The sequence below is a fragment of the Microbispora bryophytorum genome, assembly GCF_006874465.1.
GTDB lineage: Bacteria > Actinomycetota > Actinomycetes > Streptosporangiales > Streptosporangiaceae > Microbispora > Microbispora bryophytorum.
On the sequence record NZ_VIRL01000010.1, the window covers coordinates 56932 to 113896 of the forward strand.

Here is a 56965-nt window from a genome sequence, read left to right on the forward strand (position 1 = left end):
TGTTCTTCCGGCGGGGCCGGCTGCTCTGCGTGATCAACTGCGGCGAGGGCGCGGTGGCGCTCCCGCCCCACGACCAGGTGCTGATCACCAGCGGCCCGCTCGACGGCACCGCTCTTCCCGCCGACACGGCGGCCTGGCTGCTCACCGGCTGACCGCGCCCCGCCTCCGGACCGGCCACCCTCTCCGGACCGGCCTTGGCTTCCCGACCGGCCTCCGCCTCCCGACCGGCCACCGGCTCCGACCGGGCCACCGTCTCCGGACCAGGCCACCGCCTCCGGCCGTCGCGGCCGGTCACGGAGCGAGGGCGGTGAACCGCTTGAGGTAGGCGAGCTCGTCCTCGTCGAGCCTGCGGGGGCGGGCCTCCGCGGCGTCGTAGGCCACCAAGACCGTGCGTGCCTCGGCGTAGAGCGTCTCGTCGTCGCGGATCTCGTACGCGAGGGTGAAACGCACACTGGAGATCTCGGTGACCCACATCTCGACGCGGACGGGATCGGCGCGGAAGGTCAGGGGCCGCCGGTAGTCGATCTCATGCCGGGCGACCACCAGGTCCTGCCGGCGGCCGGCGAGCTCGCGCGGCCGCTCCCACAGCATGGACACCCGCGCGTCCTCAAGGTAGTCGAGGAAGCGGACGTTGTTGACGTGGCCGAAACTGTCGATGTCGGCGAAGCGCACCTTGCGCTCGAAGACGAAGCGGGTCAGCTGCTCTGGAGGATGGCGTAGCTCGGTCACCGGTCAAACCTAACGGGCCCCCGTCCCCCGCCGTGGCGGCGGGGGACGCAGGCGACAGGCCCGCGAACGGGCGAGGGAACTCGGATCAGTCGCGGGTGAGCTTGCGGTAGGTGACGCGGTGCGGGCGGGCGGCGTCCGCGCCCAGCCGCTCGACCTTGTTCTTCTCGTAGTCGGCGTAGTTGCCCTCGAACCAGAACCAGTTCGAGCCCTCTTCCCACGCCAGGATGTGGGTGGCGATGCGGTCGAGGAACCACCGGTCGTGCGAGGTGATCACCGCGCAGCCCGGGAAGTCGAGCAGCGCGTTCTCCAGGCTGGACAACGTCTCGGTGTCGAGGTCGTTGGTGGGCTCGTCCAGCAGCAGCACGTTGCCGCCCTGCTTGAGGGTGAGGGCGAGGTTGAGCCGGTTGCGCTCGCCGCCGGACAGGACCCCCGCGAGCTTCTGCTGGTCGGGGCCCTTGAAGCCGAACGCCGCGACGTACGCCCGCGAGGGCATCTCGACGTTGCCGACCTTGATGTGGTCGAGCCCGTCGGAGACGACCTGCCAGACGTTCTTGTTCGGCTCGATGCCGGCCCTGCTCTGGTCCACGTAGGAGATCTTGACGGTGTCGCCGACCGTGATGGACCCGGTGTCCGGAGTCTCGGACCCCGTGATCATCCGGAACAGCGTAGTCTTGCCGACGCCGTTCGGGCCGATGATGCCGACGATGCCGTTGCGCGGCAGGTCGAAGGACAGCTCGTCCATCAGCAGCCGGTCGCTGAAGCCCTTGCTCAGCTTCTCGGCCCGGATGACCGTCGTGCCCAGGCGGGGGCCCGGCGGGATCTGGATCTCCTCGAAGTCGAGCTTGCGGTACTTGTCGGCTTCGGCGGCCATCTCCTCGTAGCGCTGGAGACGGGCGCGGCTCTTGGTCTGGCGGGCGCGCGCGTTGGAGCGCACCCACTCCAACTCCTCCTCCAGGCGCTTCTTGCGCTTGACGTCCTTCTGGCCCTCGACCCTCAGACGCGCGGTCTTGGCCTCCAGGTAAGTGGAGTAGTTGCCCTCGTACGCGTAGCACCGGCCGCGGTCGAGCTCCAGGATCCAGCCGGCCACGTTGTCGAGGAAGTAACGGTCGTGGGTGACGGCCAGAACGGTGCCGGGGTACTTCTCCAGGTGCTGCTCCAGCCACTGGACGCTCTCCGCGTCGAGGTGGTTGGTGGGCTCGTCGAGCAGCAGCAGGTCGGGCTGCTCCAGCAGCAGCTTGCACAGCGCGACCCGGCGCCGCTCGCCACCGCTGAGCGTGGTCACCTCGGCGTCGGGCGGCGGGCAGCGCAGCGCGTCCATGGCCTGTTCGAGCTGGCTGTCGAGGTCCCACGCGTTGCTGTGGTCGAGCGCGTCCTGCAGGCGGCCCATCTCCTCCAGCAGCTCGTCGCTGTAGTCGGTGGCCATCTGCTCGGCGATCTCGTTGAACCGGTCGAGCATCGCCTTGGTCTCGGCGACGCCCTCCTCGACGTTCCCGAGCACGGTCTTGGACTCGTTGAGTGACGGCTCCTGCAGCAGGATGCCGACGGTGAAGCCGGGCATCAGCCGAGCCTCGCCGTTGGACGGCTGCTCCAGGCCCGCCATCATCTTGAGCAGCGTCGACTTGCCCGTGCCGTTCGGGCCCAGGACACCGATCTTGGCGCCCGGCAGGAACGACAGCGTGACATCGTCAAGGACCACCTTGTCACCGTGCGCTTTGCGCACGCGCTGCAACGTGTAGATGTACTCCGGCATACCTTCAAGCCTAGGGGATCGCACCGGCAGCGCCGTCCGCGCTGCGCGGGGGTGGGGCCACTGGGGCGGCAGGGAGGCAGACCCTGTCCCTGCCGAGCTCCTTTGCACGGTAGAGCGCGAGGTCGGCCGCGGCCAGCAGTTCGATCAGGTCCTCACCGTGAACGTTCATGATGGCCACCCCGGCGGAGACCGTGACCGTGACCATCGCCTGCTCGGTGGGGACCACCATCCGGCCGACGCGGGTGCGCAGCCGCTCGGCCACCCGTCTGGCCTCGTGGACGTCCGCGCCGGGCAGCAGCACGACGAACTCCTCTCCGCCGAACCGCCCCACCACGTCGTACTCGCGCAGCTGCGTCCGGAGGGTGGCCGCCATCTGGGCGAGGACCTGATCGCCCACCAGGTGGCCGTAGGTGTCGTTGACCTTCTTGAAGTGGTCGATGTCGACCAGGACCAGCGCGAGGGCGTCCCCGGTCCGCTGGGCCCTGGCGATCTCCGTGTCCGCCTCCCGCTGCCAGGCGGCCGCGTTCAGCAGGCCCGTCTTCGGATCCGTGCGGGCCGCGGCCTGGAGCTGGGCGTGCAGCAGGCTCCGCTGGAGAAGCACGACGGGCGGCAGCACGAGCAGCAGCAGCGCCAGATTGAGGCCGCAGACGACCGCGACGAGCACGCCGAGGCAGAGCTCGACCGCGTCGAGCAGGACGCGTTCGCGGTCCCACAGGACCTCGCACCAGCGGCCCTCCGGGTCGGACGCGTGCGCCGCCACCGCGATCAGTGCGGTGTTGAGCACCGTGAACAGCACCGCGCAGGCCGCCGCGACCGCGATCGGCCCGCCCTCCCCCGCCGACAGGTGTGGCGGGACGTGGACCCAGTGATGGAAGACGACCGAGGCGGAGGCCGCCGCGAGTCCGATCGCCGCCGCGCTGAACACGCGGCGGTACAGCACGGTCGCCCGCACCCTGAGCTGCAGCAGGATCTGCATCGGTATGGGCGCGAGCAGGGCGTAGACCGGCGGAAGCAGGAACGCCACCGGCAACCACCAGGCGGACAGCAGGTCGCGGGACACACCGGCGGGCATGCCGAGGCGGCGGGTCGCCTCGATGCACACCGCACCGCACGCGGTGAGCGCCCCGAACATGGCGAGGTGGTGAGCGTGGAGCGGGGTCGCCTTCGCCAGCACCGCGATGAGGACCGCGTCGAAGGCCACGATCGCACACACGTAGGCCACGAGGGCGGGCGGCTGGGCCAGCAGCGGCCAGCGACTTCGCAAGCAGATCGCGCTTCGCGGCCTGGCCGAGGTCTGACCGGTTGCCGTCATCCCGCCCCCCAGTAGCCGAAGCCAGTCTCACGATGAGTAACACAATAGTTGCGGAGTGTGCGATGCGCGACGGGAACCACTACCTTGGCACGATGGCCATCTGCATCCGATGGGCCGAGGAGGCGTCTGCGGCGGTTTACCCGACCTGCCTCGCGTCGGCTCCGGCGCAACCGGGTCGCGCAGGCTCCGCCCGTGCCCGCGGTGTCGCCCGGGGCGGCCAAGAGGCGGCCAAGAGCAGGCCGGCTCCACCCGCCGGATGCTACGCGGTGGGGGGAAGCGGCGGCAACGGCAGGGGCAGACCCGGCAGGCCGTCGACACTGGTCGCGACGTGCTCCTTCTTGTGGAAGTACGCGTCGAGCGACTCGTCGGTCTCGCGTTCGAACCGCGAGCCGTGCAGCGGACGGTCCCCTTCGTAGGTCATGAACGGGACGGCGTACCCGCACGTGTCACGGATCTTCTCGGCGGTCACGACGATGATCGCGCGCAGGCCGTGCCGGGCCGGGTCGATGTCCGGAAAGTAGCGCATCAGACCGGCCCAACGGGGATCGTCGCGGAATACCGGCTCACCGCGACCGTGCACCCGCACGATGGTGGGAGGGCCGTCGAAGGCGCACCACATCAGGCTGATGCGGCCGTTCTCGCGGAGGTGGGCGATCGTCTCGGCGTTGCTGCCGGCGAAATCCAGGTAGGCCACGGTGAGTTCGTCGATCACGGCGAACGAACCGGTCAGGCCCTTGGGTGAAAGGTTGACGGTGCCCTCGCCGGCCAGCGGCGCGGTCGCTGTGAAGAAGATGTGCTGCGCCTCGATAAAGGCGCGCAATCTGCCATCTATCCGCTCGTAGCTCTTCCCCATGGCCCGATTATGACCGGGGCGCGACGCAGAGGCGGGGACGGCGCGGTGGGAGCGAGGGCGTGGGAGCGGGGACGGCTCAGGGTCGCGAACACCGAAGTCCTCGGCGGGGTCCCACGACGAGGGATGCGGGTCAGACGCCCGGCGGGGCGAGCACGATGTCGAAGCGCACCCTGGTCCAGGTGCCTTCGATCATCCGCCCGTCGGGGGTCGGAGTGCCGGCCGGCTGCCGCTCGAACTTCTTGATCAGCGACTCCTTGACCCCGAAGACGGAGTCGTTCCAGCCGATCGGGTCGCCCTCGGGAAAGATGTGCGTCACCAGCGTGCGCCCGTTCTCGTGGCTGACCATGAAGTGCAGGTGCGATGCCCGCAGCGGGGAGCGGCCGACCGCGGTGAGCATCTGCCCGACCGGGCCGTCGTCCGGGATCGGGTAGGGCGTCGGGGTCAGCGCCCAGAACCGGTAGCCGCCGTCCTCGGCCGAGAACAGGTGACCACGTGCGGAGCGCCTGGGCACGTCGTACTGCACGTCATAGAGGCCGGCCTCGTCGGCCTCCCAGACCTCGATGCGCGCGCCCTCGAGCGGGTTGCCGTCGGTGTCGGTCACCGTGCCCTCGACCCAGCAGGGCTCTCCCGGCGCGCCCAAGGCGACGTCGCCGCCGAGCCCGACGTGCGGGGCGTCCTCGACGAAGAACGGGCCGAAGACCGTCGCCTCCGTGGCGTCCTTGTACGCCGCGTTGTTGACGTTGATGGTCTGCATTGAGGCACCGAGGGTGTCCGACAGCAGGATGAACTCCTGACGCACGTCGTCGGTGATGTGACCGGCCCTGGTGAGGAAGTCGATCGCGGCGCCCCACTCCTGCTCGGTCAGTCGCACCTCGCGGATGAAAGCGTGCAGGTGCTCGACCAGGGCGACCATCAGCTCCTTCAGCCTCGGGTCGGGGCAGTCGGCGAAGGAGGCGACGACGTTCTCGACCAGCTTGGCCTCGACGGCCTCCTGCCCGGCACCGATCTCCCGATGGACGCGGCCCTGAGTGCCGGCCTGGGCCGATCCCGGGTCCCCATGGATGCTCATCGACGCTCTCCTTCCCACGCAGCACGCAACAGCGCAGTGAGGTTCTCTTCGGTCACGGAGGTCGGGTTGCCGGCCGGTAGGGCGGCCATGATCGGCGCGACCGCCTTGGTGATGCCTTCTTCGGGCATCCCGTAGTCCTTCAGCGCACGCGGCGCGCCGACCTCCGCCCGCAGCGCCGCCAGCCCCTCGACGGCGGTGGCGGCGCCGAAGGCCGCCGCCATGCGCCGCTCGGCCTCGGGCGCGCCCGGAGCGTTGAAGGCCAGCACGTGCGGGAGCACGACGGCGTGGGTCTGCGCGTGGGGCAGGTCGAACATGCCGCCGAGCACGTGGCAGATCTTGTGGTGCAGTCCCGAGCCGGCCGACGCGAACGCGACCGCGGCGAGGTAGGCGCCGTACAGCGTCTGCTCGATGCCCTCGATCGCGCCGCCGTCCGCCGTGACGACGGGCAGCCCGGCGGTCAGTGCGCGGATGCCCTCGCCCGCCAGTGCCCGGTCGACCGGGTCCGCCCGCGGTCCCCACATCGAGTCGACGCAGTGGGCCAGCGCGTTGAGCCCCGACGCCACGCTCATGTCCGCGGGCAGCAAGGTGAGCAGCCCGGCGTCGTAGACGATCGAGCGCGGCAGCACCTTGTCGTCGACGCCGGTGGTCTTGGTCCCGCCCTCGGTCAGGCCCCAGACGTTGGTCGCCTCGGAGCCCGCGTAGGTGGTCGGGACGGCGATGACCGGCAGGCCGGTCGTCATGGCGACGGCCTTGCCCAGCCCGGTGGCCGACCCCCCGCCCACGGTGACCACGACGTCGGCCTCGGCGGCCGCGGCGGCCCTTCGCGCCCGGCCGGCCACCTCGACCGGGACGTGCATGACGACCTCCTCATGCCGCAGCACGACCGGCAGCCGTGTCGCGATCGGGTCGGCGAGGGCGGCCGCGCGGCCGGAGGCGATCAGCATGACCCGCCGGGCGCCGAGGAGGGAGACCTCCTCGGCCACGGCCTCCGGCGAGCCGCCGGAGGCGAAAACGACGCGCTGCGGCAGCGTCGCGTGGACGAACCTCATGCCCGCCCCAGCAGCTTCGGCAGCGCCGCGCGCAGGGCGCCGGCCGGGTCGTCGGGCAGGCTCATCGCACGCCGGGCGATGTGCGCGTCGGGGCGGACCAGCAGCACGCCTGACTCCTCTGTCTCTCGAAGTTTGGCCCGGTCATAGTACAGATCGGTGATTTCAGGACAGGGATCGACCCGGCCAAGACCCGTGAGGCCCTGAGGTCCGTGGACACCCCACTAAGCCGCCAGTGCGGGCGGGAGCCAGGCGGCGTCGCCGTTGTCCCGCACGGCACGCTCCGGGTCCGTCGCCCCGTCCGAGGCCGGGTCCGTCGCCCCGTCCGTCGTGCTTCCCGTTGTGCCTTCCTCGGCGTCGATCTCCGCCGTGCCGCCGGTCCGCGGCGCCTCGTCGCCCTGCCAGGCTCCGGCGGCCGCCAGCGTTCCGGCCACCGACGAAGCCGCGTCGTTCGCGCCCCGCGCGCCGACGAGGGCGTCGAACGCCTCGTCGTCTCCGCCGCCAACGGACGCCGCGCTGGGCCCACTGAGCCCGCTGGAACCGCTGGGAGCGGTCAGCTCCCATTCCCGCGTCGCGTCTTCCATCGCGTGGCGCTCGCCGTCGCTCGGCGCGCCCGCCGAGTAGGCCCGGATCGGCTTCTCGAACGTGGCGATGCCCCACTTCAGGTCATGGCCCACCGAGCTGGCCTCGATCTCCGCCCAGAACCGCTGCTCGCCGTCGCGCTCGAACTGCTTGATCCGCAACTTGCCGTACACCACGACCGGGTGTCCCCTGCGGATCGACTGCTGCACGTTGTCCGCCAGCCCGCGGTAGCAACGAACGGTGTAATAGGTGGTGTCCCTGGTCTGCCAGGTGTTGGTCTGCTGGTCGAGGACACGCCTGTTGACGGCCATCCGCATCGAGGTGACACGCGAGCCGTCGCGGAACTGATACTGCCGGGGGTCGTCGGTGACGTTCCCGCTCAGCGTGACGTAGATGTCGTTCATCGAAGTGCCTCCCCGGCCCGGTCACTCGCCGGGCTCGGGGGACACACTGGCCGCGCATCGCACAGCCTCACGGGCCAGAAACCCGTTCTGTGGATGAAGCCACGCCTGTGGGCAACGCTCCGGGCCGCCCCGCTCGACGGGAAGCGGGGGGCGGGAGGTCCGGCGCGGGGCGGCGCGTCCCGCGGCAGGCGTTCGACGCCCGGCCGCGCCCGTCCCGGCGGCAGGTGCTCAACGCCCGCCGCGTCCGTCGGGCGGCAGACGTTCAGCGAAAGGCGTTCAGCGCCGGGCGGCCGCCATCGCGCCGAAATACTCGTTGTAGCGGTTCAGCTCGCGCTCGACCGGCTCGACGACCATGTTCTGCGCCAGGACGCCCACACGGCGTCTCATGTCGCGCTCAAGCCGGTCGCGTTCCTTGCCCGCGGCGAGCACCACGAAGTTCCTGCTCGCCATGGCCGAGAACAAGCCAAGTCCGAGGACGCTGATCATCATCAGCCCCACCCAGGGCAGCACGGCCACGTCACCGAGGACCTCGGCCGGCGGACGGCCCGCCTTGAACACGCCGTACGCCAGGATCGCGCCCGCCCAGGCGAGGCTCGCGACGAACATGAGCACCAGGAGGTACTGCCAGATCTTCAGGAGCCACCACCAGACGGGCACCCGGTCGAGCGGCGGAGCCACCTCCGCCAGCTCCTCCGACAGCGCCTCGGGAAGCTCGTCCACCCGCGAGCGGGCCGCCTCGCGGACGCCGTCGCGCCACACCTCCGGCATGCCGGCCGTCAGCCCGTCGGCGAGCGCCTGCACCGCGTTGTCCACCTCGGCGGGCTGAGCGGTGACCGAACTCGCGACAAGGCCGCGGATGTCGTCCTTCACGCCCCCCAGCCGCAGGCTCTTGAGCGGATCGGGCCGCAGCCGGGCCGCCCAGCGCGCGTACGGCCAGCCGACCCAGTCGGCCGACCGGACGGCGTGCACGTTCTCGAGGGCCTCACCGAGAGCGGAGACGCCGACGGCGTCGCACAGCGCTTCGGCCAGCCCGGCACGCCGCGCGCCGTCCACCGTGGACTCCACCCGCAGCAGCTCCGGCACGTCCTTCACCAGGCGCAGCACCAGCCGGTCGAGGTCGGCCTCCAGGCGCTGGTAGGCCGCCCGCCGGGCGGCCACGGACTCGGCCAGGACGGCCTTCAGGCTGTCGACGCCCTTGCCGGTGGTCGCGGACGTCGCGACCACCCGGGGATCGGCCACGCCCTCGCGCCGGAGAAGGTCCTCCAGGTCGGCCACGCACTCCGCCTGCTCCTCCGGAGTGAGCCGGTCGGACTGGTTCAGCACGAAGACCGTCACCGCGTCGTGCCCGGTCAGCTCGGTCACGTAACGCCGGTGCACCGAGGCGTCGGCGTACTTCTGCGGGTCGAGGACCCACACGATGAGGTCGGCCGTCTGGATCAGCCGGTGGGCCTCGTGGTCGGTGAGCGCGCGGATCGAGTCGTGGTCGGGCAGGTCGAGCAGGATCAGCCCGTGCAACTGGCTCTCGCCCTTGTCGAGGGCGCTGGCGCGGGCGAACCGGTGCCGCCACTGGATCTGCAGCCAGTCGAGCAGCGGGCCCGCGCCGTCGATGCCCCACACGCAGGCGTGGGTGCGCGCGGTGGTCGGCCTGCGTACGCCGATGGGCGAAAGCTCCAGCCCGGAGACGGCGTTGAACAGGGACGACTTCCCGCTGCCCGTGCCACCGGCGAGCGCGACGACCGTGTGGTCGGACGACAGCTTGAGCCGGTCGCCCGCGCGCAGTAGGAGCTGGGCGGCATCCGTGACCAGCGCCGGGTCGAGCCGGCCCTGCCCCAGCTCAACGATCCTGGCCAGGGCGGCGAGTCTGGAGCCGAGCCCGTGCCGCCTCTCGGCGGTGCTGACAGCCGTCATGGATTCCTCACCGTGGTGCCGGAGACGTACCCGAGCGTGATCTGCCGGATCGGCTGCGTCATCGTGCGACCTCGAGGTTGTACGTTGCCTGGTAGAGCCGCGTCGCCGCGGCCTCGTCCGGGATCCCGGCGCTGTCGAGCACGTCGACATACCGGAGGGTCTCCTCGTCGAAGAGCAGGCCGACGCGGGCGCGCAGATCGCTGCGGGCCTTGGCGCTGATATTGCGCAGCGACTCGGCGCCGAGCAGGCCGCGCAGCAGCCGCTGGGGCAGTGCGCCGGCGCCCGCGCCCGCCGGCGCGTCCGTGGCGCCGTAGCCGAGCAGGCCGATCATGAAGATCAGCGAGAGCGAATCGACATCGAACGAGATCAGCTTGGCCACCGACCGCTTGGTCACGCCCTCGGTGCGGATGAGCTCGGTGACGTGGTCCTGCCAGGCGGCGATGGTCCTGGTGGTCCTGCGGGCGATTTCCTCCGCCGGGCGGCCGAGCCCCGGAGTCGCGGCCAGGCGGTCGCCCGCGCCTGCCCGCTGCCGCCAGCGCGCGACCGCCTCCTCGGTGGCCTGCTGGACGGCCGAGTTGACCAGCGCTTCGAGGCCCGCCCGCACGGCGGCCCTCAGCCCGCGCACCCGCTCGGGGCCCTGCGAGTGGCCCTTGCCCCCGCGGCGCAACCGGAGGGTGCGCATGAGGTCACCCGAGCCGGCGAAGTCCTGCCACCGGGCGAGCACCTCCCCGCGCAGCAGCGAGCCGTCCCTGGTCGCCTCGTCGATCCGCGCCAGGGCGCCCATGTAGGCCGCGTCGACGTCGGAGCGCAGATCGGCGCGCAGGGCGACCTGGGTCTCAAGATGCCGGGCGAGCGCGGGCAGCCGGGTGCGGAAGCTGTTCAGCACGCCGTTCAGCGTCGCCTTGACCGCCGCATCCCGCCGCTCGTCGTCGACGGACAACGCCGACAGCCACATGCGGAGATCCGCGATCTCGATCTCGGGCAGCCGCCCGTCACGTACGGACGTCTCGTTGATGACGAAGCGTTCGACCTCGCCCAGGCCGTACTCGTGCAGCATCCGGCCGAAGTGCTTCACGACGACCTCGCGGGACCTCGGCGGCACGCGGGACAGCACGATGACCAGGCGCGCCCCGCGTTCCTTGGCCCGGCGCAGCAGGCTCCAGGACGGCGCGTCGGCGTACCGGGACGCCGTGGTGACGAAGACCCACAGGTCGGCGGCGTCCAGCATGCGGTGCGCGATCTCGTGGTGCTCCTCCACGACCGAGTCGATGTCGGGCGTGTCGAGCAGCGCGATTCCCCGGGGCAGTGACGGGCTCGACGTCAGCACCACGCTGTCAGGCGTGGCGTCCCGTGTGGGTTCTGCGAGTCTTTCCACGCCTCCGAGAAGATCGCCGCGCGCATACCACTCGCGGTTGTCGGGGTGACAGACGATCAAGGGCGTCGACGTGGTCGGGCGGCGCACTCCCGTGGCCGAGACCCTCCCCCCGGCGAGCGAGTTGACGATGGTGGACTTGCCCGCTCCCGTCGAGCCGGCCACGGCGATCAGCGCGGGCGCGGTGCTCATGTGGACGCGCGGGATGACGTAGTCGTCGAGTTGCGCCAGGACCGCCGCCTGCGCCTTGCGCGCCTCATCGGAGCCCGGCACGTCGAGACCGAAGTGCAGGCCCTTCACCGCCGTGCGGAGCTGGTTGAGCGCCTCGGTCAGCGCCGCCGAGACCGGCTCTGGCATCGCGAACGAACCGGCCCGATCGCCGTCGAGCTCGTCGCCGTCGGGATTGTCGCCGTCAAGCTCGTCGGCGGCGTGCTCCGTGCCCTCGGCGCGCTCTGTGTGCTCGGCCCGCTCTGTGCCCTCGGCGTGCTCGGTGCTGTGCTCGGGGTTCTCGGCGGGCTCAGCGTGCTCGTCGGCGTCTTCAGCGCCCTCCGGGTCGTCCTCAGGGTCCGCCGAAGGGTCCGCCGGGCCTTCGGCGTCCGCCGAGTCGTCGGCGTCTGGTGCGTCCTGTTCGCCGTCGCCGGCCGCCGGCCCGCCGTCGGTCTCCTCGGCCACCGCGTCCTGCAGGGCCCTGCCGGGCCCGGCAGGCCGTACGGGGTCGTCCTCGGCCTCGGGGACGTCCTCATGGGAGGGCTCGGCCTCGGTCGCGTCCACGGCGAACCCGGCGGACCCGGCGGACGGCCGCCCGCCCGGACCCGAGTGAGGCGAAGTGAGCTCCGGCGCGGGCTCGTCGTCGCGGATCGGGCGGAACGCGATGGTCTGCTCACCCGGCGACTCCGGGTGCTGCGCCATGTCCGGCTCCTCGGTCACAGCATCGCCGGAACCCGCACCGGCCCCGTGGTCGGGCGTGTTCCTGGCTGCCGATCTCACGGGACCCGCTCCGCTCGCACCATTTCGATCTCCTGGCCGACCTTGACGACCTCGCCGACGATCACGATCGCCGGAGGCCGCACTCCGGCCGCGGTCATCCGTTCCGCCACAGTCGACAACGTCGCGGCAACGGCTCGCTGGGTCGGAAGAGTACCGTCCTGTACCACCATCACGGGAGTTTCCGGTGAACGTCCGTCTCGGACCAGCGTTTCGGCGATCTCCTTGATCCTTTCGACCGCCATGAGAAGTATCAGGGTTCCCGTCGATCGCGCCAATCCGGGCCAGTCGACGGTGGACGCGGGGTCGTCGGGCGCGACGTGCACGGAGATGACGTGGAACTCCTGGCTCACCCCACGATGGGTGACCGGGACCCCGGCCGCCCCTGGCACCGCGACCGCGCTGGTGATCCCGGGCACCACGGTCACCGGGATGCCCGCCCGGGCACAGGCGATCATCTCCTCGCCGCCCCGGCCGAAGACGAACGGATCCCCGCCCTTCAGCCGTACGACGAACCTGCCCTTGCGGGCGTGCTCGATGAGCAGTTCGTTGATCTTCTCCTGGGGCAGCGACCGGCCATAGGGCACCTTCGCCGCGTCGATCAGCTCGACGTCGGGCGACAGCTCGTCCAGGAGCGCGCGGGGCGCGAGGCGGTCGGCCACGACCACGTCGGCCTGGGCCAGGAGCTGGCGTCCCCGCACGGTGATCAGGCCGGGGTCGCCGGGACCGCCGCCCACCAGTGCGACACCGACCGGCTTGGTGCGGTGCCGCCGGGCGTCCACGGTGCCGTCGCGCAGCGCGCCCACGATCGCGTCGCGGATGCCGGCCGCCCGGCGGGGATCGCCACCGGCGGTGACCGCCACGCCGACCTCGTCCACCCGCCCGCTGGCGGGGGTCCAGGCCGCGGAGGCGTCCTTGTCGTCGGCCCGCACGCACCAGATGCGCTTGGCCTCGGCCTCGGCGGCGACCGCAGTGTTGACGTCGCGGTGGTCGGTGCAGGCGTGCACCAGCCAGGCGCCGTCGCAGTCGCCGACCTGGTAGGGCCGCCGCTCCCAGGTCACCCGGCCCGTGGCGATGAGATCGTCCAGCGCCGGGGTGACACTGGGCGAGACCAGGGTGACGGAGGCCCCGGCGTCGAGCAGTGCGGGGATCCGTCGCTGAGCGACGTGTCCGCCGCCGACCACGAGCACACGCCGCCCATCGAGGCGGAGGCCGAGCAGGTAGGGCGCCATGACCCCTGTCTCCCTATCGCGTCAAGCGTGCATTGTTAGGAGGCAAACCTACCCGCTGGGCTCGGGCGACATTCACAGGATGAGACTTGTGAGTCCACGGGGCGGTCGCCCGCGCCCCGCGCGGCGCTCACTCGCCCTTGTCCGCCACGCCCGCGGAGTCGAAGGTGGCGACCTCGTGCATGACCCGCGCCGCCGCGCTGACCAGAGGGTGGGCGAGCAGCCCGCCGGTTCCCTCCCCGAGGCGCAGCCGCAGGTCGACGAGCGGGTCGAGGCCCAGGTGGGCCAGCGCGACCGCGTGACCGGGCTCGGCCGAGCGGTGCCCGGCCAGGCAGTAGCCGATCGCGTCGGGCGCGAGCGCGCCCGCCACCAGGGCCGCGGCTCCGGCGATCACCCCGTCGAGGATGACGGGCACCCGGGCCGCGGCGGCGCCGAGCACGAAACCGGCGATCGCCGCGTGCTCCAGGCCGCCGACCGCCGCGAGCACCCGCAGCGCCTCGTCGGGCCCGGCGGGTACGGCTGCCGCCTCGGTGATCCCGTTGGCCCGCAGGCCCCGCCGTACGATTTCGATCTTGTGCTCGTAGGTGGTGTCGTCGACGCCGGTCCCCCGGCCGGTGACCCCGGCGGCGGGCCTGCCGGTGAAGGCGCAGATCAGGGCGGCCGACGCGGTGGTGTTCGCGATGCCCATGTCGCCGGTGACGAGGCAGCGCCCACCCGCGTCCACCAGGTCGCGGGCGACCTCGATTCCGGCCGTCAGGGCGGCGGTGGCCTGCTCCCGCGTCATCGCGGGCCCCTGCGACAGGTCGGCCGTGCCGTACGCGACCTTGCGGGCGAGCAGCCGGGGCGCGGGCGCCAGGTCGGCCGCGACGCCCACGTCCACCACGGTCACCGACGCGCCCACCTCGGCGGCGAAGGCGTTGGCGACCGCTCCTCCCGCGGTGAAGTTGGCCACCATCTGCGCGGTGACCTCCTGCGGCCAGGGGCTGACCCCCTGCGCGTGCACGCCGTGGTCGGCGGCGAAGATCGCCAGGGCGGCCGGGACCGGGAGCGGCGGCGGGCACGTCCCGGCGATGCCGGCGAGCCGCACCGCGACGTCCTCGAGCACTCCGAGCGAGCCGCTGGGCTTGGTGAGCCTGTCCTGGTAGGCCCTGGCCTCCGTCATGGGGCCGGGCTCGACCGGGCGGATGGCGCCGATCGTCTCGCCGAGGGACGTCATGCTCTCTCCTTCTGCGCGGCGGCTACACCGCGCTGGCGATTCCGGGCTGGGGGAGCGGCCCGTCCGGCGCATCGCCGCGGGGCTCCTCCCCCGCCTCGCCGCGGCCGGCCACGCCGATCATGCTATCGGCCTCGATCTCGCCGTCCGTTTCCGGTTCCGGTGTCTCGGCGTCGAGCGCCTCGGCACCGAAGACGCCCACGCCGAGCGACTCCAGCTCCAAGGGCGCAGGGTCGGCAGGCTCGCGGCTCAGCGGCTCTGCGCCGGCGTTCCGGGTCGCGTCCAGCCGAGCGGCGATGTCGGTCACGCGGCCGGCGCCGTTCCCGGCGTGACCCGCGGCCGGCCTGCGCCCCGCGGGGAACGGCCGGGCCGGCGACAGCACCGCGGACGGGCGGCGCGCGGCCGGCGCCGAGGACTGGCCGCCCCCGGCGAGGGCCTCCTCATACCTGTCGATCACCACGTCGGCGAGGCCCTCGCAGTCACCGATCACCTCGGCGCAGCGGATGTCGAGGCCCTCGTGGTTGGCGCCGTACGCCAGCGCCTGCGCCCAGATGCGTTCGAGGACTCCGCCGGCGAACAGGACGTACGGCAGGACGATCACGCGCTTGGCGCCGAGCCTGCGGCAGCGCTCCAGGCCGCCCGGCACGCCGGGGCGGGTGTGCGACACGTAGGCGGTCTCCACGGTCAGCAGGTCGGGGGCGTGGGTCTCCCAGAACAGCCGCGAGACCCGGTGCACCTCGGCGTTGACGGCGGGGTCGGTGGAGCCGTGCCCGACCAGGACGACCGCGGTCTCGCCGGGCGCGATCTCGGCGGGCGGCTCGTCGGCCACGAACCTCGGCATCTCGGCGCGGGCGTCGGCGAGCCGCTCCGCGAGCAACTTGAGCACCCGCGGGTCGGGCCCGAGGGGGCGGCCGAGGTCGTATTCGAGCGTGGGGTGCCGCTCCTGCTCCAGGGCCATGGTGCCGGGGATGTCCCCGAGCGCGCGCCGGTCGCCGGTCAGGCTGAGCGGCACAGCGATCAGGTGGTGGTGCCCCCGGGCCACGAGAGAGGCGATGGAGTCGCCGAGCGGGGGGCGGGCGTTCGTGATGAAGCCGCCGCTCACCTCGGCGGGAAGCCCGTCGAGGCGGCAGCGAAGGCGGTGAACGAACCTGCCGAACTCGGCGACGCCGGTCTCATCGTGGGTGCCGTGGCCGATGAGCAGCAGCGGCGGTTTCATCTAGCTGATCTCCCCTGCAGTTGACCTGCGTGTCGTTCACAATCCCCCGCCCCTGCCCCCGATCCGGGCCGGCGCCGCCCGTGCGCATGCCCGGACGGAGTCTCCCGCTTCTGGACGCGCGCTCACCGGCCTGCGGGAGGGTCACGGCTGGCGAGGATAGCCTTCCGGCCCCCAATCATGGTGGCCGCTTGACCGATGGCACAGGGACTAGGGGGATTCTTTACCTATTGCCAGGAAATTTCCCCGTTGAGCATGCCGAACAGGACGGCGTCGGCCCAGCCCCCCGGGATCGGCAGCACCTGCCGCATGATGCCCTCCTCGATGAACCCGGCCTTCCTCGCGACCGCCTGACTCGCGCGGTTGCCCGTCGCGACCAGCAGGTGAACCCGGTGGAAGCCGAGGTCGAACAGGTAGGCCGCCGCCAGCTGCGTGGCCTCCACCGCGTACCCCTTGCGGCGGGCCCACGGCGCGATCCAGTACCCCAGTTCGGCGTCCCCGCGTTCGTGGTCCTCACGCTGCACGCCGATGGCTCCGGCGAGCCGTTCCCCGTCCTTCGGCTGTATCGCGAAGTTGCCACCATAGCCGGGGCCGTTCGCGTGCGCGAGCCGGGTGCACCACTCCAGCGCGCGCTCCAGCGTGTAGCCCTCGGCCCACGGCATCCAGCGGGCGATCTCGGAGTCGCCCTTCACCGCCTCGACGACGTCGAAGGCGTCCCGCCGGGCGAACGGCCGCAGGACCAGCCGCTCGCTCTCGATCCTGCGGCGCGGGACCCAGCGCTCGTCGCCGCGCAGCCGGCCGAAGACCACCAGGTCGTGCGGGCCGTCGTCCTCGAATCCCGCGCCGCGGAGCAGTCCCTCACGGGTGAAGCCGGCCTTCTCCGCGACCCTGACCGACGCGAGGTTGTCGGCGTTGGCCCGCAGCTCGATCCGCCTCAGCGGGCCCTCCCCGAGCAGGCGGCCGACGAGCCCGCGGACCGCCTCGGTCGCGTAACCCCGGCGGCGGTAGGCGGGATGCACGCCGTATCCCACCTCCGCGGTGCCCGCGCCCCACAGGGTCTTGAAGACGCTGATCGACCCGACCACGCCGTCCCGCGCGTGCATCGCGAGGTGGATCCCCTGGCCCGAGCGCCACAGTTCGTGCACGCCGTGGGACAGCCACTGGGCGATCGCGGACGGGTGCCCGGGCGCGCCCGGCGGCAGCGCGGTGGGGTGCGCGCCGTCCTCGATGACGGCTCGCACCTGGCCCGCGTCCCCAGGCCGGAACGGCCGCAGGATCAGCCGTTCGGTGTTGATCGTCAGCCGCTCGTCGAACAATGCGTCACTCCATCACATAAGCGGATTTTTCGCCCGCCGCAGATTATGTGGGGCACAGCCTCACCTGACCCGATGTTTGGGGCAGGCGGTCCGGGTACGAGGCACGTCAGTGACCCTAATCGGGAGGTGAGGTCATGAGTATCCAACGCGGCAGCGCCAAGCACGGCCGCCGGATCGACGAGGAGCAGAAGCACGAGACGCAAGGCCTCGTGCAGGGCGGCGGAACCAGCCGGGCGGAGGAGTGGCGCGAGCCCGAGCCGACGCAGCAGCCAGAAGAGGACATGTCACCGCCGCGCCGGCAGCCGCCCGGCCGCGAACCCGGGACCCCGCTCGGCATCACCCCCGCCGACGTCGAACGCCGCAGCCACCTCGCCACCTGGCTCAGCGACACCGGTTTCCCCGCCGACCCGGCCAAACTACTCGCCCACGCGGAACGCAAGAACGCCCCCGAGGCCGTGATCGACGCCGTACGGCGGCTGCCCGACATGAGGTTCCACAACATCGGGGAGGTGGCGGAGGCGCTCGGACTCGGAGTGGAACGGCAGCGCTGGTAGGGAGGGCCCGTGAGACTGGACTTCATTCGCCGGCTGTACGAGCGGGGCGGCCCGTACGCCTCGGTGTACGCGGACACCGATCGGTCCTCCGAGGGTGCGGCCAGCGTGATCCAGCGGCGGTGGGCCCATCTCAGGGAGCGGCTCGCCGAGGAGGGAGCGCCCGCCTCGGCCCTCGACCCCATCGGCGAGCTGCTGCTCGATCCCGGGTGGGCCGCTCCCGGACGCGCCGCCTTCGCCGTGGAAGGCGCGGTGCTGCTCACCGAGCCGCTCGCCGCCCGGCCGCGCCGCCAGACCGCGCGGTGGTCGCCGCTCCCCCACGTGGTGCCGCTGCTCGCGCAGCGCGGCGAGCACGTCCCGCACGTCGAGGTGCTGGCCGACCGGGCCGGAGGCGACGTCGCCGTCGTGGCCGACGGGCGGCGGCGCGAGCTGACGGTGGAGGTGGCGGACCAGGACCGGCCGCTGCAGAAGACCGGCCAGGGCGGCAGGTCGCAGGCCAACTTCGACCGAGAGGTCGAGGAGGGCTGGCGCCGCAACGCCGTGGCACTCGCCGAGGTGGTCGAGAAAGAGGCGCACGGCATCGGCGCGGAGGTCGTGGTGCTGGCCGGCGATCCCAAGGCCCGCGCTCTCGTGACCGACCACCTCGCCAAGGACGTCCTACGGCGGCTGACGGTGGCCGAGCGCGGCAGCCGCGCCCCGGGCGCCGACCTGGACCACTTCCGGCAGGAGGTCGAAAGGGCCTGCCGGGCCTGGACGGATCGGCGCTGCGAGGAGCTGCTGAACACGTACGCGGCGGGCAACGCCGTGACCGGGCTGACCGAGACGGCGCGCGCGCTGCGCGACCGGAGGGTGGGCGCGGTGCTGATGCACGACGACCCGTCGTCCACGGCCACGATGTGGATCGGGCCCGAGCCCACGCAGTTGTCCACCGACCCGGAGGAGCTGGCCGCCTGGGGGGTCGAGGAGCCCATGCGGGAACGCGTGGACGCCGCCCTGGCGCGGGCGGTCGCCGCGACCGACGCCGAGCTGTGGTTCGTCCCGCGCCTCGAGTCGCCCGACGGGATCGGCGCGCTGCTGCGCTTCTGACCGCGTCGTGGTTCAGTCCACGATCAGCACTTCGAGCGTGCGCGGGCCGTGGACGCCCTCGACCCGGTTCAGCTCGATGTCGCTGGTCGCCGAGGGGCCGCTGATCCAGGTCTGGGGCCGCGCGGGGGCGAGCCGGGCGACGGCGTCCGGCACCCCCGCGACGACCTGGGCGGCCCGCACCACGCACAGGTGATAGTCGGGCACCAGCGTGAGCGCCCGCCGGCCCTGGCCCGGCCCGGTGTCGAGGACGATCGTGCCGGTCTCCGCGATCGCGACCGCGCAGGTGGTGACCACGCCGTCCACGGCGTCGAGGTCGGCGGCGCTCAGCGGCGGGTCGTCGGCGACCGCCTCCACGTCCGCGACGGCGAGCCATCGCGGGGGGAACCCCGCGGGCACGACGACCCGTCGCGCCCCGCGCCCCGCGAGAGACAGCGCGACGCGCTCCGGCACACCCGCCTCGTCCACGAGGTGGACGACGGCGCGGTAGTCGCCCACCCGCTCCTCGAACAGGCGGATGTCCCCCGGCGTCTGCGAGGGCCCTCGATAGGCGCGGGTGATCTCGACGTCGGGCGCGCCCGCCAGGGCGCGGCGGACCCGGGCGAGGATCAGGTCGCGGGAGCTCATCGGCGTCCTCCGTCCGTGCGGTCCCACCAGGCGCGGAACGACTCTTCCGGCACCTCGGGGAGGTCCCTGGTGTCGGTCCAGCCGCCGAGCGGCCCCGGCAACCGCCGAGGGATGAGCCGGTGCAGCCCGCGGGGCGTGAGCCGGCGCAGCCGTCCCCCGGCCCGCTGCAGGCGCGCCAGCCGTCCCGACCGCTCGAACACCCATCCGGCCGCCGCCATCCCGGCGCGCTCCGGCCAGGGGTGGCGGGCCCGGGTCCGCAGGTGCACCAGCACGGACGGGATGTCGATGGCCACCGGGCAGACCTCGTAGCAGGCGCCGCACAGCGAGGAGGCGTACGGCAGCGAGCGGTCGAGCTCTGAGCCCATGCCGCGAAGCTGCGGCGTCAGGATCGCCCCGATCGGCCCGGGATAGACCGACCCGTACGCGTGGCCGCCCACCCGCTCGTACACCGGGCAGACGTTGAGGCAGGCCGAGCAGCGGATGCAGCGCAGCGCCTGCCGCCCCACCTCGTCGGCGAGCACGCCGGTGCGGCCGTTGTCGAGCAGCACGAGGTGGAACTCCTGGCCCTCGGCGGCACCGGTCCACATCGAGGTGTAGGGGTTCATCCGCTCCCCGGTGGAGCTGCGGGGCAGCAGTTGCAGGAAGACCTCCAGGTCGCGCCAGGTCGGCAGCACCTTCTCTATGCCGACCACGCTGATCAGCGTGCGCGGCAGCGTGAGGCACATGCGGCCGTTGCCCTCGGACTCCAGCACGACCAAGGTGCCGGTCTCGGCGATCGCGAAGTTGGCCCCGGAGATCGCGACCTTGGTCTTCAGGAAGCGCTCGCGCAGGTGGAGCCGGGCCGCGTCGGCCAGCGCGGCGGGATCGTCCGTCAGGTTTTCGGGGGCGGGCCGGCCCCAGCCGGACATGTGCTCGGCGAAGATCTCCCGGATCTCCGCGCGGTTGCGGTGGATCGCGGGGACGAGGATGTGCGAGGGCCGGTCGTCGCCCAGTTGCACGATGAGCTCGGCGAGGTCGGTCTCGTAGGCGGTGATGCCGTGCTCCAGCAGCGCCTCGTTGAGGCCGATCTCCTGGGTGGCCATCGACTTGACCTTGACGACCTCGGTCTCGCCCGTGGCCTTCACCAGCTCGGTGACGATCCGGTTGGCCTCGGCCGCGTCGGCGGCCCAGTGGACATGGCCCCCGGCCGCCGTGACGGCCTCCTCCAGTCGCACCAGGTATCTGTCCAGGTTGCGGAGCGTGTGCTCCTTGATCGCCCGGCCGGCCTCGCGCAACTCGGCCCAGTCGGGCGCCTCCGCGACGACGCTCGCCCGCTTGGCCCTGATCGTCCGAGTCGCCTTGCGCAGGTTGAACCGCAGCTGCGAGTCCCGCAGGGCTCCCGCGGCGTTGCGCGGGAAGGGCCGGGTCGCCGGCATGCCGAGGAAGGTGACGCTCATCGGACCCCCGCCGTTTCGGTAGCGCACAGGATCTCGGCCAGGTGCATCACCCGCACGCCCGACTTCTGCCGGCCGAGCATGCCGCCGATGTGCATGAGGCAGGAGTTGTCGGCCGCGCACAGCACCTCGGCGCCGGTGTCGAGGACGGCCCGCACCTTGTCGGCGCACATCGCCGCCGACACGTCGGCGTTCTTCAGCGCGAAGGTGCCGCCGAAGCCGCAGCACTCCTCCACGCCCGGCAGCGGCGCCAGTTCGAGCCCCTTGACCTGGCGCAACAGCGTCAGCGGACGGTCGCCGAGATGGATGCCGCGCAGGGAGTGGCAGGTCGGGTGGTAGGTGACCCGGTGCGGGAAGTAGGCCCCCACGTCGGTCACCCCCAGCACGTCGACCAGGAACTCGGTCAGCTCGTACGTCTTCGGCACGACCTGCGCCGCCGCGTCGGCGAAAGGACCGGACGACCCGGCCAGCTTCGGATACTGCTCGCGGATCATGGCCGCGCACGAGCCCGAGGGGACGACGACCGCGTCATAGCCGCGCAGCGCCGCCACGCTGCGCCGGGCCAGCCGTACGGCCTCGTCCCGGTAGCCGGTGTTGGCGTGCATCTGGCCGCAGCAGGTCTGGGCGCGGGGGAAGTCGGCCTCGACGCCGAGACGGCGCAACAGGCGCACGACCGCCCGCCCGGTGTCCGGGAAAAGCGTGTCGTTGACGCAGGTGACGAACAGGGCTACCCGCACATGCCCTCCCGGCGTGTATGGTCAGACCAAATATGGTCAGACCATACATCCTGGTCTGCCCCCGGCGACACCGGCATCACGAGGAGCCGTAGTGACCACCGACGAACGCCGGCGTCCCGACGCCCGCCCGCGCGCCTTCGAGGAGGTGCTCGCCCGCAGCGAGGAGCGGATCGGGGCCGACGGCCTGACCGTGGGCGACCGGCTGCCGGGCGAACGGCAGCTCGCCGAGCAGCTCGGCGTCGGCCGGTCGTCGGTCAGGGAGGCGCTGCGCGTGCTGGAGACCCTCGGGGTGGTCGCGTCGCAGGCCGGGCGGGGCCCGGACGCCGGGGCGGTGCTCACCTCCCGCCCGGGAAACGCGCTCACCGACCTGCTCCGGCTGCATCTCGGCCTCGCCACGCTCTCGATGCGCGAGGTGATCGACACGCGGCTGATGATCGAGCAGTGGGCCGCGGCCCGCGCGGCGACGGCCAACGCGACGGCCAACGCGGCGGCTCCGGCGCGGACGGCGGCACAGACGGCGGCGCAGACAACCGAAGCACAGGCGGCAGAGGCACAGGCGGCGGAGGCGCGCACTGCCGAGGCAGAGACGGCGACGGCGCGGATGGCTGAGGCGGTCGCGGCCATGGACGCCGCCCGCGACCCCGCCGAGTTCGTCAAGCACGACATCGCGTTCCACCTGGCCCTCGCGGAGGCGGCGGGCAACCGGCTGATCGTGGCGGTCATGCGGGCGCTGCGCGACGCCCTGCGCCGCTACGCCGTGGACGCGGTCGTACGGCTCGGCGACACCGGCGGCCTGCAGGACGACCACCGGCGCATCCACCGGGCGATCGAGGACGGCGACTCCGTAGCCGCGGCGGCCGCGGTCGCCGAGCACCTCGCACGCGCCTATCCGGACTCCGGACCGGATTCATAGAACGCGTTCCGATCACGCGTGTTGGCCGACAGATCCGAGACCCGGGCCGGACCCACGCTCAGAGCGTACGGGATCTGGTCCTCGGCTGAGCGCCGCCCGGTCGGCGGCCGCGGCGGCGAACGCGCGCACGAGCGGATGGGGCCGCTGCTCGGCCAGCTCGGGCTGGAACAGCGTGACCAGATAGAAGGGGTGGCCGGGCAGCTCGGCCACCCGCGTCTCCCCCTCCTCGTCGTGACCGGTGAAGCACAGGCCGTGGGCCTCCAGGGTCTCCAGATAGGCGGGACCGGGGCCGTAGGAGCAGAAGTAGCGCTCCACGGTCCGGCCGGCGCCGACGATCCGCTCGGCCAGTGAGCCGGGGACGAGCCGCACCGCCGCCTCGTGCCCGGCGAGGGAGCAGGCGAGCTGTCTGATCAGCGGGTCCGGGGCGTCCGGGTCGTTCTCCGCGTGGCTCACGCTCAGCCCGCACACGTTGCGGGCGTACTCGAGCAGCGCGTGCTGGAAACCGGCGCAGGTGCCGAGCAGCGGGATCGCGTTCTCCCTCGCGGTCCTGGCGGCCGTGATCGCGCCCTGCTCGCTGCGGTAGGGGCTGCCGGGCAGGATCCAGACGCCCTCGAACCCGCCGAGATCGCCGACCTCGTCGGTCCTGATCCAGTAGGCGTCGAGGTCCAGCCCCTCACGCTCCCGTAGTGCGTCGAGGATGAGCGGGATGCGGGTGTGGGAGCGTACGGCGGGTGACCGGTCGCCCACCAGCGCGATGCGGGGTCTCATGACCTCCATGCTGGCGACCTGTGAACTTAATGACAAATGATGATTTCTGCGGTCCCCATAAGCGATGCTGATGTCGTGGATCCTCATCTGCTGCGCACGTTCGTGACCGTGGTCGCCGAGGGGTCGTTCTCGGCCGCCGCGGATCGGCTCGGCTACACCCAGCCGGCGGTGTCCCAGCAGATCGCCGCACTGGAGGCCGATCTCGGGGTGCCGCTGCTCACCCGCCGCCCCGTACGGCCGACCCGGGCGGGCGAGCGCCTGCTGGAGCACGCGGGGCCGCTGCTGCTGCGGCTGCGGGCCGCGCGGGCGGACGTGGCACGGTTGTCCGCGCAACCGCGGACCCTCACCGTCGCCGCGGGCCCGCTCACCCTCACGGCCGGTACGGCGGCGGCGCTGGCCGGGGTGACGACGTTGCGCATCGCCTGTGCGGCGGCGGCCGTGGCGCTGGTGGCCTCGGGCGAGGCCGACCTCGCGCTGGCCGACGGCCCGGCCGCGCCCTCCGACCCGCTGAACCTCCCCGACACCGGACCGCTCACCACCGTCGGCGTGCGGGAGGAGGAACTGGTGGTCGTGCTGCCGGAGGGGCATCCGCTGGCGGGCCGGACCGGACTGCGTCTGGACGACCTGGCCGACGCCCTGTGGGTGGACGCGCCGGAGGTGATGCCGCTCGACCGCCTGCGCGCGGCGGCACGGCTCGACGGGCTGCGGCCCGGCATCCGTTACGAGGGCCACGACCCGGCCGTCGCGGCGCGCCTGGCCGCGGCCGGGCACGGCCTGACCCTGCTGCCCGCGTCCGCCGCGCCGTGCGGGGTGCGGGTGCCGCTGGTCGCGCCGAGAATCGTCCACCGGGTCGAACTGGTGCACGCGGCCCTCCCGCCGGGCCCCGCCGCCGAGGTCGTCCGCGCGCTCACGTCCTGAGCCTTCCCTGAAGGGGAGCAGCGGTACTTCGCGCGGTGACGGAATCAGCCGGACAGGTCGCCCACCGCGTCGGCGTAGTAGACCGACCCGCCGAGGTGGAAGGCGACCTGGCGGAGCGTCCAGCCATCCCCCGGCGAATGGTCGAGCTGCTCCGGAGTCAGCGCCTCCAGGCGGGCCGTCCAGATCCGGGCGAGCCGGGTGAGCCTGCTGCGGGCCTCGTCGTGGTCCTGCTCGGTGAAGGGGGCGAGGTCGGCCGCGGTCGTGATCATGGATGCGTGCCAGTGGTCGGGCAGGGGCGCGCGGCCGGCCAGCCGGTCCTCGATCTCCGCCAGGTGGTCCACGAGGTGATCGGCCACCCGGCGGATCGCCTTGTGCGGGGTGTAGATCCGGTCCTCCGACGGCACCGGACGGCCGTCCCAGGCGGTCCAGGTCGCCGCCAGGCGGAGCACATGGTCGATCATCTCGGTCACGACCCGCGCGGGCTCTCGGTCGTCGGTCAGCGGGGCGTCGGTCATGTGCGGCCTCCAGGGTGCGAGGGGATGTGCCCGTGCAGGCTAGGGCCGTGTCGTTTCGACGCCCGCCGAAAGATCCCGCCCGGGCGTTTTCCGGAAACAGGCGACCGTGCCATCCGAGGCGATCGCCCAACTCCCGGCCAACCGTGATCACGACCGGGAAAGGTCTGGATCGACGGACAGGTGAAATCGGATATCGGCTCATGAGGATGCCGCATGGTGGAGAGAGTGAAAGGGGATGAATCCAGGTAGAGGCCTTGCATTCGTGAGCGGGTGACGGCTTGCCCGCAAAGGGGATGTCACGACGACGGAGACCCCGCAGTCTCCTCCGGCCTCGCACTTGACACGGCCGACGCTCGGGAACACCAGCCGTGTGCTCCCCCCGACCTCTCACATCAACCTCTGCGGTCAAGCCGACCAACGACTGCTGCTGGTAGAACAACTGCAGGGACAGCTGGAACACCGGGTGGCCCAGAAACCGACACTCCTCGCGCTGGACGACCTGCACTGGGCCGATCCGATCACTCTGCTGGCGCTGCGGTCGATGACCAGAGACCTCGCCTCCTACCCACTGGTCTGGATGCTGACCCGCACGACCGGCAGCGCCGACTGCCCCCGCCTCAACCGCCTGTACGACCTGCTGGAGCATGACGGCGCCATCCGGATCACGCTGGGAGCCCTGGACCAGCAAGCCGTGACGGACGTCATCACCGACATCCTCGGAGCCACGCCCGAGCCGGACGTGCTGGCCCTGGCCGGCATAGTCGACGGCAACCCCTTCCTGCTCGTCGATCTCCTCGAGAAGTTCAAAAGCGAGGGCGTCTTCCACATCACCGAAGGTCACGCGCGGATGGCGGCGTCCCCGCCGCGTACTCACGCGATCATGCAGGAACGCCTGGAAGGGCTGTCCGCACGAACGAGGTATCTGCTTCAGTGCGCCGGGATCTTAGGCCGTTCGTTCTCAGTGAAGGACCTGGCCGAAATGCTCGGCGAACCGACCAACACTCTGCTGCCGATGCTGGATGAGGCGATGTCGGCGGGCATCATCGAACCCGCCGGAGGCGAACTCGCGTTCCGGCACGACCTGCTGTGGCAGGCGGTGGTCAAAACCATCCCCGACTCCGTGCGCCGGGCCATGCACCACGACGCGGGAAAGATGCTGCTCAAACGTGGCGGGTCGGCTGTTCCCGCCGCCGCACATCTCATCCACAGCGCCGGTCGCGGTGATACGCCCGCGCTGCTCGGGCTCGACCGAGCGGCGCGCGAGGTGCTGCGGTCCTCACCGCAGACCGTCGTCGACCTCGCCCTACGGGCGCTTGAACTCAGCGACTCCGCCGACCCCGACTGGTTCGGTCGCGCCGCCACAGCCGTCGACGCCCTGACGGTCATCGGACGGCTGCCCGAGGCGGCCGATCTCGCCCGTTCCGCACTCGGCAGGGCCCCGCCCCGCCACGCCCCCCGCCTGCGATGCGCGCTGGCGCACATCCTGCTGTTGAGCGGCCGACCAGCCGATGCGATATCCGAGACCGAAAACCTGCTCACCCAGAAAGACATCCCCGATGACCTTCGCGGCATCGCCGAATGGACGATGTTCTGGGCGCTTACCTGTCTGAACGACTTCCGGAAAGGACGGCGGCAGGCGGAAGCCGTTCTGGCCGATCGCGAGCGGCACGCCGATGCCGCGGTCGTCGGAGCACTCCTGCTGCTCGCTCAGTTCGCCATGGTCGATGGGCGGATCGCCGACTCGTTCACGCACCTTTGCGAAGCCCTGCGCATCACCGACCGCGGCGCCGTCGAAGCCATCCAGCGCCCGTATACGCGCCTGATACTGAGCCTCTACTACAGGGCCATGCGCGAGTTCGACGCGGCCGACATCGCCATCCAGGCCGCCGAGGAGGAGATCAACGACCTCGGGCTGACCGTGCTCGCCGCACAACCCGCGCTGTTCCGCTCCGTTCTGCATCTGGGCACCGGCCGACTCGACGACGCCGCCGCCGAGGCCCAGGCCGGGAGCATGACCGCCGAAGAACTCGGCACCCACGGGTTCATCCGCGTCGGGCTGTCCATACTCGCTGTCATCGCCCTGCGGCAGGGCGACATCGACGCCGCGGTCCGGCACATCGAACGCTTCCAGTCCATCCAGGCCGCGCCCGAGATGTTGTACGGATCCGTGTGGGAGAAGTGGGTGATGGCGGCGGTGGCCGAAGCCCAGGGTGATCCCGGGCGCGCGGTCGACATACTCGACGCCATCTACACCGACGAGGAGAAGCGGCGCTGGGCACTCCTCACGACGCCTCTCACGGCCGCCTGGATGACCCGGCTGGCCCTGGCCGCGGCGAACCGTCCATATGCGCGGGCCATCCTTGACACGGCCGAGTACCTGGCCCGGAACAACCCGGACTTCCCCGTCTTCGCCGTCACGTTCGCCCACGCCCGCGGCCTTTTCCACCAGGACCCCGGTGCGCTGGCCGCCGCCGCTGATCAACCCGAACCGTGGGCACGCGCCCTGGTCGCCGAAGACCTCGGCGTCCTGCTGGCCACCACGTCCGGCACCGATGCCACCGCGAAGGCCGTCGACAGCCTGGATGAGGCGCTCGACGGCTATGAGCGCATCGGTGCGCTCTGGGACGTGGCCCGGGTGCGAGCCCGGCTGCGGGCGCTTGGTGTGCGGCGCCGCCACTGGGGCCAATCCCAGCGGCCGGCCTTCGGCTGGGAGAGCCTCACCGACACGGAACGCGCCGTCGCCAGCCTGATCATCAGGGGGATGACCAACCGCCAGATCGCCCAGCGGATGTTCCTGTCGCCCCACACGGTGTCCACCCACCTTCGCCGGATGTTCGGCAAACTCAACATCGCGTCCCGTACCGAGCTGGCCCGAATCGTCGCCGAAATGTGCCCCGAGCTCATCAAGGATGGTTAAGCGGGTCTTCACGGTGGAGCGGGGTTGCGCTCTCGCTTGATCGCTGAGCGTGATCGCCGTTCTGTTGCTGTTCGTTGTGGGCGCCGAGTCGTGCGGGTGGAGGCGTCGCGGGAGCGATTCTCCCAGTGACCCTTAATCAGCCTCGAACTGAAGAAGAGCCGCAAATGCCGTAGACCATCCTTCCTCGCGAGGTGGTCCCGTACCGGATTAGCGCGATCGCGGACGGGATAAGAGTGAGGCAGGTCACACACCCGGCGCGGGGGGAGAACACATGCGGTCCACGTCGTCAGCGGTGAGCCGGGCGGCCGCCGGCGTGTACGCGGCCCTCGCCGCCCAGGTCGTCTCGGTGGCCGCGCTCGCCGTGTTCGAGGAGACCCGGGGCACGCGGCTGGCCACGCAGATCGCGGCCTTCGGCGGCGATCCCGCCTCCCCGGCCGCCCGCACCGTCAGCGGCGCGGCGACGACGTTCGCCGTGCTGGTCCTGGTGGTGATCGGCGCCACCGTGGCGTGCGCCGCCGCCTACCTGTCCTGGCTGCGGCGGGTGCGCCCGGCCACGCCGCCCGTCGCGCTCGCGGCGGCGTGCCTCGTGCCCGGAGTCAACCTCGTGGTCCCGCCGTTCCTCGCCGACCTGGCCTGGCGTGAGGGTCCGGCGGGCCGCACCCGGCGAAGCGGCGGCCCTGTGCACAACGGCGGGCCTGTGCGAAGCGACCGGCTTGTGCGAAGCGACCGGCTTGTGCACAACGGCGGGCCTGTGCGAAGCGGCGGGCCTGTGCGAAGCGGCGGCGTCGCGCGGGACGAGCCGTATTGCGGCAGGGACCGGACGCGGTGGCTGGTCGTCCTCGCCTGCTGGTGGGTGAGCTGGCTGGCCGCGCTCGGGCTGGTGTTCGCCGGCCCGGCCCGGGACGGGCTGACCGGCCTCGGTACGGCGCAGGCCGCCGCGGTCGCCGTCGCGGCGCTCCTGTGCGCCTCGGCCGTCCGCGAGGTCACCGCCCGGCACACCGGCGCCGGACGCAAGCCGGCGGCGCGGCCCGCCGTCCGGCCGCAAGTCCGCCTCGGCAACGGCGAACGGCCGTCCGGCATGCCGACAACACCCACGGCACCCACCGCACCCACCGCACCCACCGCACCCACACCGGCAGCACCGGCGGGAAGCCGGGCGGGCGCCGCCCTCGCGGACGGCGGCGGGGAGGATCACCGGCCGGGCGGCGGCCCGGAGCTGCCGGAACTGGCGTGCCAGAGCCGCCGCTGGGGCGCGGACGGGTTGCCGAGGAACCGCCCCTCGCGGACGGCCGGCGGGGCGCCGTTGTCGGAGTAGGGCGACACCCGGAAGCCGTTGCCGTACTCGATGGGCCGTCCGCCCACCCCGGCGCCGGACGCGGGCACCTCGCTGATCACGGCGCGCACGGCGTCGAGCCCCTGGGTCCGCCACACGCGGTCGAGGTCGGCGAGGTTCCAGCAGTGGACGGCGCGCAGCGAGACCGCCCTGCCCCCGGTGCGCCGCACCACTCCCCTGGCGGCGAGCAGCCACGACCCGAACACGGTCGCGGCCGTGTGCGCCTGCACCGACTCGAAGAACGTCAGGTCGATCGGGCCGGTGGAGTCGTCCAGGGTGGTGAAGATGACCCGCTGCCCCGATCGCACGGCAGGCGTCTGGGTGGCGACCTTCACCCCCGCGACCAGGATCTCCGCACCGTTGCGCTGCCCGAGCAGATCCCCGGCCCGCGTCACGCCGAGCGCGTCGAGCAGGTCGCGGTAGAAGTCCATGACGTGGTGGCTCACGTCCATGCCGAGGATCTCCAGCTCGGCCTCGACGGCCTCGGCCTCGCTCATCTCCGGCAGTTCTCCAGGCATGACATGTTCGGTGAATCCCATCGGAAGCTGCCCCGCCGCGCCCACCGGAGAGCCGCGGTCGAGCGCGCCGACCTGGGCGATCAGGTCGCGCCTGGTCAGCCGTCCCGGCCGCCAGCGCGGCTCCCCCGGCCGCAGGCCGTGCAACGCGTCGAACCCGCCGACCTCCACGATCCGCTCGGCGATCGGCCGTGAGGGCCGGGCCCGCTCCCAGAAGTCCGCCAGCGAGGTATAGGGCCGGCCCGCGACCATTCGGTCCACCTCGGCATCGCTCACCCCCCGGACGGCCGAGAACGGCACCCGCAGGCCGTGTCCGCGGCCGAACTCCCCGGGACCGTCCTGCGCCGGATCCGTACGCTCGACCAGCCAGGTCTTCCCCGAGCGGTTGACGTCGAGGGGCAGGACGTCCACCCCGCACCGGCGGGCCTCGTCGAGGATGACCCGGCTCGGGTACATGCCGGGGTCGTGGGTGAGCACACCCGCGAGGAACGCGGCCGTGTGGTGCCGCTTCAGCCAGGCCGACTGGTAGGTGGGCAGCGCGAACGCCGCCGCGTGCGCCTTGCAGAACCCGAACCCGCCGAACGCGTCGAGCACCTTCCACGCCTGCTCGACGACGTCGGGGGCGTAGCCGTTCTCTCTGGCGAGCGGCACGAACCAGGCGCGTACGGCCGCGCGGCCCTCCGGCGTCCCGAGGGCGCGGCGGGCCCGGTCGGCCTCCGACAGCCCCGACCCGGTCATGATGTCGATGACCTTCATGACCTGCTCGTGGAAGACGACCACCCCGTTGGTCTCCCTGAGCGCGTCGCGCAGCGACTCGTGCGGGTAGCGCGCCTCGCGGAAGCCGTGCCTGGTCTCCAGGTAGGGCGTGACCATGTCGGAGTTGACCGGTCCCGGGCGGAACAGCGAGATGTCCACGATCAGGTCGTGCATCGTGCGCGGCTCCAGCTTCGCGACCAGCTCGCGCTGCCCCGGCGACTCGATCTGGAAGCAGCCGATCGTGCGGCTGAGGCGGATCATGTCGTAGGTCTCGGTGTCGTCGCGCGGGACGGCGTCCAGGTCGATCTTCCGGTTCTCGACCCGTTCGACCTCCTGGAGGGCGTACGCCAGGGCCGACTGCATGCGCACGCCGAGCACGTCGAGCTTGAGCAGGCCCGCCTCCTCGACGTCGTCCTTGTCGAACTGCGACATCGGGAACTCCAGCAGGCTGCGCTCGACCGGCGTGCGGTCGCGCAGCGTGGAGTTGCCGATCAGCACGCCGCAGGGGTGCAGCGCGATGTGCCGGGGCAGCCCGTCGAGCCGCTCCGCCAGGCGGAACACGGTCTCCAGCGACCGGTCGTTGAGCCCGCTGTCGCGCAGCTCCGGCAGGTCGGACAGCGCGGCCCTGATCTGCCTGGCCCGCACCTGCGGGAACGCCTTGGCGATCACGTCGATCTCGTGCGGCGGCAGGCCCATGGCGGCGCCGACGTCCCTGATCGCGCTGCGGGCGCGGTAGGTCTCCATCATCGACACGCAGGCCACCCGGTCCTCGCCGTACCTGTCGAGGATCGCGCGGTAGCAGTCGAGGCGGCGGGCCGACTCCACGTCGATGTCGATGTCGGGCAGGCCCTTGCGGCCCTCCGACAGGAAGCGCTCCATCAGCAGGCCGTGTTCGAGCGGATCCACCTCGCCGATGCCGATCAGATAGTTGACCAGGCTGCCCGCCCCCGAGCCGCGGATCGCGCACCGCACGCCCATCGCCCGGATCATGTCCGTGATGCCGGCGACGGACGTGAAGTAGCCCGACAGCCGCTTCTTCTCGATGACGTGGAGCTCGGCGGCGAGCCGGTCGCGGGCCTCGGCCGAACGCTCCAGCCCCCGCCGGGCCAGTCCCTCCTCGCAGCGGCGCCGCAGCAGGGGCACCGGGTCCTCGCCGACCTCCGGCAGGTGGAGCCGGGGCCGCTCGGGGTCGAGCAGGGGCACGACCTCGACGGGGTCGAGCACGCACCGGTCGGCCACGCGGCGCGTCTCGGCCAGCAGCCGCGCGGCCCGGCCGGTGTCGCCGCCGCAGATCCGCGCGGCCACCCGGGCCATGTCGGCGCCGTCCTTGAGGTACGCGTGAGCCGTGGGGTCGTCGAGGTGCCGCCCGTCGAGGGGCACCAGCTTGCGCGCCGCGTCGAGCACGTTGCCGATCTGGTGGTCGGCGGCGTCCAGGTAGCGGACCGCGTTGGTCAGCACGACCGGCACGCCCATCGAGTCGGCCAGCCCGATCATGCGGGTGGCGGTGTTCGCGTCGCGGTAGCCGTACAGGTCGGACACCTCGACGACCAGGTCGGGGACCACCGCGCGCCAGGCGGCCAGCAGGGCGCGGGCCTGGTCGTCGCGCCGCTCGGCCACCGCGCGGCCGACGCCGGAGCGGGGCCCGAGCAGCACGGTCAGCCGCGGCTCCCCGTCCGGGCCGGTCGCGTGCTCGGCCACCATCCCCGGCGTGACGTACGGCGCGCCGCGCTCCCCCGCGTAATGGGCGGCCGTGACCAGGCGGCACAGCGCGGCCCAGCCGTTCGTGCGCGCGAGCACGACGACCCGCGCCGGCTCGGCCGCCGTCCCCCCGCCGTGCCCATGGCCGTGCCCATGGCCGTGCCCGTGCCCGGGTTTGGGTCCCGGTCCGGTGCGGCGGCCGGACGGCAGGCCGCCTCCGAACAGGTCGTCCGGCGTGGAAGAACCCGACGTGGAAGAACCCGGCGTGGAAGAACCCGGCGTGGAGGAGGCGCCGTCGAGGGCGAGATCGACCCCGACGACCGGGCGGACGCCCTGCTCGTGGCAGGCGATGACGTGCTTGACCGCGCCGTAGAGGCCGTCGCGGTCGGTAAGCGCCAGCGTGTCCATGCCGTGCTCGGCGGCCCGCCGGACGAGGGCGGCCGGGAACGCGGTGCCGTACCGCAGTGAGAAGGCGGACGCCACGTGCAGGTGGGCGAAGGCGTGCGTCACAGGCGCACCCCCGTCCGCCCCCCGGCCCGTCCGGCGTTCCGTCCTCCAGCGGCCCGTCCCCCGATCGTGGGGAGCTGGAGCGTTCCCATCAGTCCCAGGCCCTCAGCAGGAGCCAGCCGCCGCTGGCGGTGTCGAAGCGCAGTTCATAGGTCCCGACCTCCTTGCCGGCCGCGGCCCCCACTCGCCAGAAGCGCCGCTCGCCGGGATCGGCGTCCGAGGTCTTCCACCATTCCCTGACGACCACCCAGTGGTCCTGGATCTCGCGGACGGTGTAGAGCCGGTCACGCCAGACGAACTGAGCAGGGCGCCCGTCCCGGACCCACACCTCGATCGGATCGCCGTAAAGTCTGCTCAAGACTCCTTCTCCCTGTGGCTTCGTGGCCACCCGGGGGAAGACGGGCGGATGATTCGGGCAGAATCGCCGCTACTTCGAACATACGTTCCCAGCGGGGTGAACGCAAGTCGGCGCGGCCCGTTCCCGGGTGCGAAATCCCAGGAAGCGCGCCCGCCGGCGGATCACTCGCCGAGCCAGATCCCGCCGCCCCGGTAGGGCGGCTCCTCCGCTTCGGTGTCGTCCGCCACCGCCGCCCAGACGCGCGCCGTCCTCGGCTCGCCGACGATGGCCGCCACCCGGGTGTGCCCCAGCGGGCCCGCCGGAAACGTCCCGTACGTCCACTTTCCGCCCGACAGGTGACCGACCGCCGTGTTCCACTCGTTCTTCGCGTAGAACAGCCAGAACCCGCCCTTGCCGTCGGCCTCCAGCCGCAGCTGGGGATCGAGCTCGGGCTCGGACGGCAGGCTGTAGCTCCACCGTCCGTTCTCCCGACGCAGGAACAGCGTGCTGCCGCAGTAGGTCACGTCCTCCTCCTCGGTGCCGCAGACCCACGCGACCCAGCCGACGGCGGCCACCCTGCCCGACTCGTCCACCGCGAGGTCCACGAGCTCGGAGAGCTGGCCGCGGTGCAGCGCGGGGACCGCGGGGAGCGGGACCGTGCTCCAGGACCAGCCGTTCCATCGGGCGACGGCGGCCCTGCCGCGGCTGGAACCGGCCACCCAGACCTCGCCGCCGGGCAGGCCGTCCACGCCCTTGGCCACCAGCGGCGGCCGGGCCGTGCGCCATCTCGTGCCGTCCCAGTGCCGCAGCTCCGCCCGGGACTCCCAGGCGCCCTCGGCTCCCCCTGCTCCGTACAGGATGTTCGCGTTCAGGATCGCCCAGACGTCGCCGGAGGCCGTCGCGTGCACCCGCTGCGGCTCCGCACCCGGACCGGGCGCCACGGTCCACCTCCGGCCGTTCCAGCGCGCGGCGGCGTTCTCGCCGAACAGCCACACGTCGCGGTCGGAGGAGGCGGCCACGGCGCGCGGCTCAGTCAGCGGCGGGGCCGGAACCTCGCGCCACCGCCCGCCGTCCCCGCGCAGCACCAGCGGCGCCTTCGTCTCGGGTCCGCACGGCTCCGGCACGCGCGCGCCGGCCGCCCACACGGTCCCCTCGCGGGTCACGGCCAGGCCCCTGATGCGGTCACGGTAGTCGTAGTAGGCGACGCGCCACCCGCCACCCCGGACCGGGCTCGGCTGCGGCGTCGGCGAGCCGGTCAGGCAGGAGGGCGACGGCCGCTCCCGCGCGGCGGCCGAGGCTGCCCCGGCGTCGGTCTCGTTCCAGGTCTCCAGATCGCGAGGCGTGGTCGACGCGCACGCCGCCGGCAGCACCATCGCGGCCAGCGCCGCCGTCACCCGCAGAATCCGCGTCCGCATATCCGTAGGACGCGGCGGGCGGGCATCCGGTTCTGCCGCACCCACCCGTGCCGGCCGTGCGCCGTCGATCAGCAGCGTGGCGATGCGTGCAAGAGAATCGATGAATCGTCGAACGATCCTCTGGATTCCAGGGGAGGTGAGCGAAGGAGCCTCGCGTGAACCGACCCTCCGGCACCCAGACGGCCTCATCGGCCGCCGCGGTGGTCGCGGCCGTGCGGGCCCGCGATTGCGGCCCGCCCGTGCCCCGCATCGGCCTGGCGCCTTTCGTGGAGGAGAGGGCGTGAACGCGCGGCTGCACCGCTGTGGCGAGCACGCGGTCCTGGTCGAGCTCGACCGGCTCGAGGAGGTGGTCGCCCTCTACGACGCCCTCGTGGCCGGCCCCCCGCGGGGAGTCGTCGACATCGTCCCCGCGGCGCGGACGCTGCTCGTCCGGTTCGAGCCGCCGGCGCGCCACGCCGAGGTGGAGTCCGCCGTCCTGGCCGTACGGCCGGCCGGAGGGCGCCACGCGACGAGCGAGGAGGTGGTGATCCCGGTGGAGTACGACGGCGACGACCTCGCCGATGTGGCCCGGCTGACCGGGCTCACCGAACGCGAGGTCGTGGCGGCGCACACCGGGACGCCGTGGACGGTCGCCTTCTGCGGGTTCGCCCCCGGCTTCGGCTATCTGATCGGCGGCGACTCCCGGCTCGCCGTACCGCGGCGGCCGGAGTCGCGCGTACGCGTGCCCCCCGGCGCCGTGGGGCTCGCCGGGGAGTTCAGCGGGGTCTACCCGCGCGAGTCGCCGGGCGGCTGGCAGCTGATCGGGCGCACCGGGACCGTGGTGTGGGACACCGCGGCCGACCCGCCCGCCCTGCTGCGCCCGGGGGTCCGGGTGCGCTTCGCGGAGGCGCTGTGAGCGGGGCGACGGCGAACGGGACGACGGTGAGCGGGGCGACGGTGCGAGGAGCGACGGTGCGCGGGTCTCGGCGGGCGCTGGTGGTGCTGGCCCCCGGCCCCCTCACCACGGTGCAGGACCTCGGGCGGCGCCGGCACGGCCACCTCGGCGTCGGACGCTCCGGCGCCGCCGACCGGGGCGCGCTGCGGCTGGCCAACCGCCTGCTGGCCAATCCCGAGAACGCCGCCTGCCTGGAGGTCACCCTGGGCGGGCTGAAGGTGCGCGCCACCGGCGACCTGCTCGTCACGCTCACCGGCGCGCCGTGTCCCGCCACCGTCACCTGCCCCGAGGGGCGCACGCGCGGCATCGGGCACGCGTCGGTCGAGCGCCTGCCCGACGGGGCGACGCTGCGGCTCGGCGTGCCGCCCCGCGGGCTGCGGACCTATCTGGCGGTCCGCGGCGGGATCGACGTGCCCGAGGTGCTGGGGTCACGGGCCACCGATCTGCTCTCGGGGCTCGGCCCGGAGCGTCCGGCGCCCGGATCGGTGCTCCCGGTCGGGCCGGCGCCGGCGGAGTTTCCCGTGGCCGATCTCGCGCCGGCGCCCGAGCCGGAGTCCGGCGTCCTCATGCTGGACGTCCTGCCGGGACCACGCCACGACTGGTTCACGCCGGGGGCGCTGGCGGCCCTGTGCGCGGAGCCGTACGAGGTCACCGCGCAGAGCGACCGGGTCGGCATGCGGCTGCGCGGGCCGCGCCTCGAACGCGCGCGCGACGGGGAGCTGCCGAGCGAGGGCATGGTCCCCGGCGCGCTGCAGGTGCCGCCGTCGGGACAGCCGACGCTCTTCCTCGCCGATCACCCCGTGACCGGCGGATATCCCGTCATCGCGGTGGTGCGTGACCATCACATCGACCGGGCGGCGCAGGCCCGCCCCGGTCAACGCATCCGTTTCCGGATGGCCGGCGACCATCGATTCACCGGCAGCTGACCGACCGGCCGGGCGTGCCGGCGGTCGGGCCATGCCCGCGGTCGGGCGGGCCGGCGGGCGGGCGGCCGGCCCCCTCGTGCTGCCGACGCGCCCGATCCCCGCCGAGCCGGTGCGACGCGAACGCCGCGGACGCCGGGGTCAGTCGCCGGCGCGGCGGACGAGGGGGTTGGCGGCGGTGGAGTTGCGGATGCTGAAGGTCACGCTCCCTGCGCGGTAGCGGTCGTCGGAGGACTCGACGGGCCGGCCCTCCTGCGTGGTGGTGACGCGGCGCTGGCGCAGCAGGGGGCTGCCCCGTCGCACGCCGAGCAGCCGGGCGTCCTCGCTGCCGGCCGCCACCGCGTCGATCAGGTGCTCGCCGTAGGCGAAGACCAGGCCGACGGACTCGTAGAGCTCCTGGGTCACCGACTCGCAGCCGGGGTCGAGCCGCTCGACGGCGGGGGCGATCCACCCGGCGTAGACGGTGCGCTCGACCAGCACCGGTTCGCCGTCGAGCCGCCGCAGCCGCAGCACGTCGAGCACCTCCTCCCCCGGCTCCAGCGACAGCCGTACGGCCTCGGAGGGCGAGCACGGACGGCGCTGGGAGGACAGCACGGTACCGCTGGCGCGGTAGCCCATCGAGCGGGCCCACTGGGCGAAGCTGTGCAACTCGGCGAAGCTCTGGCTGCGCTCGCTGCCGAGCACGATGCGCCGCGCGCCCTGCCGGGACCCCACCAGCCCCTCGGCGGCGAGCAGAGCGACGGCCTGGCGAACGGTCCCGCGCGCCGCCGAATAGCGTAAGGCCAGCTCAGCCTCGGAGGGGAGCTGAGCGCCTATCGGATAGCCGCCCCTGACGATGGCGTCCCGCAGGTCACTCGCAATCTGTTCGTAGCGCGCCATCGTGCTGAGCCCTTCCGTTCACGCGACCGACATCGATATGCGACTTACTAGCTCTGGCTTGTTTGTACAAGTTCGCCTAAGTTCGATCCACGCACCACAGTGGGAGGGACCGTTGTCCACACGTACCGCCGGCCTCGTGGCCGCGCTCACGATAACCACCTCAGTGATCGCGGCATGCGGCGCCGCCCCCACGACCGCCGGCGGCGGCTCGGGGGCGGGTGATTCCAAGGCCGCCTCCGCGACCTCCGCCCAGGACTTCGGCGGGCTGGACAAGCTGGTGGAGGCCGCCAAGAAGGAAGGGAAGCTCAACACCATCGCGCTGCCGCCGGATTGGGCCAACTACGGCGAGGTCATCAAGGCGTTCGAGGCCAAGTACGGCATCAAGATCACCAGCGACAACCCCGACGGCTCCAGCCAGGACGAGATCAACGCGGTCAAGACCCTCAAGGGCCAGGACCGCGCCCCCGACGTGCTCGACCTCGGCAGCGCCTTCGCGCTCAGCGGCGCCCAGGAGGGCCTGTTCGCGCCCTACAAGGTGCAGAGCTGGGACAAGATCCCCGACGGCCAGAAGGAGACCGGCGGCGCCTGGTACTACGACTACGGCGGCTACATCTCCATCGGCTGCGACGCCAAGCGGGTCAAGACCTGCCCCGAGACGTTCGCCGACCTGCTCAAGCCCGAATACAAGGGCATGGTCGCGCTGAACGGCGACCCGACCAAGGCCGGCGCCGCCTTCGCCGGCGTCTACGCCGCCTCGCTCGCCAACCAGGGCTCGTTCGACGACATCCAGCCCGGCATCGACTTCTTCAAGAAGCTCAAGGAGAACGGCAACTTCAACCCGGTCGAGGCCACCCCCGCCACGGTGGAGAAGGGCGAGACCCCGATCACCCTCGACTGGGACTACCTGCAGGCCAGCTACGCCAAGGAGTTCTCCTCCAAGGGCGTGGACTGGAAGATCGCCATCCCCGCCGACGGCCAGTACGCCAACTTCTACGCCCAGGCGATCAACAAGTGGGCGCCGCACCCCGCCGCCGCCCGCCTCTGGCAGGAGTTCCTCTACAGCGCCGAGGGCCAGAACCTGTGGCTGAAGGGCTACGCCCGCCCGGTGCTGCTGCCCTCCATGCAGGAGGACGGCAGCGCGGACGCCGCCATGGTCGCCCAGCTCCCCAAGGTCGAGGGCACCCCCACGTTCCCCACTCCGGACCAGGTCAACAAGGCCAAGGAGGTCCTGGCGAGCGGGTGGGGCGCGGCGGTCTCGGGCTGAGATCGTGCGCGACAGCCGTACGCGATCGAAGAGCCGGTGGGCGGCCGTTCCGCTGCTGGTCTTCGTCGTCATCGTCTTCGGTGTGCCGATGCTGGTCCTCCTCGGTGGCACGTTCACCAAGGAGGGCACGCTCAGCACCGCCAACCTCACCGAGTCGCTCCAGGGCGCGTACCTGACCGCCCTGCTCGGGAGCGTCAAGATCTCGGCGCTCGTGGCGGTGCTGGGCGGGGTGCTCGGCACCTTCCTCGCCCAGGCCGTGGTGACCTCCCGGTTCCGCGCGCTGCGCGAGGCGGTGCTGACCGCCTCCGGCGTGCTGGCCAACTTCGGCGGCGTTCCGCTGGCCTTCGCCTGGATCGCCACGCTCGGCAACTCGGGCGTCGTCACCACCACGCTCGGCCTCGGCCAGCACGGGTGGAGCCTGTACAACTTCTGGGGTCTCACCCTGGTCTACCTGTACTTCTCCATCCCCCTTCAGGTCCTCACCGTCGTGCCCGCGCTCGACGGGCTGCGCCCGCAGTGGCGTGAGGCCGCGCAGAACAACGGCGCGAGCACCTGGCAGTTCTGGCGGTATGTCGGGATTCCGGTGCTGACCCCGGCGCTGCTCGGCGGGGTCGTGCTGCTGTTCGGCGGCGCGTTCTCGGCGTACGCGACGGCGCAGGCCATGGTCGGGTCCACCGTCCCGCTGGTCACGCTGAAGATCGCTGACGCGCTCACCGGCAACGTCCTGATCGGCCACGAGAACGTCGCGCTGGCCCTCAGCCTCGACATGATCGTGGTCGCGGGCCTGGTCATGGCCGTCTACCTCCCGCTGCAGCGAAGGAGCGCCCGATGGCTTCGCTGACCCCACAGGTGACTCCCGGGACGGCGCCCGGCGCCGCCCCGGCCCCCGCACCCTCCCGGCCCGGCCGGCCGCGGCGTCCCCGGGTGTGGCGCGGGGCGGTCCTCCTGCTCGCCGCCGTCTACTTCCTCGTCCCGCTGATCGCGTCGTTCGTCTTCACGGTGAAGGCGCCGGGCCAGGGCTTCTCACTCGACGCGTACGGCCAGATCTTCTCGGCCGAGGGCTTCGGCGGCAGCCTCCTGCTGTCGCTCGGGCTCGGCGTCGCCACGATCGTGCTGGTGCTGCTGCTGACGCTGCCCGCCGTGGTGGCCGTACGGCTCGGCGCGCCGCGGCTGCGGCCGGTGCTTGAGGTGGTCTGCACGCTGCCGCTGGTCGTTCCCCCGATCACGTTCGTGGCCGGGATCAGCACCGTGCTGCGGTGGGGGCCCGACTACCTGGCGACCACGCCCCTCTACCAGACGATGATCGCGGTGCAGAACCCGGACTTCCCCGTGGTGCTCGTGCTCGCCTACGTCGTGCTCGCGCTGCCGTTCGCCTACCGCTCGCTCGACGCGGGCCTGGGCGCGATCGACGTGCGCACGCTGTCGGAGGCGGCCAGGAACCTCGGGGCCTCGTGGCCCCACGTGCTGCTGCGGGTGATCATCCCCAACATGCGGTCGGCGATGGCGAGCGCGTCGTTCCTCACGCTGGCGCTGGTGCTCGGGGAGTTCACGATCGCCCGGCTGCTCAGCTTCGAGACCTTCCCCAACTGGATCTACCGGATCTCCGGCTCACAGGCGCAGGTGTCGGTGGCCGTCTCGGTGTTCAGCCTGCTGATCACCTGGCTGCTGCTGCTCGCCCTGTCGTCGGCCGGCGCGAGACAAAGGAGTGGATCATGAACGGCGCCCGGGTCGAGTTCCGCGGCCTGCGGCGGCGGTTCGGCAGCACGGTCGCGCTGGACGGGCTCGACCTCACGGTGGAGCCCGGCGAGCTGATCGCGCTGCTCGGCCCGTCGGGATGCGGCAAGACCACCGCGCTGCGCTGCCTGGCCGGCTTCGAGCAGCCCGACGAGGGCGAGGTCCTGGTGGACGGCTCCGACATCACGCGCGTGCCGGCCAACCGGCGCGACGCCGGCATGGTCTTCCAGTCCTACAGCCTCTTCCCCAACCTCAACGCGCGGGACAACGTGGGCTTCGGCATGCGGGTGCGCAAGGCGCCCGCCGCCAGGCGGCACGCCCGCGCGCAGGAGCTGCTGGAGCTCGTCGGCCTGCCCTCGGTCGGCGACCGCTACCCCCACCAGCTGTCCGGCGGTCAGCAGCAGCGCGTGGCGCTGGCCCGCGCGCTCGCCCTGGAGCCCAGGGTGCTGCTGCTGGACGAGCCGCTGTCGGCGCTCGACGCCAAGGTGCGGGTCACGCTGCGCGAGGAGATCCGCCGCCTGCAGCTCTCCCTCGGCATCACGACGATCTTCGTGACGCACGACCAGGAGGAGGCGCTGTCGATGGCAGACAGGGTCGCCGTGCTGCGCGACGGCCGCCTGGAGCAGGTCGCCGACCCCGCCACCCTGTACGACCGGCCGGCGACCCCGTTCGTCGCCGAGTTCGTCGGCGCGATGAACCACCTGCCCGGCCTGGTGTCGGGCGACCGGGTCACGGTCCTCGGGCAGAGGCTGCCGGTGGAGGGCCCGTCCCCGGACTCCGCGCGGGTGGACGTGCTCGTACGGCCCGAGGCCGTGCTGGTCACGCCGGTCGACGCGTCCGGCGGCGAGGGCGACGGGATCGTCATGGTGTCGTCGTTCCGCGGCTCCACCGCGCGTCTTCGGGTCCGCCTGGACGACGGCACCGAGGTGCTGGCCGACGTCCCCGGGCACGACTCGGCGCGCTTCGCGCCCGGCACCGCCGTACGGGTCGGGCTGGTCGAACGGCCGGTGCTCGTGGCGGCCCGTCCGGAGACCGCGGTCGCGGCGGCGATCCCGGAACCCGATGTCGTCTAGGGAGAGCCCGGCGGCGGTCCTGTTCGACATGGACGGCACGCTGGTGGACACCGAGGACCTGTGGTGGGACGCCTGCGTGGAGGTCGCCGGCGGACTGGGCTCCCCTCTCGGGGAGGCCGACCGGGAGGCGCTGTTCGGCCTGTCGGTCGAGGACGCCGCCCTGCACATCTCCGGAGGTCCGGGGGCGGGGGCCGTGGAGTCCCTGCTGACGGACGCGTTCACCCGCCGGCTGAAGAACGGGGTGACCATGCTTCCGGGCGCGGTCGCGCTGCTGGAGGCCCTGCGCGCGGCCGGGATCCCGGCGGGGCTGGTCAGCGCGTCCCCCCGGCCGGTCGTGGACCTGGTGCTCGAGACCGTCGGCGGGCACCGCTTCCGCCTGTCGGTGGCCGCCGGGGACAGCGCCAGGAACAAGCCCGCGCCCGATCCGTACCTGGCCGCCGCCGCGCGGCTCGGTGTCGACCCGGCCGCGTGCGTGGCGATCGAGGACAGCCCGACGGGCGTCGCCTCGGCCCGGTCCGCCGGGTGCGCCGTCATCGTGGTCGGCCCCTCCGGCGCTGCCGGCGGCGTGACGGCCGCGGGTGTGACAGCGGGCGGTGTGACAGCCGCGGGTGTGACGGTCGGCGGCGTGACGGCGGTGCCGACGCTGGAGAGCGTCGACCTGCCGCTGCTGCGCCGGCTTGTCTCCGATCCCGGTCCGGTCACTCCTCGGACCTAAGTTCCTTATGGATATCGTCGCAGCATGCACATCGAGAGCACCGTTTGCGAGGACCCGAAGGACGTCTACTCGGCCGCCTGCCCGTGCCGCAACATGCTCGACCTGCTGGCCAACAAGTGGAGCGCGCTGGCCCTGGGCGCTCTGGAGGAAGGACCGCAGCGTTTCGGCGCGCTGCGCGCCCGCCTCCAGGGCGTCAGCCCCAAGATGCTCACCCAGACCCTGCGCCGCCTGGAGGACCACGGTCTCGTCCACCGCGACGTGTACCCCGAGGTGCCGCTGCGGGTGGAGTACAGCCTCACCCCGCTCGGCCGGGACGCCAACGTCCCGCTCGCCCACCTGCGGACGTGGGTGGAGCGCAACATCGCACGCTTCCCCGACCAGGGCTGACCCTCTCACCTCGATGGTTCCCGAGAGGTACTCGCCCTCCTTGCGGGTAACCAGGCGTGGGTGGGTACCGTGCAGGTCATGCCGCCGAACCGTACGAACGGCACGAAATCCTTAAGCACAGGGACAGACATGATCGAGAACCAGAACGGGACCATGCCCGCCGTCGCCTTCCGGCGCAGCCTTCCCATCGACGACCCGGAAAGCCTGCTGGACGTTGAGCTGCCGGTGCCCGAGCCCGGCCCTCGCGACCTGCTGGTCCAGGTGGAGGCCGTCGCCGTGAACCCGGTGGACTACAAGGTCCGGCGCAACAGCGATCCGGGCGGCGAACCCAAGGTGCTCGGCTGGGACGCCGCCGGCACCGTGGTCGCCGTGGGCGACGAGGTCGAGCTGTTCGCGGTCGGCGACGAGGTCTACTACGCCGGTGCGCTCGACCGGCCCGGCGCGAACTCCCGCTTCCACGTGGTGGACGAGCGCATCGTCGGCCACAAGCCCGCCACGTTGTCCTTCACCGAGGCCGCCGCGCTGCCGCTGACCTCCCTCACGGCCTGGGAGGGCCTGTTCGAGCGGCTGGGCCTGCGCGGCGACGCGCTCGGCCAGACCGGGACGCTGCTGGTGACCGCGGCCGCGGGCGGCGTCGGCTCCATCGCCGTGCAGCTCGCCCGCGCCCTGACCGGGCTCACCGTGATCGGCACGGCCTCCCGCCCCGAGACGGTGGAGTTCGCCCGCCGGATGGGCGTCCACCACGTCGTGGACCACCGGGGACCGCTGGCGAAGCAACTGGCCGAGGTCGCGCCCGGCGGCGTGGACTACGTCTTCAGCACGATCGGCACCGACCGCAACCTCGCGGCCTACGCCGAGGCGCTCGTCCCCTTCGGCCAGATCGTCGCCATCGACGACCACGACTCCCTCGACATCGGCGTGCTCAAGCCGAAGAGCATCTCGTTCCACTGGGAGCTCATGTACACCCACTCGCTGTTCCGGACTCCGCACCAGGTGAACCAGCACCGCATCCTCGACCGGGTCGCGCGGCTCGTGGACGCCGGGGTCCTCACCACCACCGCCACCCGCGACCTCGGCCCGGTCAACGCCGCCAACCTGCGTGAGGCCCACCGGATCCTCGAATCGGGCACCGCCATCGGCAAGCTCACCCTGACGGGCTTCTGAGGCCCGCCGCGCCGGGCCCCCGCCGTACGGGCCCGCCGCGCCGGGCCCCCGCCGTACGGGCCCGCCGCACTGGCCCACCACACTGGCCCGGTGAACAACGGGGCCGGGGAACAACGGGGCCGGGGAACAACGGGTACGGCCCGGCCGGTTGGCACCACAGGAACCGAGCCGAAGACAACAGGAGCCGCGCATGCACGCCATCGTCATCCCCGCTTACGGTGATTCCTCGGTGCTGGAGTACGCCGAGCGGCCCGACCCCGAGCCCGGCCCCGGCGAGGTGCTGGTCGAGGTCGCGGCGACGGGCGTCAACTTCATCGACGTCTACCACCGCGAGGGCCGCTACCCGCTGCCGCTCCCGCTGATCCCGGGTTCGGAGACGGCGGGGACCGTCACGGCGGTCGGGCCCGGCGTGACCGACGTGGTGCCCGGAGACCGGGTCGCCTCCGCCAGTGCGGTCGGCGCGTACGCGACCAAGGCCGTGATCCCGGCGGACAAGGCGATCCGGCTGCCCGACGGGCTGTCGCCGGATCTGGCGGCGGCGGTGATGCTCCAGGGGCTGACCGCCCACTACCTGACCCACTCCACGTACGCGATCCGGTCGGGTGACGACGTGCTCGTGCACGCGGCGGCCGGCGGCATGGGCCTGCTGCTCGTCCAGATGGCCAAGCTCCGCGGCGCCCGCGTGATCGGCACGGTCTCCAGCGCCGAGAAGGAGAAGCTCGCCCGGCAGGCGGGCGCCGACGAGGTCGTCGGCTACGAGGGCTTCACCGACGCCGTCAAGGAGATCACCGACGGAGCCGGAGTGCACGTCGTCTACGACGGGGTCGGCGCCGCCACGTTCGACGGGTCGCTCGCGTCGCTGCGACCGCGCGGCATGATGGCGCTGTACGGCGCGGCCAGCGGGCCCGTCCCGCCGTTCGACCCGCAGCGGCTCAACGCGGGCGGGTCGCTGTTCCTGACCCGGCCCACGCTCGGGCACTACACGGCCACCCGCGAGGAACTGCTGTCACGGGCGGACGACCTGCTCGGCTGGGTCGCCTCCGGCGCGGTCAAGGTGCACGTCTCCCAGCGCTACCCGCTGGCCGAGGCCCGGCGCGCCCACGACGACCTGGAGGGCAGGCGGACGACCGGCAAGCTGCTGCTCACGCCCTGAACGTCCGCTCGGCGGCAATGTCGGCCATGTCGGCCAGACGTCGTCACCGGGTCGTGCCGCAAGTCCCCCCGCCGCCTATACGTTGACAGTGGCGGGGGGGTGCCTCGATCAGACCAGAGGGTGGGCCGGCCACTCCAGGAGGCGGGCCCCGAGCACGGCCGTCTCCAGCGTGAACCGCTGGGTGGAGTCGCTCGGCGAGAAGCCGGTCAGCCTCCTGATCCGTTCCAGCCGGTAGGTGATCGCCCGGGTGCTGACGCCGAGCCTGCGCGCCGCCGCCGTGTGGTTGCCCTGGGAGGCGAAGACGGCCTCCAGCGTCTCCAGCAGCGCCTCTGGCCCGCCGCGGGCGGAGGTCAGCGGCCCGAGCACGGTGGAGACGAGGTCCACGATCGCCTCCCTGTCCCGCAGCAGCACCGGGAAGACCAGCAGGTCGGCCGCCTTCAGCACCTGCGCCCGCAGGCCCAGCCGCTCGCCGAGGTCGATGGCGCCCGCCGCCTCCCGGTAGGAGGTGACGATGCCGCCGGGGCCCCGGTGGGGGCGGCCCACCCCTGCCCGCCAGTCCGTGAGCGCGGAGCGTACGTGGTGGGTGAACTCGCCGCTCGCGGCGGTCAGCGCGCCCGGCGACACGCACACCAGCAGGCCGTCGCGGACGGCGACCAGGATGTTGTGCGAGCCGAACCTCGCCACCAGCGCCTGCTCGATCCCCTTGACCAGCGGGTCGCCCGCCGTCACCGGGGTGCCGGGCCTGACCACGGTCACGACGTACGCCCCGGCGAGCCGCAGGCCGAAGTGCTCGGCCCGCTCGGCGTCCGCCCTGCCCTGCAACAGGTCGTCGACGAACAGGCGGCGGGCCTCCTCCTCCTGCCGGAGGGCGGCCCGCTGGGCGTCCTCGTATCCCTCGATGTAGGCGGCCATGCCGCGGCGCACGGCGCCGAAGGCCCCACCGGCGGTGATCTCGGCGGCGTGCAGGCAGGCGTCGGCCAGCACCCGCAGCGGGATGCCGCGTTCGGCGGCGAGGGCGCCGCACTCACGCAGGCCGTCGATGTCGGCGCGGCCGGGCAGCCTGCCGGTGGCGGCCGACGCGGCCAGAACCGACAGGAACCCGCCGAGTAAGTCGGCGGGCACCCCGGTCGCCTCGCTCACGCGAGCGAGAACGCTGTCCATCAGACTCCTACGTCACGCCGTTCGAAGGCGAGCAGCGCCGTCATGAGCAGGACGGCCGTCGCACCCAGCAGGACAAGGTAGTCACCGTACGGCCAGCCCTGATAGAGCGGCCTGCCGTCGAGGTAGTAGTGGACGGGCGAGAGCCAGCGCAGCCAGGAGATCGCGTCGATGCTCCTGCCCATGGTCTCCACGATGTACCCGGCCACGCCCCAGACGCCGACCACGGCGAGCGCGACCTGCTTGCGCCCGAAGGCCGCGCCCACGCACAGTGTCAGCGTCCCGAAGAACAGCACGAGCAGGAACAGCCCGGTGTGCGCGGCGAGGATGCCGCCGAACGGCACCTCCATGTGGGCGGCGGACGACGCCCCCGTGGCGACGGCCAGCGTCACCAGCGCCACGGCGAGCAGGCCGAGCGCCAGCGCGGCCCAGCGCTCCAGGAGCAGCCGCCTGCGGTCGATCGGCAGCGTCAGCGTGAGCTCCAGCGTCTTGGCCTCCTCCGGGCCGGCGATGGCCCGGTTGCCGAGGATCGCGGCGCACATGGTGAACAGCAGCGGGCCGAGGAGCTGGTAGGCGACCGCCTGCAGGTAGCCGCGTCCGGTCGCGATGTCGGACATGCCGCCCATCAGGTCCTTGAACGCGCCCGGATACTTGGCGATGGCCTGCTTGCTGAACGTCTCGGGGTCGTTCATCATGCTCGCGTAGATCGAGATGTACATCCCGAGGAACGCGCACAGCCCGACCGTCCACCCGATGAGGGCGCGGCGGTACTCTCCGAGGCTCTTACGCACCAGCGTGGGCATGACGGCCCTCCTCCTCGCTGTAGTAGGTCAGGAAGATCTCCTCCAGGTCCGGCTCCGCGCTGACCATGTGGACCACCGTGTAACGGGCCGCGGCCTTGATCAGCGCATCGGGCCTGCCGTCGATGGTGCAGCGCAGGCTCGTCCCTTGGACGACCACGTCCCGTACGCCCGGGAGCCCGTCGAACGACTCTCTGGGGACCGGCGCGTCGAAGTGGAGCTCCACGTGCCGTACGGCCCGCTCGCGCAGCGCGGCGATGTCCTCGACCGCGACGAGGCGCCCCGCGCGCACGATGCCCACCCGGTCGGCCACGTGCTCCACCTCGGCGAGCACGTGCGACGACATGAGGATCGTGTGGCCGGCCGTGCGCGCCTCCCGGACCATGGCCAGGAACTCCTGCTGCACCAGCGGGTCGAGCCCGCTCGTCGGCTCGTCCAGGATGAGCAGCTCGGGCTCGTGCATGAACGCCTGGATGAGCCCGACCTTCTGCTTGTTGCCCTTGGACAGCTCGCCCATCCTGACCGACAGGTCGGCGTCGAGCCGCTCGGCCAGCTCGTCGATCCTGCCGCGGCTCACCCCGCCGCGCACGTCGGCGAGGAACTGCAGGTAATTACGGGCCCGCTCCCTGCCCTCCAGGGCCAGCTCGCCCGGGAGGTAGCCGATCCGGGCGCGCACGCGCGGATCGCGGGTGCCGGCGCCGAGGACGGTCGCCCGGCCGGACGTCGGCCGGATCACGTCGAGGAGCAGCCGGATCGTCGTCGTCTTGCCGGCGCCGTTGGGGCCGAGATAGCCGAAGACCTCGCCCGGCCGGATTTCGAGGGTGAGGTCCTCGAGGCCCCGCCTCGCACCGTAGAACTTCGTCAGTCCTTCGGTTTCCACCACTGCTGTCATGCCGCAATGGTGGCGCTCCCGTCAGGCGCGGGGTATGCCCGCTTCCGGACACTTGCCGGTCGCGTTCGTTCCCACCTTCGGCAAAGCGGCGGTCAGGGCATGCGGCAGGTGGTGGAGCCGGGCAGCAGGTGCCGGTAGCGGGAGACCAGCCGGTAGCCCGCCTCGGCGAGCCCGCTCACCGGCGGGGTCAGCATCACCCGGCCGGCCACGCTCCAGGCCACGTTCGGCTGCAGGGCCAGGAGCAGCGCGATTGCGCGCGCGCCGTGGGCACGCAGCCCGTCCGGGCCGAGCAGCCGCACGGACGTCTCGACCTCCTCGCGCGTCAGGCCCACCGCGCCGAGATCGAGGCCCTGCCACGCCCGCACGGCGGGCATGTACGGCAGGAACCGATGCCCGGCGTTCACGCACGTCTGGCAGAAGGCGCAGTCGCCGTCGAAGACCAGCAGGATCCGGTTGTCTCCGCTTTGTCCGCCCATGCCGTCGAACCTACCAATCCTGGGACGGATCATTCCGGTCGCGCGGTGGCGGTGGCGGTGGCGGTGGCGGTGGCGGTGGCGGCCGCCGTGAGGCCCGCACCGCCAGCACGACGATGAGGATCACCGCGACCGCGAGACTGAAGACGACCGCGACGACCAGCAGCAGGACGAGCGCACTCATCGTCGATCCCTTCGGCGGTTCCGGGTGAGGGCGAGCCGGGCGGCGACGGCCAGGCCGACCGACGCGTACGACACTGCGCGCGCCAGCTGTACGGACCTGGGGATGTCGGCGACGGCCGGGCGGGGACCGTCGCCCAGCTCCGGGCGGCGCTCCACCCTGCCGCCGTAGTCGTTGGCCCCGCCGAGGCGTACGCCGAGGGCGCCGGCGAAGGCCGCCTCGCAGCGGCCGGAGTTGGGGCTGGGATGGCGGTGACCGTCCCGCGCGAGGACGGCCGCCGCGCGGCGCGGGGAACCGCCCGCCAGACCGGCGAGGCCCACGGTGAGCAGGGCCGTCAGCCGGGCCGGCACATAGTTGGCCACGTCGTCCAGCCGGGCCGAGGCCCAGCCGAACCTCTCGTAGCGCGGCGACCGGTGGCCCACCATCGCGTCCAGCGTGTTCACCGCGCGGTAGCCGAGCAAGCCGGGAACGCCGAAGACCGCGCCCCACACGAGCGGGGCGACGACGGCGTCTGATGTGTTCTCCGCGATGGACTCGACCGTGCCCCGCGCGAGCTCCGCGGCGTCCAGCCCCGACGGGTCGCGCCCGCACAGGTGCGGGAGGCGTGCGCGGGCGGCGGCCAGGTCGCCCTCCTGCAACGAGTGGGCCATCAGCGTGCCCTCCCTGCCCAGGGTCGTGCCGCCGAGCACCGCCCACGTGGCGGCGGCGGTGACCGCGGTCCGCGCGATCGGGCGTGCCCTGGTCATCCGCTCGGCGAGCAGCCCCGCCGCCGTCGCCGCGCCGACGCAGACCATGGTGTAGGCCAGGCCCGCCAACCTCGAATCACGATATATGCGCTTTTCGAGGGCGGCGGCACGGCTGCCGAACACCGCGACGGGGTGACCCCGCCGGGGATCCCCCACCGCGGCGTCGATCGCGGCCCCGGCGAGCAGCCCTGCCACCGTGGCACCGTCCATGATCCGGGTCACGCACGCATTCTGCCGTACGTGCGTATTTGTCACGCTATGGGCTCATCGCCGAGGAGACGACGCTGGATCGCGTCCTCGTTCGCGTCGAGCCAGGCCGCGGCGCGCCTGATCCGTCCGCCCGCGCCGCCGTCCCACATGCGCGCCCAGCCGCCGCCGAGGGTCCTGGCCCGGTCCCGCATGAGCGCGTAGGAGCGGCCGAACCGCATCCTCGCCGTCTCCACCAGCATGAGCCGATCCCGCGCCGGCAGGCCGTACGCATCGCAGAACGACCGCACCCGGGCCGCCGCGTCCAGGGACCGCTGCAGCGGGTCGCGGTCGAGCGGATCGGCGAGCGGAGCCCAGTGCCGCACCGTGGTGACCACGTCGAACAGCCGCGTGGTCGGCCTGGCCATGTCGAAGTCGATCAGCGCGTACGGCAGGAGTCCCGAGCCGGGCCGCTCACGGAAGACGACGTTGGCCGGGGTGACGTCGCAGTGACCCACGAGCTCGGGAGAGCCCTCCGGCGCCGAGCCGTCCTCCCAGGCGGCGCCGGGAGGCGGCCGGAACGAGGCCGCCGCGTCGTGGAAGCGCCGCAGCAGCCGGGCCAGAGTGGTCAGCGCCTCGTCGCTCACCGCGTACGCCGGCAGGGGATGCGCGGGCACCACGCCCTCGACGTACGTGAGGATCATCCTGCCCCGCTCGTCGACCCCGCGAACCCGCGGCGCCCGGTCGAACCCCACGGCCTCCAGGTGCCGCAGCAGCGCGTGGACCGACGGTGACGTGGGACGCATCGGCCGCCGCACCGTCGCCCCCACCCGCACGACCCCCTCGGAGACGTCTCCGATGAGCGGGATCTCGCGTACGGACATGGCGAAGCAGTGTAGCCGCGAGATCGCTCAGACGCAGGCGAGCAGGCGACGTTCCCCCTCGCTCCCCCTCGCGCGCTGATCGGGCGCCCTCCCGGAACCTCGTCTCACGGCCGGCGGCACCGGACGCCCTCGCGGAGCGCCCTGGACGAGGGGTCTGAACGGCGTCGGCCAGGGGCCGACCGGGCATCTCCGACGAGCATGACCACCAGGCCCGGGGCCCGTGCGAGGCATGGTGTGGCCCATGTCGGGGAAACCGGGTGTGTACCCGGTCCCCGGATCATGCAGAATTAGGCACGAGCGCCCTTAGCTCAGCTGGATAGAGCATCGGACTTCTAATCCGACGGTCGCAGGTTCGAATCCTGCAGGGCGCGCTCCTCTCATCAGCCCATCTGGGCTCCGAGCTGGGCTTCTGCTGGATCACGCGCGATCGCGCATGCGACCGCGCGCCACCAGAAGCAGCCCCAGGCGGCCACTCCCGGAACATTTCGGAATGATGTTGGTCACTTTCCGCAGGTCGCCAGGCGGATTCCGCCAGCTTCCGGAGCGATCCCGAGGTCCCCGAGCAAGCCGAAGGGTCCCAGCCTGAGCCGGGACCCCTGACGGTGCGTTGTCCTACTCCGCGTCAACGTGCGCCTTGATCCACTCCCATCCGTCCTGCCATGAGCTGAACGCTTGAAGGTGTTGACCATCACGCGCGTCAAAAACGTGGTACTGAAACTTCCCGTTGCTCCCCGTTCGGATGAGGTCATACGCCTCATCGTTCGAGCGGTACCAGACGCACTCACCATCCAAAGGGCGCGAGGGAGAGGCGTAGGCGTACTGGTGAGTGATCGACATGAGCCGGAGCGTACGAGCCGAAGAGAACACAAGCAATGGCCCCCGCTTCCTCATACGCCGAGGGCTTCCATGATGCGCTGGTTGGCCACCTCACGTTGCCCGTCGATGCACTTGGCGTAGACCCTGAGCATCACGTCTATGCCATGACCGGCCCGCTCTGCGGCTTCCGGCGCGTGGACTCCCGCATTGAGCCACAGCGAGACGGCCGCAGGGCGCAGGTCGTACGGCCGGGCCGCCAGGGGCGAGGCGACCTGCCCGGGCGTGAAGGCGTAGCTCCGGGCTTCCTTCCAGATCTTCGAGTAGGCCGACCCGGAGATGAGCCCGCCCGTCCTCGTACGAAACAGCCGTCCGTCATCACTGACGCCGTGCCGCTCGATGTGCTCGCGGAGGATGGCGACCAGTTGGGGCAGGATCGGTACCTGGCGCGTGTCCTTCTCGCCCCGATGCTTGAGCCCGCGAATTTTAGATGATGCGCGATAGTGGGCATGATTCGCACTCTTCGCGCACCGAGGGCGAACTTAATCAGTTCAAACAGGCTGCTCTTGCCTGTTCCGTAACTTCCTATCACGGCATTGACTCCACTCGCAAACTGATATACTCTCACATCCATATCTGTATTGAGCGTTATGCTATTGAAGCGCAAGGAGACGGCCATACTTTTCTGCTTTCTCTGAGATTTAGATCAGTGTCCGATGTGGGCGATCGATCGCGTCTGGCAGATTCTTGTAAATAAGGTCTTGCAGAGACGCGCCGCCGCCATACAGATACAGCACGACGATCGCCATGCTGTGGCCGGCCATCCCACGGGGTAGGGGGCGATCGGAGGCCTGGGACTTCGTTCCTCAGCCCCAGTCCAACGGGCTGCGGTGGTGACCGCTGAGCAGAGTGCTGATGTCAGGCAGGCACATCACGATCGGTGCCCGTGTCTGCGGTGGGCAATCCCAGCTCTGCCAAGCCGGACCGGACCGCCTTCGATTCCTGATCGAGCAGACTCCGCGCCCTTGTGCCCCAGTTGGCGTCTATCCGGAAGCTGTCTCCCTCGAAGCGAGGGAACACATGCAGGTGGAAGTGGAAGACCTCCTGAAACGCTGCTTTCCCGTCCGCCAGGAAAATGTTCACGCCCTCACACCGCAAACCAGAGCGCCGTAGAGCCCGGCCCATCCGATGGCCGATCGTCCATACATGCGCACTCGTCTCCTCATCAAGGTCTTCCAACCCCACGGCGTGAACGCGTGGAATGACAAGGAGGTGACCTGGGGTGACGGCTCCTATGTCCATGATTACCATTACGCGGTCGTCTGCGTAGGGAACGCTCGCTTCAGCCTCGCCGCGAAGGATCGCGCAGAACACGCAGTCCGATCGGCCAAGATCTTCCATGGTCAACATGGTGACAGTGAGCGGCATCCACAGCGAATGCTTTTGGCTTGAGCAAGATCCGGCATGTGCGCAGGACGCACTTCCAGCCGTACAACCCTCGCCGATCCTGCCGGGAGCCCTGTCATGGGTAGGGGGATCGAGCTGATAAGTCGCTTGCCAGCGTGGAGAGGAACGTCAACCACCACTCCCACTTCGTGCATGCCGTAGACGGCCACATCGTCGAGCGCCTGGTTCCGATGTACGCCCACTGGAGCGACAGCACCGACCCTGAACGACTGAAGCAGGACCTCGAAGAACTGGGCATGCTCTGGGACTTCGGCTCAGACCCCGAGGTGTTCCCGCCCTACATCGAGGGTGCTCTGGCACTCGCTGAACGACGCACCGGCGTCCGATTGGAACCTCGCCACTTCCAGCCCGGTGGTTTACCTCACCGCGCCTCCATCGCCCGCTACTACGAAAGCCCTCAAGGCACATTTCCCGAGCTAGCGTGACATCGGTGTGTGCGACTCGGGTGACGGAAGATTCGACTGGAGAGGCATTCGCACGCCTAGATTCATGGCTCGTTCGAGTTGCAGTCGGCACTACGTCGAAACCGAGTGGATAGTTGGGTGGAAGATGTCGATGTCAGAGCCAACACGAATCGATGTAGAGCAGCTCAGGCGGGTGCTTGAGGTGCTCATAAATCACATAACCGGGGAATCCCGCACCGAGATAACCATCTCCAACGAATATTTCTGGTCGGTTCCATCACCTGAGATTTACAAGGCGTACGAGCAGCCGACCGGGCTTACCATCGGACAGATCTCCGAGTCGTGGGACAACCTGCAAAGGATGGTCGAAGACGACGGCGTGATCGACTGGGGGCTGGTGTGGCTCGGCGAAGTTCTCCGGGCCATCGGTCACGAGACCATTGACTGATCGCCCGACGGCCGTCGGGCAGGAGGCAGATGATGTTGCGTCAGCGCAGGTCGATGACAGGGCGGGTGGAGAAGTCCTCGTACATATCCTCGCCGTCCGGCCCATGCACGAACTCGGCGATGCTCGGGTTGTGATTTGCCGTGGCGAGCGGTAGCCAGGCCAGCAGGGTGCCATAGCCACCACAAACCGCCTCGCCGCCGTCGCCGCCGTGGATCGCGGCGGGGTCACTGGTGACCTCGGCACTGTAGACGCTGTCGGCAATGCGGAGACCGAAGGCGTTGGGTTGATGCTGCGGGCCGGCCTTGTCGCCATAGGGGATTCGGTCCAACGGGCACCAGTTACCCCACCTGAACAGGGTGGCGGCCCCCGCGCCGCAGGCGTGCTCCCACTCGTCGGGGTGGGGCAAACGGAGCCCGCGGCTGGTCAGCGCCGCCGGCATCTTCTCAGGCGGAGCAGTCAGTGGTTCGTCCTCTACCGCCATCAGCAACGTCGGCACGGTGACCGTGCGTCGCGGGCTGAGGTACTGGCCGAGGTGCACGCGCAGGTCCGGGTCGAAGCCGTACCCTTGGCTGAGGCTCTGCTCTCGGTAGCAGTCCAGCATGTCGGGCGCTGGCTGCCATGCGGCCAGGTCGAAGCCGACCGTGACCTTCCCCCCGGGTATCAGCGAGAACACCTGGCCATCGCGCTCGATCAGCACGCGGTGCAGCGTAGTTCCGAGGTGCTCGACTGATTCGACCCGGTCGAGGCGGCCCTCTGACTCGGCGGCAGCCTGTTCGGCGATCCGGGTAGCGGCAGCGAGTTCGAGGCCGCGCCATTCGTTGAAGGTGAGAGATGCCAGGGACACGAGCGAGAGTCTGGCATGAGGCGCCGACAGCGGGGCGGTCGTAGTCCCCTGAAGAAAGACGGCCCTGTATTGCCGTGGGGACACGGCAGTACAGGGCCGCTTGCTCCAGGGCGCCGGCTCGCAGCGGATCAGGGTCGCCGCTTCGGTCAGTGAGGAGCCGGCCGGAGAAATGCTGGGGCTGAAGCCGGTCGCCGTCGAACTGGATGTAGACGAACCCGGTGTGGGGACTGTCCGGCGAACGGCCTGTCTCGTAATCGGCTCTGTCCCGTAATCGGCTCTGTCTCGCAGGCGGACCCGTACCGGGGAAGCCGCGGAACGATGGTCGCTCGGAAGGCCGCTCACGATCGTCGCGGGCGGCTTTCCCGCTGGTCGTACGGACGACCAGCCCGGTCAAACGCCGATTGCCACAGGCTCCATGATCTCGCGGTCCTGGTCGGCGTCGGAGCGGAAGTGCTTCGATTGGTGTGCGGCGATCAGGGTGATCAGAGCATTGGCGCCCATGAAGATGGCGATCGGCCACCAGTGTCCGGCGCCCGCGTACAGGGCCGTCGCTATCAGCGGTGCCAGGCCGCCGAGGATCGCGCCGGTGATTTCGCGGGCGAACGCGATGCCGGAATACCGGGTGGCGGCGGGGAAGAGCTCGGTCAGGAATGCGCCCTGCGCGGCCACACCGGTGGACGCCACACCCACCCAGCAGATGATCAGGCCGGCCGCGACGAGCCATGGGTTCCTGGTGTCGATGAGCAGGAACATCGGGACCGTCCAGACGATCCCGAAGCATGCGGCGAACATCAGGAGCTTGCGGCGACCGATCCGATCACCGAGTTTGCCGAAGTACGGCAGGAACGGGGACCCGACGAGGAATATCGCCGCGTTGATCGCGAGCCCGATTCCCGCGGCCATGCCGAGGTTGTTCGTCAAGTAGCTGAGCGCCCACACCTGGGGGATGTAGGTGAAGCCCGACAGCAGGAAGTTCGACCCCAGTGCGACCAGCAGTCGTCGCTTCTCGGTGGCCAGCAACGTCACGAGGGGGATCTTGTGGGCTGCTTCGCCCGCGGCCTCGTCGCCGGGTTGCCGGGTCTCCGTGACTCGGAGCCGCACGTAGAGACTGATGGCGAGAACAATGACGCTGGCCAGGAACGGGATGCGCCAACCCCAGACGAGGAAGCCATCGCCGGTGAGGGCGTCGAGCGCGTTGAAGGTCAGCAGGCCGAGTGCGCTGCCCAGCCACAGGCCGACTCCGGACCAGGAGGAGTAGAAACCCCGTCGCCCCGGGGTGGACGCCTCAGCCGAGAGGGTGATCGCGCCGGCGTACTCCGCCCCCGCCCCGAGACCCTGAATCACCCGCAGCGCGACCAGCAGCACCGGCGCCAGCACTCCAGCAGTGGCGTAGGTCGGCAGAGTGCCGATCAGCGCCGTGCAGATACCCATGATCAGCAGTGTCGTGATCATGACGGGCTTGCGACCGATCCGGTCACCGAGATGGCCGAACACGATGCCGCCGATCGGCCGGGCGAAGTAGCCCACGGCGAATGTCGCGAACGCCGCGAGCAGGCCGGTCAGCTGGTTGTCAGCTCCGAAGAACTGATCCTTGAAGATCAGGGCCGCCGCCGCCCCGTAGAGCGCGAAGTCGTACCACTCGATGAGCGTGCCGACGAGTGCGGCCCCCGCCGCACGGCGGGCCGTCCGCCGACCCGGCGTCGATGCGGTTCCGGTAGCCACAGCGTCCTCCGATCATCTCTTGGGTATAGCGAGTTCCGTAGAATGGGACCATGTTCCGCACTGTAACGGATCCAGTGTGGCGGCGACCACAGTCCCGGCGACGGACTTCTCACCCTCCGGCCGCGTACGGCACGCCTCGCCTGAGGCAGAGCGGCGAAAGCGCGCTAGAGGTGCGGATCCAGCAGCCGGCGAATGCTCGGCTCACTCAGCCGAGGGGCGACTTCGCGCAGATCCTCGCGTAGCACGCCCGCCTCGACGGCCATCCGCTCCGCGATGGCGGCGATACGCTCCGGCCCCATCCGAGTCTCGACGGCGGCGACGCTGAGCGAGGCGATGGGCAGACCGTCCTCGGCCAGCACGGGGACGCCGACACCGACCGCACCAGGCACGATACCGCCGTTGTTCACCGTGTAACCGCGCTCACGTGCCGTACGCGCGGCCTGCAGCACAGACGCGGCGTCCGGCCGCGGATAGCGCGAGCTGGAAGGTGAGCTGGCCAGGACCGCCTCGATCTCGTCGTCCGGCAGCCAGGCGAGCAACGCCATCGCGCCGGCGCCGACTCCGAGGGGGCGCCTGTCGCCGACCTGCAAGGTCAGGGTGCGAATCGGGAAGCTGCCGAGCACGCGGTCCACACAGAGCGATTCGATGCCGCTCCGGGTGGACAGGAAAACCGTGTCGTGTGTCGTGCGCGCCAGCGCGGCCAACCGCGGCCCGGCTATGTCGACGATCCCGTGCCGGTTCAACGCCTCGGTGCCGAGACCGACGAGCTTGGGGCCGAGGTGGAATGAGCCGGCCTCGGTCTGCTCCAGCCAGCCGAGCTCGGTGAGCGTCGCGAGGATCCGGTGCACCGTGGTCTTCTGCAGGCCGGTCGCGGTCACGACATCCATCAGCCGCGCCCCTTCGGCGCCCCCGTTGGCCACGACGTCGACGATCCCTGCCGCGCGCGTGACGCTGCGAACGCTCTCCATGAGCGACTCCTTCCAATATCCAACAATTCTATCGCTGGTTCCGTCTGACAGTCCGTAGTTCCGACACGTGGTACGTTCACCCTATGGATGACGGCTGCAATCAGGTGAACCCGTCGGCGGCCCTGATCGATCTTCGACCTGTCACCGTGCTTGACAGCATTACCGAACTGCAAACGGCGGATCGTCACAAGGTCGCCGTCACGGGTTCCCACGGCGGGCTGGCCAGCGGACGGCATGCGCTCGCCCACGGTGTCGCGGCGGTGATCTTCAATGACGCCGGCGTCGGACTGAACGGCGCCGGCACACGATCCCTGGCGGACCTCGACCGTTGGGGAGTGCCGGCCGCCGTGGTATCGCACCTTTCCGCTCGCATCGGCGACGGCCGGGACACCATGCGGTCGGGAGTCGTGTCCGCGTGCAACGGCACCGCCCAGGCGCTCGGAGTGCGGCCGGGCCACAGTTGCCTCGCCGCGGTGGCCGCACTCCGCACGTCAGCCGCTCACGCACAGGAGACGGATACGGCCGGCTTCGCCTCGGCGAGCGGTCAGGTCGGCCCTCACCACGTGGTCATCCTCGACTCGGCTTCACTGATCGGGCCGGATGCCGCGGGCAGCGTGGCGGTGACCGGATCGCATGGGGGGCTGCCGGGGCGTCGAGCCGCCAGAGCGCTCAAGCACCCGGCTCGCTTCGCCGCCTTCAACGACGCGGGCGTCGGAAAGGACCAGGCCGGCATCGCGCGGCTTGAGGTGC

At 71.6% G+C, this 56965-nt stretch carries 53 protein-coding genes, 1 tRNA gene and 1 pseudogene (2 of these 55 running past the window's edge); 21 read left to right on the forward strand and 34 right to left on the reverse strand.

The features are described 5' to 3' along the window. A protein-coding gene (locus FLX07_RS19085; RefSeq protein WP_142572176.1) for a glycoside hydrolase family 13 protein crosses the window boundary here: on the forward strand, nt 1–152 show its end. 1399 nt of this gene lie to the left of the window's left edge; 152 of the gene's 1551 nt are visible here — the last part of the coding sequence; its start codon lies off the left edge, out of view; its stop codon occupies nt 150–152. A gap of 139 nt (nt 153–291) precedes the next feature. On the opposite strand, the gene FLX07_RS19090 is transcribed toward FLX07_RS19085, so the two are convergent. From FLX07_RS19090 to FLX07_RS19155, 14 genes are all read right to left on the reverse strand, one after another. Then, nucleotides 292–729 (reverse strand): acyl-CoA thioesterase, encoded by a 438-nt coding sequence (locus FLX07_RS19090; RefSeq protein WP_229689732.1) that lies wholly within the window; start codon nt 727–729, stop codon nt 292–294. Nucleotides 730–814: 85 nt separating this feature from the next. Beyond that, a complete protein-coding gene (gene ettA / locus FLX07_RS19095) occupies nt 815–2479 on the reverse strand; it encodes an energy-dependent translational throttle protein EttA (RefSeq protein WP_142572177.1) in 1665 nt (554 codons plus the stop codon). A gap of 10 nt (nt 2480–2489) precedes the next feature. After that, complete coding sequence (locus FLX07_RS19100; RefSeq protein WP_142572178.1) at nt 2490–3791, reverse strand: GGDEF domain-containing protein; 1302 nt, start codon at nt 3789–3791, stop codon at nt 2490–2492. A gap of 259 nt (nt 3792–4050) precedes the next feature. Beyond that, nucleotides 4051–4644: a pyridoxamine 5'-phosphate oxidase family protein gene (locus FLX07_RS19105; protein ID WP_142572179.1), complete on the reverse strand. Its 594-nt coding sequence runs from the start codon at nt 4642–4644 to the stop codon at nt 4051–4053. 130 nt (nt 4645–4774) lie between these two features. Then, entirely contained in the window at nt 4775–5713 is a 939-nt protein-coding gene (locus tag FLX07_RS19110; protein ID WP_142572180.1) for a dioxygenase family protein, read from the reverse strand. Beyond that, nucleotides 5710–6762, reverse strand: coding sequence for a maleylacetate reductase (locus FLX07_RS19115; protein ID WP_142572181.1), 1053 nt, complete (start codon nt 6760–6762; stop codon nt 5710–5712). Before FLX07_RS19115 ends, FLX07_RS19110 begins: the two co-directional genes overlap by 4 nt. Beyond that, nucleotides 6759–6869, reverse strand: a complete 111-nt coding sequence (locus FLX07_RS38720; RefSeq protein WP_341874014.1) for a hypothetical protein — start codon at nt 6867–6869, stop codon at nt 6759–6761. The genes FLX07_RS19115 and FLX07_RS38720 overlap by 4 nt, the downstream gene beginning before the upstream one ends. Nucleotides 6870–6983: 114 nt before the next feature. Continuing rightward, entirely contained in the window at nt 6984–7745 is a 762-nt protein-coding gene (locus FLX07_RS19125; protein WP_142572182.1) for a single-stranded DNA-binding protein, read from the reverse strand. A 276-nt stretch (nt 7746–8021) separates the two neighbouring features. Next, entirely contained in the window at nt 8022–9653 is a 1632-nt protein-coding gene (locus FLX07_RS19130) for a GTPase (RefSeq protein ID WP_142572183.1), read from the reverse strand. A gap of 58 nt (nt 9654–9711) precedes the next feature. Further along, complete coding sequence (locus tag FLX07_RS19135; protein WP_142572184.1) at nt 9712–11934, reverse strand: dynamin family protein; 2223 nt, start codon at nt 11932–11934, stop codon at nt 9712–9714. 74 nt (nt 11935–12008) lie between these two features. Further along, nucleotides 12009–13241: a uroporphyrinogen-III C-methyltransferase gene (cobA, locus tag FLX07_RS19140; RefSeq protein WP_142572185.1), complete on the reverse strand. Its 1233-nt coding sequence runs from the start codon at nt 13239–13241 to the stop codon at nt 12009–12011. A gap of 127 nt (nt 13242–13368) precedes the next feature. After that, nucleotides 13369–14454 (reverse strand): nicotinate-nucleotide--dimethylbenzimidazole phosphoribosyltransferase, encoded by a 1086-nt coding sequence (gene cobT / locus FLX07_RS19145; protein ID WP_142572186.1) that lies wholly within the window; start codon nt 14452–14454, stop codon nt 13369–13371. Nucleotides 14455–14476: 22 nt separating this feature from the next. Then, nucleotides 14477–15667: a sirohydrochlorin chelatase gene (locus FLX07_RS19150; protein WP_223854080.1), complete on the reverse strand. Its 1191-nt coding sequence runs from the start codon at nt 15665–15667 to the stop codon at nt 14477–14479. 224 nt (nt 15668–15891) lie between these two features. Next, a complete protein-coding gene (locus FLX07_RS19155) occupies nt 15892–16980 on the reverse strand; it encodes a GNAT family N-acetyltransferase (RefSeq protein WP_142572187.1) in 1089 nt (362 codons plus the stop codon). A 134-nt stretch (nt 16981–17114) separates the two neighbouring features. Between FLX07_RS19155 and FLX07_RS19160 the strand changes: the two genes are divergently transcribed. Together FLX07_RS19160 and FLX07_RS19165 are read left to right on the forward strand one after the other, a co-directional pair. Next, the gene (locus tag FLX07_RS19160) at nt 17115–17534 is read left to right on the forward strand and encodes a DUF2795 domain-containing protein (RefSeq protein WP_142572188.1); all 420 of its coding nucleotides are present in this window, start codon (nt 17115–17117) and stop codon (nt 17532–17534) included. A 9-nt stretch (nt 17535–17543) separates the two neighbouring features. After that, nucleotides 17544–18617, forward strand: coding sequence for a baeRF2 domain-containing protein (locus tag FLX07_RS19165; RefSeq protein ID WP_142572189.1), 1074 nt, complete (start codon nt 17544–17546; stop codon nt 18615–18617). 12 nt (nt 18618–18629) lie between these two features. Here the strand turns inward: FLX07_RS19165 and FLX07_RS19170 are convergent, their stop codons facing one another. From FLX07_RS19170 to FLX07_RS19180, 3 genes are read right to left on the reverse strand one after another with little or no spacing between them, the layout of a single operon-like run. Continuing rightward, nucleotides 18630–19241 (reverse strand): LutC/YkgG family protein, encoded by a 612-nt coding sequence (locus FLX07_RS19170; protein ID WP_142572190.1) that lies wholly within the window; start codon nt 19239–19241, stop codon nt 18630–18632. Then, nucleotides 19238–20677, reverse strand: coding sequence for a lactate utilization protein B (locus FLX07_RS19175; RefSeq protein ID WP_142572191.1), 1440 nt, complete (start codon nt 20675–20677; stop codon nt 19238–19240). The genes FLX07_RS19170 and FLX07_RS19175 overlap by 4 nt, the downstream gene beginning before the upstream one ends. Beyond that, nucleotides 20674–21411: a (Fe-S)-binding protein gene (locus FLX07_RS19180; RefSeq protein WP_142572192.1), complete on the reverse strand. Its 738-nt coding sequence runs from the start codon at nt 21409–21411 to the stop codon at nt 20674–20676. The genes FLX07_RS19175 and FLX07_RS19180 overlap by 4 nt, the downstream gene beginning before the upstream one ends. 91 nt (nt 21412–21502) lie before the next feature. Between FLX07_RS19180 and FLX07_RS19185 the strand changes: the two genes are divergently transcribed. Then, entirely contained in the window at nt 21503–22324 is an 822-nt protein-coding gene (locus FLX07_RS19185) for a FadR/GntR family transcriptional regulator (protein ID WP_142572193.1), read from the forward strand. Between the two features lie 12 nt (nt 22325–22336). Here the strand turns inward: FLX07_RS19185 and FLX07_RS19190 are convergent, their stop codons facing one another. Further along, a complete protein-coding gene (locus FLX07_RS19190) occupies nt 22337–23092 on the reverse strand; it encodes a CTP synthase C-terminal region-related (seleno)protein (protein ID WP_223854082.1) in 756 nt (251 codons plus the stop codon). 75 nt (nt 23093–23167) lie between these two features. On the opposite strand from FLX07_RS19190, the gene FLX07_RS19195 reads away from it, so the two are divergent. Continuing rightward, complete coding sequence (locus FLX07_RS19195) at nt 23168–24010, forward strand: LysR family transcriptional regulator (protein ID WP_142572195.1); 843 nt, start codon at nt 23168–23170, stop codon at nt 24008–24010. Nucleotides 24011–24054: 44 nt separating this feature from the next. Here FLX07_RS19195 and FLX07_RS19200 read toward each other — a convergent pair whose 3' ends face one another. Next, nucleotides 24055–24525 (reverse strand): hypothetical protein, encoded by a 471-nt coding sequence (locus FLX07_RS19200; protein WP_142572196.1) that lies wholly within the window; start codon nt 24523–24525, stop codon nt 24055–24057. A gap of 370 nt (nt 24526–24895) precedes the next feature. On the opposite strand from FLX07_RS19200, the gene FLX07_RS19205 reads away from it, so the two are divergent. Further along, nucleotides 24896–27442, forward strand: coding sequence for a helix-turn-helix transcriptional regulator (locus FLX07_RS19205; protein ID WP_142572197.1), 2547 nt, complete (start codon nt 24896–24898; stop codon nt 27440–27442). A 1191-nt stretch (nt 27443–28633) separates the two neighbouring features. On the opposite strand, the gene FLX07_RS19210 is transcribed toward FLX07_RS19205, so the two are convergent. The 3 genes from FLX07_RS19210 to FLX07_RS19220 all read right to left on the reverse strand — a co-directional run bounded on the left by FLX07_RS19210 (nt 28634) and on the right by FLX07_RS19220 (nt 34003). Continuing rightward, nucleotides 28634–32254, reverse strand: coding sequence for a DNA polymerase III subunit alpha (locus FLX07_RS19210; protein ID WP_142572198.1), 3621 nt, complete (start codon nt 32252–32254; stop codon nt 28634–28636). Nucleotides 32255–32342: 88 nt separating this feature from the next. Continuing rightward, complete coding sequence (locus tag FLX07_RS19215; RefSeq protein ID WP_142572199.1) at nt 32343–32609, reverse strand: DUF6504 family protein; 267 nt, start codon at nt 32607–32609, stop codon at nt 32343–32345. 161 nt (nt 32610–32770) lie between these two features. Beyond that, complete coding sequence (locus FLX07_RS19220) at nt 32771–34003, reverse strand: NHL repeat-containing protein (RefSeq protein WP_142572200.1); 1233 nt, start codon at nt 34001–34003, stop codon at nt 32771–32773. 155 nt (nt 34004–34158) lie between these two features. Between FLX07_RS19220 and FLX07_RS38475 the strand changes: the two genes are divergently transcribed. The 3 genes from FLX07_RS38475 to FLX07_RS19230 are packed head-to-tail and all read left to right on the forward strand — an operon-like array spanning nt 34159 to nt 35863. After that, entirely contained in the window at nt 34159–34287 is a 129-nt protein-coding gene (locus FLX07_RS38475) for a hypothetical protein (protein WP_263407692.1), read from the forward strand. Continuing rightward, the gene (locus FLX07_RS19225) at nt 34284–34898 is read left to right on the forward strand and encodes a 5-oxoprolinase subunit B family protein (protein ID WP_229689731.1); all 615 of its coding nucleotides are present in this window, start codon (nt 34284–34286) and stop codon (nt 34896–34898) included. The genes FLX07_RS38475 and FLX07_RS19225 overlap by 4 nt, the downstream gene beginning before the upstream one ends. A 56-nt stretch (nt 34899–34954) precedes the next feature. Further along, on the forward strand, nt 34955–35863 hold the full coding sequence (locus tag FLX07_RS19230) for a 5-oxoprolinase subunit C family protein (protein ID WP_229689730.1): 909 nt from the start codon (nt 34955–34957) through the stop codon (nt 35861–35863). 138 nt (nt 35864–36001) lie between these two features. Here the strand turns inward: FLX07_RS19230 and FLX07_RS19235 are convergent, their stop codons facing one another. Then, on the reverse strand, nt 36002–36739 hold the full coding sequence (locus tag FLX07_RS19235; protein ID WP_142572202.1) for a GntR family transcriptional regulator: 738 nt from the start codon (nt 36737–36739) through the stop codon (nt 36002–36004). 112 nt (nt 36740–36851) lie between these two features. Here FLX07_RS19235 and FLX07_RS19240 point away from each other — a divergent pair, with 112 nt between their 5' ends. The 8 genes from FLX07_RS19240 (at nt 36852) to FLX07_RS19275 (ending at nt 44229) form a co-directional block, all read left to right on the forward strand. Continuing rightward, the gene (locus tag FLX07_RS19240; protein ID WP_223854083.1) at nt 36852–38003 is read left to right on the forward strand and encodes an ABC transporter substrate-binding protein; all 1152 of its coding nucleotides are present in this window, start codon (nt 36852–36854) and stop codon (nt 38001–38003) included. Between the two features lie 4 nt (nt 38004–38007). After that, the gene (locus tag FLX07_RS19245) at nt 38008–38844 is read left to right on the forward strand and encodes an ABC transporter permease (protein WP_229689729.1); all 837 of its coding nucleotides are present in this window, start codon (nt 38008–38010) and stop codon (nt 38842–38844) included. Next, nucleotides 38832–39719: an ABC transporter permease gene (locus FLX07_RS19250; RefSeq protein WP_142572205.1), complete on the forward strand. Its 888-nt coding sequence runs from the start codon at nt 38832–38834 to the stop codon at nt 39717–39719. The genes FLX07_RS19245 and FLX07_RS19250 overlap by 13 nt, the downstream gene beginning before the upstream one ends. Then, on the forward strand, nt 39716–40810 hold the full coding sequence (locus FLX07_RS19255; RefSeq protein ID WP_142572206.1) for an ABC transporter ATP-binding protein: 1095 nt from the start codon (nt 39716–39718) through the stop codon (nt 40808–40810). The genes FLX07_RS19250 and FLX07_RS19255 overlap by 4 nt, the downstream gene beginning before the upstream one ends. Beyond that, on the forward strand, nt 40800–41525 hold the full coding sequence (locus tag FLX07_RS19260) for an HAD family hydrolase (RefSeq protein WP_142572207.1): 726 nt from the start codon (nt 40800–40802) through the stop codon (nt 41523–41525). The genes FLX07_RS19255 and FLX07_RS19260 overlap by 11 nt, the downstream gene beginning before the upstream one ends. Nucleotides 41526–41549: 24 nt before the next feature. Next, a complete protein-coding gene (locus tag FLX07_RS19265) occupies nt 41550–41912 on the forward strand; it encodes a winged helix-turn-helix transcriptional regulator (protein WP_142572208.1) in 363 nt (120 codons plus the stop codon). Nucleotides 41913–42041: 129 nt separating this feature from the next. Next, a complete protein-coding gene (locus tag FLX07_RS19270; RefSeq protein WP_208762279.1) occupies nt 42042–43076 on the forward strand; it encodes a zinc-binding alcohol dehydrogenase family protein in 1035 nt (344 codons plus the stop codon). Between the two features lie 190 nt (nt 43077–43266). Beyond that, on the forward strand, nt 43267–44229 hold the full coding sequence (locus FLX07_RS19275; RefSeq protein ID WP_142572209.1) for a quinone oxidoreductase family protein: 963 nt from the start codon (nt 43267–43269) through the stop codon (nt 44227–44229). A 108-nt stretch (nt 44230–44337) separates the two neighbouring features. Here the strand turns inward: FLX07_RS19275 and FLX07_RS19280 are convergent, their stop codons facing one another. From FLX07_RS19280 to FLX07_RS19305, 7 genes are all read right to left on the reverse strand, one after another. Continuing rightward, nucleotides 44338–45390 (reverse strand): PucR family transcriptional regulator, encoded by a 1053-nt coding sequence (locus FLX07_RS19280; protein WP_142572210.1) that lies wholly within the window; start codon nt 45388–45390, stop codon nt 44338–44340. Next, nucleotides 45390–46190, reverse strand: a complete 801-nt coding sequence (locus tag FLX07_RS19285; RefSeq protein ID WP_142572211.1) for an ABC transporter permease subunit — start codon at nt 46188–46190, stop codon at nt 45390–45392. Before FLX07_RS19285 ends, FLX07_RS19280 begins: the two co-directional genes overlap by 1 nt. Continuing rightward, on the reverse strand, nt 46171–47079 hold the full coding sequence (locus FLX07_RS19290) for an ABC transporter ATP-binding protein (protein WP_142572212.1): 909 nt from the start codon (nt 47077–47079) through the stop codon (nt 46171–46173). Before FLX07_RS19290 ends, FLX07_RS19285 begins: the two co-directional genes overlap by 20 nt. A 92-nt stretch (nt 47080–47171) precedes the next feature. After that, a complete protein-coding gene (locus FLX07_RS19295) occupies nt 47172–47555 on the reverse strand; it encodes a thiol-disulfide oxidoreductase DCC family protein (protein ID WP_167748303.1) in 384 nt (127 codons plus the stop codon). Between the two features lie 10 nt (nt 47556–47565). Further along, a complete protein-coding gene (locus tag FLX07_RS36525; protein WP_167748304.1) occupies nt 47566–47736 on the reverse strand; it encodes a hypothetical protein in 171 nt (56 codons plus the stop codon). Beyond that, nucleotides 47733–48689, reverse strand: a complete 957-nt coding sequence (locus tag FLX07_RS19300; RefSeq protein WP_142572323.1) for a cobalamin biosynthesis protein — start codon at nt 48687–48689, stop codon at nt 47733–47735. The genes FLX07_RS36525 and FLX07_RS19300 overlap by 4 nt, the downstream gene beginning before the upstream one ends. A 41-nt stretch (nt 48690–48730) precedes the next feature. Beyond that, nucleotides 48731–49549: a phosphotransferase gene (locus tag FLX07_RS19305; RefSeq protein ID WP_142572214.1), complete on the reverse strand. Its 819-nt coding sequence runs from the start codon at nt 49547–49549 to the stop codon at nt 48731–48733. Between the two features lie 297 nt (nt 49550–49846). Here FLX07_RS19305 and FLX07_RS19310 point away from each other — a divergent pair. Beyond that, nucleotides 49847–49920 (forward strand) — tRNA-Arg (locus FLX07_RS19310). 1360 nt (nt 49921–51280) lie between these two features. Here the strand turns inward: FLX07_RS19310 and FLX07_RS19320 are convergent. After that, nucleotides 51281–51763, reverse strand: a complete 483-nt coding sequence (locus FLX07_RS19320; RefSeq protein ID WP_142572215.1) for an HIT family protein — start codon at nt 51761–51763, stop codon at nt 51281–51283. Between the two features lie 158 nt (nt 51764–51921). On the opposite strand from FLX07_RS19320, the pseudogene FLX07_RS19325 reads away from it, so the two are divergent. Both FLX07_RS19325 and FLX07_RS19330 read left to right on the forward strand, forming a co-directional pair. Further along, a pseudogene (locus tag FLX07_RS19325) lies at nt 51922–52254 on the forward strand (DUF6461 domain-containing protein); the annotation flags it as partial. Nucleotides 52255–52384: 130 nt separating this feature from the next. Next, nucleotides 52385–52681, forward strand: coding sequence for a hypothetical protein (locus FLX07_RS19330; RefSeq protein ID WP_142572217.1), 297 nt, complete (start codon nt 52385–52387; stop codon nt 52679–52681). Between the two features lie 40 nt (nt 52682–52721). Here the strand turns inward: FLX07_RS19330 and FLX07_RS19335 are convergent, their stop codons facing one another. The 3 genes from FLX07_RS19335 to FLX07_RS19345 form a co-directional block, all read right to left on the reverse strand. Beyond that, entirely contained in the window at nt 52722–53525 is an 804-nt protein-coding gene (locus FLX07_RS19335) for a hypothetical protein (RefSeq protein ID WP_142572218.1), read from the reverse strand. Nucleotides 53526–53915: 390 nt separating this feature from the next. Next, nucleotides 53916–55247, reverse strand: a complete 1332-nt coding sequence (locus FLX07_RS19340; protein WP_142572219.1) for an MFS transporter — start codon at nt 55245–55247, stop codon at nt 53916–53918. A 164-nt stretch (nt 55248–55411) separates the two neighbouring features. Then, nucleotides 55412–56215: an IclR family transcriptional regulator gene (locus FLX07_RS19345; protein WP_142572220.1), complete on the reverse strand. Its 804-nt coding sequence runs from the start codon at nt 56213–56215 to the stop codon at nt 55412–55414. An 83-nt stretch (nt 56216–56298) separates the two neighbouring features. On the opposite strand from FLX07_RS19345, the gene FLX07_RS19350 reads away from it, so the two are divergent. Further along, nucleotides 56299–56965 carry the 5' portion of a hypothetical protein gene (locus FLX07_RS19350; protein ID WP_142572221.1) on the forward strand. Its footprint extends 173 nt past the window's final position, so the window shows 667 of its 840 coding nt (coding positions 1–667); its start codon is at nt 56299–56301; its stop codon lies off the right edge, out of view.

Bases quoted from the DNA above. Each gene is read 5' to 3' on its own strand.
- ettA (WP_142572177.1), bottom strand. From the start codon at position 2,479: ATGCCGGAGTACATCTACACGTTGCAGCGCGTGCGCAAAGCGCACGGT.
- FLX07_RS19100 (WP_142572178.1), bottom strand. From the start codon at position 3,791: ATGACGGCAACCGGTCAGACCTCGGCCAGGCCGCGAAGCGCGATCTGC.
- FLX07_RS19105 (WP_142572179.1), bottom strand. From the start codon at position 4,644: ATGGGGAAGAGCTACGAGCGGATAGATGGCAGATTGCGCGCCTTTATC.
- FLX07_RS19110 (WP_142572180.1), bottom strand. From the start codon at position 5,713: ATGAGCATCCATGGGGACCCGGGATCGGCCCAGGCCGGCACTCAGGGC.
- FLX07_RS19115 (WP_142572181.1), bottom strand. From the start codon at position 6,762: ATGAGGTTCGTCCACGCGACGCTGCCGCAGCGCGTCGTTTTCGCCTCC.
- FLX07_RS19125 (WP_142572182.1), bottom strand. From the start codon at position 7,745: ATGAACGACATCTACGTCACGCTGAGCGGGAACGTCACCGACGACCCC.
- FLX07_RS19130 (WP_142572183.1), bottom strand. From the start codon at position 9,653: ATGACGGCTGTCAGCACCGCCGAGAGGCGGCACGGGCTCGGCTCCAGA.
- FLX07_RS19135 (WP_142572184.1), bottom strand. From the start codon at position 11,934: ATGGCGCAGCACCCGGAGTCGCCGGGTGAGCAGACCATCGCGTTCCGC.
- cobA (WP_142572185.1), bottom strand. From the start codon at position 13,241: ATGGCGCCCTACCTGCTCGGCCTCCGCCTCGATGGGCGGCGTGTGCTC.
- cobT (WP_142572186.1), bottom strand. From the start codon at position 14,454: ATGACGTCCCTCGGCGAGACGATCGGCGCCATCCGCCCGGTCGAGCCC.
- FLX07_RS19150 (WP_223854080.1), bottom strand. From the start codon at position 15,667: ATGAAACCGCCGCTGCTGCTCATCGGCCACGGCACCCACGATGAGACC.
- FLX07_RS19160 (WP_142572188.1), top strand. From the start codon at position 17,115: ATGAGTATCCAACGCGGCAGCGCCAAGCACGGCCGCCGGATCGACGAG.
- FLX07_RS19170 (WP_142572190.1), bottom strand. From the start codon at position 19,241: ATGAGCTCCCGCGACCTGATCCTCGCCCGGGTCCGCCGCGCCCTGGCG.
- FLX07_RS19175 (WP_142572191.1), bottom strand. From the start codon at position 20,677: ATGAGCGTCACCTTCCTCGGCATGCCGGCGACCCGGCCCTTCCCGCGC.
- FLX07_RS19190 (WP_223854082.1), bottom strand. From the start codon at position 23,092: ATGAGACCCCGCATCGCGCTGGTGGGCGACCGGTCACCCGCCGTACGC.
- FLX07_RS19200 (WP_142572196.1), bottom strand. From the start codon at position 24,525: ATGACCGACGCCCCGCTGACCGACGACCGAGAGCCCGCGCGGGTCGTG.
- FLX07_RS19220 (WP_142572200.1), bottom strand. From the start codon at position 34,003: ATGCGGACGCGGATTCTGCGGGTGACGGCGGCGCTGGCCGCGATGGTG.
- FLX07_RS19235 (WP_142572202.1), bottom strand. From the start codon at position 36,739: ATGGCGCGCTACGAACAGATTGCGAGTGACCTGCGGGACGCCATCGTC.
- FLX07_RS19250 (WP_142572205.1), top strand. From the start codon at position 38,832: ATGGCTTCGCTGACCCCACAGGTGACTCCCGGGACGGCGCCCGGCGCC.
- FLX07_RS19255 (WP_142572206.1), top strand. From the start codon at position 39,716: ATGAACGGCGCCCGGGTCGAGTTCCGCGGCCTGCGGCGGCGGTTCGGC.
- FLX07_RS19260 (WP_142572207.1), top strand. From the start codon at position 40,800: ATGTCGTCTAGGGAGAGCCCGGCGGCGGTCCTGTTCGACATGGACGGC.
- FLX07_RS19265 (WP_142572208.1), top strand. From the start codon at position 41,550: ATGCACATCGAGAGCACCGTTTGCGAGGACCCGAAGGACGTCTACTCG.
- FLX07_RS19270 (WP_208762279.1), top strand. From the start codon at position 42,042: ATGATCGAGAACCAGAACGGGACCATGCCCGCCGTCGCCTTCCGGCGC.
- FLX07_RS19275 (WP_142572209.1), top strand. From the start codon at position 43,267: ATGCACGCCATCGTCATCCCCGCTTACGGTGATTCCTCGGTGCTGGAG.
- FLX07_RS19280 (WP_142572210.1), bottom strand. From the start codon at position 45,390: ATGGACAGCGTTCTCGCTCGCGTGAGCGAGGCGACCGGGGTGCCCGCC.
- FLX07_RS19285 (WP_142572211.1), bottom strand. From the start codon at position 46,190: ATGCCCACGCTGGTGCGTAAGAGCCTCGGAGAGTACCGCCGCGCCCTC.
- FLX07_RS19290 (WP_142572212.1), bottom strand. From the start codon at position 47,079: ATGACAGCAGTGGTGGAAACCGAAGGACTGACGAAGTTCTACGGTGCG.
- FLX07_RS19295 (WP_167748303.1), bottom strand. From the start codon at position 47,555: ATGGGCGGACAAAGCGGAGACAACCGGATCCTGCTGGTCTTCGACGGC.
- FLX07_RS36525 (WP_167748304.1), bottom strand. From the start codon at position 47,736: ATGAGTGCGCTCGTCCTGCTGCTGGTCGTCGCGGTCGTCTTCAGTCTC.
- FLX07_RS19300 (WP_142572323.1), bottom strand. From the start codon at position 48,689: ATGGACGGTGCCACGGTGGCAGGGCTGCTCGCCGGGGCCGCGATCGAC.
- FLX07_RS19305 (WP_142572214.1), bottom strand. From the start codon at position 49,549: ATGTCCGTACGCGAGATCCCGCTCATCGGAGACGTCTCCGAGGGGGTC.
- FLX07_RS19320 (WP_142572215.1), bottom strand. From the start codon at position 51,763: ATGGAAGATCTTGGCCGATCGGACTGCGTGTTCTGCGCGATCCTTCGC.
- FLX07_RS19330 (WP_142572217.1), top strand. From the start codon at position 52,385: ATGTCAGAGCCAACACGAATCGATGTAGAGCAGCTCAGGCGGGTGCTT.
- FLX07_RS19345 (WP_142572220.1), bottom strand. From the start codon at position 56,215: ATGGAGAGCGTTCGCAGCGTCACGCGCGCGGCAGGGATCGTCGACGTC.